50 protein-coding genes and 1 tRNA gene (2 of these 51 running past the window's edge) are annotated in these 56805 nt (G+C 61.3%); 22 read left to right on the top strand and 29 right to left on the bottom strand.

Annotation, left to right across the window (positions count from 1 at the left end; translation table 11 throughout):
- The 3 genes in view from creB to creD are tightly spaced (at most 52 nt apart) and all read left to right on the top strand, a layout consistent with a single transcriptional unit that may run on beyond the window.
- Positions 1-508, top strand: the 3' portion of a protein-coding gene (gene creB, locus LIY45_RS03425; protein WP_017476410.1) for a two-component system response regulator CreB. The gene continues 161 nt to the left of window position 1, outside the view; the window shows 508 of its 669 coding nt (coding positions 162-669); the start codon falls outside the window, past its left edge; it ends in the stop codon at positions 506-508.
- Positions 508-1947 carry a two-component system sensor histidine kinase CreC gene (gene creC, locus LIY45_RS03420; RefSeq protein ID WP_226475340.1) on the top strand — a complete coding sequence of 480 codons (1440 nt, stop codon included), beginning with the start codon at positions 508-510 and terminating at the stop codon, positions 1945-1947. The genes creB and creC overlap by 1 nt, the downstream gene beginning before the upstream one ends.
- A gap of 52 nt (positions 1948-1999) precedes the next feature.
- Positions 2000-3349 (top strand): cell envelope integrity protein CreD, encoded by a 1350-nt coding sequence (gene creD / locus LIY45_RS03415; protein ID WP_226475338.1) that lies wholly within the window; start codon positions 2000-2002, stop codon positions 3347-3349.
- A gap of 201 nt (positions 3350-3550) precedes the next feature.
- On the opposite strand, the gene LIY45_RS03410 is transcribed toward creD, so the two are convergent.
- The 8 genes from LIY45_RS03410 to LIY45_RS03375 all read right to left on the bottom strand — a co-directional run bounded on the left by LIY45_RS03410 (position 3551) and on the right by LIY45_RS03375 (position 12500).
- Complete coding sequence (locus LIY45_RS03410; protein ID WP_226475337.1) at positions 3551-4180, bottom strand: glutathione S-transferase; 630 nt, start codon at positions 4178-4180, stop codon at positions 3551-3553.
- Positions 4181-4215: 35 nt separating this feature from the next.
- Positions 4216-4392 (bottom strand): hypothetical protein, encoded by a 177-nt coding sequence (locus tag LIY45_RS03405; RefSeq protein WP_017476405.1) that lies wholly within the window; start codon positions 4390-4392, stop codon positions 4216-4218.
- A complete protein-coding gene (locus LIY45_RS03400) occupies positions 4389-5492 on the bottom strand; it encodes a PepSY-associated TM helix domain-containing protein (RefSeq protein WP_226475335.1) in 1104 nt (367 codons plus the stop codon). Before LIY45_RS03400 ends, LIY45_RS03405 begins: the two co-directional genes overlap by 4 nt.
- Before the next feature lie 60 nt (positions 5493-5552).
- The gene (locus LIY45_RS03395) at positions 5553-7982 is read right to left on the bottom strand and encodes a TonB-dependent siderophore receptor (RefSeq protein ID WP_226475334.1); all 2430 of its coding nucleotides are present in this window, start codon (positions 7980-7982) and stop codon (positions 5553-5555) included.
- A gap of 146 nt (positions 7983-8128) precedes the next feature.
- The gene (locus tag LIY45_RS03390) at positions 8129-9097 is read right to left on the bottom strand and encodes a FecR family protein (protein WP_226475333.1); all 969 of its coding nucleotides are present in this window, start codon (positions 9095-9097) and stop codon (positions 8129-8131) included.
- Complete coding sequence (locus LIY45_RS03385) at positions 9094-9612, bottom strand: RNA polymerase sigma factor (protein WP_026077837.1); 519 nt, start codon at positions 9610-9612, stop codon at positions 9094-9096. Before LIY45_RS03385 ends, LIY45_RS03390 begins: the two co-directional genes overlap by 4 nt.
- Before the next feature lie 261 nt (positions 9613-9873).
- Positions 9874-10581, bottom strand: coding sequence for a 3'-5' exonuclease (locus LIY45_RS03380; protein ID WP_226475332.1), 708 nt, complete (start codon positions 10579-10581; stop codon positions 9874-9876).
- Positions 10578-12500 (bottom strand): putative nucleotidyltransferase substrate binding domain-containing protein, encoded by a 1923-nt coding sequence (locus LIY45_RS03375; RefSeq protein WP_032868389.1) that lies wholly within the window; start codon positions 12498-12500, stop codon positions 10578-10580. The genes LIY45_RS03380 and LIY45_RS03375 overlap by 4 nt, the downstream gene beginning before the upstream one ends.
- A 246-nt stretch (positions 12501-12746) precedes the next feature.
- Here LIY45_RS03375 and LIY45_RS03370 point away from each other — a divergent pair, with 246 nt between their 5' ends.
- On the top strand, positions 12747-13193 hold the full coding sequence (locus tag LIY45_RS03370; RefSeq protein WP_226475331.1) for a response regulator: 447 nt from the start codon (positions 12747-12749) through the stop codon (positions 13191-13193).
- A 63-nt stretch (positions 13194-13256) separates the two neighbouring features.
- Here LIY45_RS03370 and LIY45_RS03365 read toward each other — a convergent pair whose 3' ends face one another.
- Positions 13257-15434 carry a malate synthase G gene (locus LIY45_RS03365; RefSeq protein WP_226475329.1) on the bottom strand — a complete coding sequence of 726 codons (2178 nt, stop codon included), beginning with the start codon at positions 15432-15434 and terminating at the stop codon, positions 13257-13259.
- A gap of 420 nt (positions 15435-15854) precedes the next feature.
- On the opposite strand from LIY45_RS03365, the gene LIY45_RS03360 reads away from it, so the two are divergent.
- Positions 15855-16373 carry an ACT domain-containing protein gene (locus LIY45_RS03360; protein WP_010167442.1) on the top strand — a complete coding sequence of 173 codons (519 nt, stop codon included), beginning with the start codon at positions 15855-15857 and terminating at the stop codon, positions 16371-16373.
- A 222-nt stretch (positions 16374-16595) separates the two neighbouring features.
- Here LIY45_RS03360 and rarD read toward each other — a convergent pair whose 3' ends face one another.
- The 5 genes from rarD to LIY45_RS03335 all read right to left on the bottom strand — a co-directional run bounded on the left by rarD (position 16596) and on the right by LIY45_RS03335 (position 22270).
- Positions 16596-17480, bottom strand: coding sequence for an EamA family transporter RarD (rarD, locus tag LIY45_RS03355; protein ID WP_226475327.1), 885 nt, complete (start codon positions 17478-17480; stop codon positions 16596-16598).
- Positions 17481-17587: 107 nt separating this feature from the next.
- Positions 17588-18562, bottom strand: coding sequence for a serine/threonine protein kinase (locus LIY45_RS03350; protein ID WP_017476395.1), 975 nt, complete (start codon positions 18560-18562; stop codon positions 17588-17590).
- Between the two features lie 178 nt (positions 18563-18740).
- Positions 18741-20639 carry a PhoX family phosphatase gene (locus LIY45_RS03345; RefSeq protein WP_226475326.1) on the bottom strand — a complete coding sequence of 633 codons (1899 nt, stop codon included), beginning with the start codon at positions 20637-20639 and terminating at the stop codon, positions 18741-18743.
- Between the two features lie 71 nt (positions 20640-20710).
- Positions 20711-21475 (bottom strand): TOBE domain-containing protein, encoded by a 765-nt coding sequence (locus LIY45_RS03340; RefSeq protein ID WP_226475325.1) that lies wholly within the window; start codon positions 21473-21475, stop codon positions 20711-20713.
- A 57-nt stretch (positions 21476-21532) separates the two neighbouring features.
- On the bottom strand, positions 21533-22270 hold the full coding sequence (locus tag LIY45_RS03335) for a ComF family protein (protein ID WP_226475324.1): 738 nt from the start codon (positions 22268-22270) through the stop codon (positions 21533-21535).
- A 90-nt stretch (positions 22271-22360) separates the two neighbouring features.
- Between LIY45_RS03335 and bioB the strand changes: the two genes are divergently transcribed.
- The 10 genes from bioB to LIY45_RS03285 all read left to right on the top strand — a co-directional run bounded on the left by bioB (position 22361) and on the right by LIY45_RS03285 (position 34814).
- Positions 22361-23416 carry a biotin synthase BioB gene (bioB, locus tag LIY45_RS03330; RefSeq protein WP_063026704.1) on the top strand — a complete coding sequence of 352 codons (1056 nt, stop codon included), beginning with the start codon at positions 22361-22363 and terminating at the stop codon, positions 23414-23416.
- 153 nt (positions 23417-23569) lie between these two features.
- A complete protein-coding gene (gene bioF / locus LIY45_RS03325; RefSeq protein WP_226475323.1) occupies positions 23570-24748 on the top strand; it encodes an 8-amino-7-oxononanoate synthase in 1179 nt (392 codons plus the stop codon).
- A complete protein-coding gene (locus tag LIY45_RS03320; RefSeq protein WP_226475322.1) occupies positions 24741-25472 on the top strand; it encodes an alpha/beta fold hydrolase in 732 nt (243 codons plus the stop codon). Before bioF ends, LIY45_RS03320 begins: the two co-directional genes overlap by 8 nt.
- Positions 25465-26274, top strand: coding sequence for a malonyl-ACP O-methyltransferase BioC (gene bioC / locus LIY45_RS03315; protein ID WP_226475321.1), 810 nt, complete (start codon positions 25465-25467; stop codon positions 26272-26274). Before LIY45_RS03320 ends, bioC begins: the two co-directional genes overlap by 8 nt.
- The gene (gene bioD, locus LIY45_RS03310) at positions 26271-26951 is read left to right on the top strand and encodes a dethiobiotin synthase (protein WP_226475320.1); all 681 of its coding nucleotides are present in this window, start codon (positions 26271-26273) and stop codon (positions 26949-26951) included. The genes bioC and bioD overlap by 4 nt, the downstream gene beginning before the upstream one ends.
- A 107-nt stretch (positions 26952-27058) precedes the next feature.
- Positions 27059-27340 (top strand): hypothetical protein, encoded by a 282-nt coding sequence (locus LIY45_RS03305; RefSeq protein WP_017476386.1) that lies wholly within the window; start codon positions 27059-27061, stop codon positions 27338-27340.
- Positions 27341-27680: 340 nt separating this feature from the next.
- Positions 27681-29486: a phenylacyl-CoA dehydrogenase gene (locus tag LIY45_RS03300; RefSeq protein WP_008434376.1), complete on the top strand. Its 1806-nt coding sequence runs from the start codon at positions 27681-27683 to the stop codon at positions 29484-29486.
- A 262-nt stretch (positions 29487-29748) separates the two neighbouring features.
- Positions 29749-31038 carry a GGDEF domain-containing protein gene (locus tag LIY45_RS03295; RefSeq protein ID WP_026077836.1) on the top strand — a complete coding sequence of 430 codons (1290 nt, stop codon included), beginning with the start codon at positions 29749-29751 and terminating at the stop codon, positions 31036-31038.
- A 90-nt stretch (positions 31039-31128) separates the two neighbouring features.
- Positions 31129-32913 carry an acyl-CoA dehydrogenase C-terminal domain-containing protein gene (locus LIY45_RS03290; RefSeq protein WP_226475319.1) on the top strand — a complete coding sequence of 595 codons (1785 nt, stop codon included), beginning with the start codon at positions 31129-31131 and terminating at the stop codon, positions 32911-32913.
- A 122-nt stretch (positions 32914-33035) separates the two neighbouring features.
- Positions 33036-34814 (top strand): acyl-CoA dehydrogenase C-terminal domain-containing protein, encoded by a 1779-nt coding sequence (locus tag LIY45_RS03285; RefSeq protein ID WP_226475318.1) that lies wholly within the window; start codon positions 33036-33038, stop codon positions 34812-34814.
- Between the two features lie 226 nt (positions 34815-35040).
- Here LIY45_RS03285 and LIY45_RS03280 read toward each other — a convergent pair whose 3' ends face one another.
- A complete protein-coding gene (locus tag LIY45_RS03280) occupies positions 35041-35931 on the bottom strand; it encodes a LysR family transcriptional regulator (RefSeq protein ID WP_063026719.1) in 891 nt (296 codons plus the stop codon).
- Positions 35932-36140: 209 nt separating this feature from the next.
- Here LIY45_RS03280 and LIY45_RS03275 point away from each other — a divergent pair, with 209 nt between their 5' ends.
- Together LIY45_RS03275 and LIY45_RS03270 are read left to right on the top strand one after the other, a co-directional pair.
- Positions 36141-37421: an aminotransferase class III-fold pyridoxal phosphate-dependent enzyme gene (locus LIY45_RS03275; protein WP_226475317.1), complete on the top strand. Its 1281-nt coding sequence runs from the start codon at positions 36141-36143 to the stop codon at positions 37419-37421.
- 185 nt (positions 37422-37606) lie between these two features.
- Positions 37607-37765 carry a YqaE/Pmp3 family membrane protein gene (locus LIY45_RS03270; RefSeq protein WP_003211049.1) on the top strand — a complete coding sequence of 53 codons (159 nt, stop codon included), beginning with the start codon at positions 37607-37609 and terminating at the stop codon, positions 37763-37765.
- 7 nt (positions 37766-37772) lie between these two features.
- On the opposite strand, the gene pqqE is transcribed toward LIY45_RS03270, so the two are convergent.
- From pqqE to LIY45_RS03220, 10 genes are all read right to left on the bottom strand, one after another.
- Positions 37773-38912, bottom strand: a complete 1140-nt coding sequence (gene pqqE, locus LIY45_RS03265; RefSeq protein ID WP_017476380.1) for a pyrroloquinoline quinone biosynthesis protein PqqE — start codon at positions 38910-38912, stop codon at positions 37773-37775.
- Positions 38905-39180, bottom strand: a complete 276-nt coding sequence (gene pqqD / locus LIY45_RS03260) for a pyrroloquinoline quinone biosynthesis peptide chaperone PqqD (RefSeq protein ID WP_003211043.1) — start codon at positions 39178-39180, stop codon at positions 38905-38907. Before pqqD ends, pqqE begins: the two co-directional genes overlap by 8 nt.
- Positions 39177-39929 carry a pyrroloquinoline-quinone synthase PqqC gene (pqqC, locus tag LIY45_RS03255; protein WP_226475315.1) on the bottom strand — a complete coding sequence of 251 codons (753 nt, stop codon included), beginning with the start codon at positions 39927-39929 and terminating at the stop codon, positions 39177-39179. The genes pqqD and pqqC overlap by 4 nt, the downstream gene beginning before the upstream one ends.
- A gap of 11 nt (positions 39930-39940) precedes the next feature.
- Entirely contained in the window at positions 39941-40852 is a 912-nt protein-coding gene (gene pqqB / locus LIY45_RS03250) for a pyrroloquinoline quinone biosynthesis protein PqqB (RefSeq protein WP_010167410.1), read from the bottom strand.
- Between the two features lie 77 nt (positions 40853-40929).
- Positions 40930-41004, bottom strand: coding sequence for a pyrroloquinoline quinone precursor peptide PqqA (gene pqqA / locus LIY45_RS03245; RefSeq protein WP_003194766.1), 75 nt, complete (start codon positions 41002-41004; stop codon positions 40930-40932).
- Positions 41005-41159: 155 nt separating this feature from the next.
- Positions 41160-43532: a pyrroloquinoline quinone biosynthesis protein PqqF gene (pqqF, locus tag LIY45_RS03240; RefSeq protein ID WP_226475314.1), complete on the bottom strand. Its 2373-nt coding sequence runs from the start codon at positions 43530-43532 to the stop codon at positions 41160-41162.
- Between the two features lie 50 nt (positions 43533-43582).
- Entirely contained in the window at positions 43583-44377 is a 795-nt protein-coding gene (locus tag LIY45_RS03235) for a carbon-nitrogen hydrolase family protein (RefSeq protein ID WP_017476376.1), read from the bottom strand.
- Positions 44378-44387: 10 nt separating this feature from the next.
- Positions 44388-46070: an NAD(P)/FAD-dependent oxidoreductase gene (locus LIY45_RS03230; RefSeq protein WP_226475547.1), complete on the bottom strand. Its 1683-nt coding sequence runs from the start codon at positions 46068-46070 to the stop codon at positions 44388-44390.
- A gap of 167 nt (positions 46071-46237) precedes the next feature.
- Positions 46238-46720, bottom strand: coding sequence for an Lrp/AsnC family transcriptional regulator (locus LIY45_RS03225; RefSeq protein WP_226475312.1), 483 nt, complete (start codon positions 46718-46720; stop codon positions 46238-46240).
- A gap of 56 nt (positions 46721-46776) precedes the next feature.
- Entirely contained in the window at positions 46777-47688 is a 912-nt protein-coding gene (locus LIY45_RS03220; protein ID WP_226475311.1) for a sugar ABC transporter substrate-binding protein, read from the bottom strand.
- Positions 47689-47881: 193 nt separating this feature from the next.
- Here LIY45_RS03220 and LIY45_RS03215 point away from each other — a divergent pair, with 193 nt between their 5' ends.
- Positions 47882-50242 (top strand): glucose/quinate/shikimate family membrane-bound PQQ-dependent dehydrogenase, encoded by a 2361-nt coding sequence (locus tag LIY45_RS03215; protein WP_226475310.1) that lies wholly within the window; start codon positions 47882-47884, stop codon positions 50240-50242.
- 41 nt (positions 50243-50283) lie between these two features.
- On the opposite strand, the gene LIY45_RS03210 is transcribed toward LIY45_RS03215, so the two are convergent.
- The gene (locus LIY45_RS03210; protein WP_226475309.1) at positions 50284-51150 is read right to left on the bottom strand and encodes a LysR substrate-binding domain-containing protein; all 867 of its coding nucleotides are present in this window, start codon (positions 51148-51150) and stop codon (positions 50284-50286) included.
- Between the two features lie 113 nt (positions 51151-51263).
- On the opposite strand from LIY45_RS03210, the gene LIY45_RS03205 reads away from it, so the two are divergent.
- From LIY45_RS03205 to LIY45_RS03190, 4 genes are all read left to right on the top strand, one after another.
- Positions 51264-51689, top strand: coding sequence for a VOC family protein (locus tag LIY45_RS03205; RefSeq protein ID WP_010167388.1), 426 nt, complete (start codon positions 51264-51266; stop codon positions 51687-51689).
- A gap of 10 nt (positions 51690-51699) precedes the next feature.
- Positions 51700-52953, top strand: a complete 1254-nt coding sequence (locus LIY45_RS03200) for an amidase (protein ID WP_226475308.1) — start codon at positions 51700-51702, stop codon at positions 52951-52953.
- A gap of 185 nt (positions 52954-53138) precedes the next feature.
- Entirely contained in the window at positions 53139-53321 is a 183-nt protein-coding gene (locus tag LIY45_RS03195; RefSeq protein WP_226475306.1) for a type II toxin-antitoxin system HicA family toxin, read from the top strand.
- Positions 53322-53376: 55 nt separating this feature from the next.
- A complete protein-coding gene (locus LIY45_RS03190) occupies positions 53377-53778 on the top strand; it encodes a type II toxin-antitoxin system HicB family antitoxin (protein WP_226475305.1) in 402 nt (133 codons plus the stop codon).
- An 89-nt stretch (positions 53779-53867) separates the two neighbouring features.
- Here the strand turns inward: LIY45_RS03190 and LIY45_RS03185 are convergent, their stop codons facing one another.
- From LIY45_RS03185 to LIY45_RS03175, 3 genes are all read right to left on the bottom strand, one after another.
- Positions 53868-54380 (bottom strand): cupin domain-containing protein, encoded by a 513-nt coding sequence (locus tag LIY45_RS03185; protein WP_226475304.1) that lies wholly within the window; start codon positions 54378-54380, stop codon positions 53868-53870.
- Positions 54381-54516: 136 nt separating this feature from the next.
- Positions 54517-54593, bottom strand: a tRNA-Ile gene (locus LIY45_RS03180).
- A gap of 15 nt (positions 54594-54608) precedes the next feature.
- Positions 54609-56805, bottom strand: the 3' portion of a protein-coding gene (locus LIY45_RS03175) for a bifunctional diguanylate cyclase/phosphodiesterase (RefSeq protein WP_226475303.1). Its footprint extends 1547 nt past the window's final position; 2197 of the gene's 3744 nt are visible here — the last part of the coding sequence; its start codon lies beyond the right edge, outside the window; its stop codon occupies positions 54609-54611.

The following is a 56805-nucleotide window of genomic DNA, read 5'->3' as shown; positions in this document are numbered from 1 at the left end:
CCTGCCGGATATCACCGGCTTTGAAACCTGCAAGCAACTGCGGCGCTTCAGCGAAGTGCCGGTGATGTTTCTCAGCGCCCGGGACGGCGAGATTGACCGCGTGGTGGGCCTGGAGATCGGTGCTGACGACTATGTGGTCAAGCCGTTCAGCCCGCGTGAAGTGGCAGCCCGGGTACGGGCGATCCTCAAACGGGTTGGCCCTGGTGTTGCTCCGGCGGTGTTCCAGGTGGACCTGGAGCGCATGCAGATCAGTTATCGCGGGCAGCCTCTTAACCTTACACGCCATGAATTTCGCCTGTTGCAAAGCCTGTTGGAGCAACCCGAGCGGGTGTTCAGCCGCGAGCAACTGCTGGATGCGGTGGGCGTGGCGGCCGATGCAGGGTACGAGCGCAATATCGACAGCCATATCAAAAGCGTTCGCAGCAAATTGCGGACGGTGGCCCCCGAGTCTGAGCCGATCCAGACCCATCGCGGCCTTGGCTACAGCTACAGCCCGGGCAACAGCTGATGCGCCTGGGGATCCGGTTCTTCCTGGTGTATGCGCTGTTTATTGGCCTGACCGGCTACTTCGTACTCAGCACCGTGATGAAGGAAATCCGCCCCGGTGTGCGCCAGTCCACCGAGGAAACCCTGGTGGACACCGCCAACCTGCTGGCAGAAATCCTGCGCAGCGATGTGAAGAACGGTACCCTCGGCCAGAGCCACTGGCCCGAACTGCTCAAGGCCTACGGCGAGCGTCAGCCCGGCGCGAATATCTGGGGCCTGCCGAAAAACCAGGTCAACCACCGCATCTACGTCACCGACGCCAAGGGCATCGTATTGCTGGATTCCACCGGCGAGGCGGTGGGCGAGGATTACTCGAAGTGGAATGACGTGTACCTGACCCTGCGCGGCGAATATGGTGCGCGCTCGACCCGCAGCGAACTGGACGACCCCGCTTCGTCGGTGATGCACGTCGGCGCGCCGATCCGCGATAACGGGCAGATCATTGGCGTGGTCACCGTCGCCAAGCCCAACAGCTCATTGCAGCCCTACGTGGACCGCACCGAAAACCGATTGCTGTGGTACGGCGCTGGGCTGGTGGGCCTGGGCCTGTTGTTTGGCGCCTTGTTGTCGTGGTGGTTGAGTGTCGCGCTGCGCCGGCTCACGGCGTATGCCCAGGCGGTGAGCGAGGGCCGGCGTGCCGAGTTGCCGCACTATCGCGGCGGTGAGCTGGAGCAGTTGTCCACCGCCGTGGAGCACATGCGCACCCAGCTGGAAGGCAAAGCGTACGTCGAGCGTTATGTGCACACCCTGACCCACGAGCTGAAAAGCCCATTGGCGGCGATTCGCGGGGCGGCGGAGCTGTTGCAGGGCGACATGTCCCGGGATCAGCAGCAGCGTTTCGTGGGCAATATCGACAGCGAAAGTGCGCGCTTGCAGCAATTGATCGAACGCCTGCTGAACCTGGCGCAGGTGGAGCAGCGCCAGGGCCTTGAAGACCAGAGCAGCCTGTCGCTGGCAGCGTTGGTAGACGAAGTACTCAAGGCTCAATGCGCGCGCATCGAAGGCGCCGGGTTGCAGGTCCAGCAGGCGATTGCCGCGGATGTACAGGTGTACGGCGAGCCGTTCCTGCTGCGCCAGGCCCTGGGGAACCTGTTGGAAAACGCCCTGGATTTCACCCCGCCCGGTGGCACCTTGCGGTTCAGCGCCAAGGCCTTGAGTGACGGCATCGAATTCACCCTGTTCAACCAGGCCGAGCCGATCCCCGAATACGCGTTGCCGCGCCTCAGTGAGCGCTTCTATTCCCTGCCGCGCCCGGCCAGCGGGCGCAAGAGCACCGGCCTTGGGCTGAATTTTGTCGAAGAGGTGATGAAGCTGCACGGCGGCTCACTGCAAATCGGCAACGTGCCCGGCGGCGTGCAGGTAAAACTGCATCTCCACACAGTCTCCACATTCCCTTCATAAATCCCCCTTAAGCGCCCGCCAGACTCTCCCCCATCAAAACAGGGAGAGCTTCATGAACCGCAATCTGCTTTTCAAACTGGGCGCCATCGCGCTGCTGATCGTGTTGTTGTTGATTCCGTTGCTGATGATCCACGGGGTGATTACCGACCGTCAGCAATTGCGCGACGACGTCTTGCAGGATATCGCCCGCAGCTCCAGCTACAGCCAGCGCCTCAATGGCCCGGTGCTGGTGGTGCCTTATCGCAAGACCGTCCGGGAGTGGAAGCTCAATGAAAAGCTCAACGAACGCTACGAAGAAACCCGTGAGGTGCGCGGTCATCTGTATTTCCTGCCGGAGCAATTTGCCCTCGACGGGCAGGTGCAAACCGAAGTGCGTGCCCGGGGCATTTACCAAGCCCGGTTGTTCCACGCCGACAGCCGGATCAGCGGGCGGTTTGTGTTGCCGGACCAGTTGGGCATCAAGGAACACTTTGCCGATTACCGCTTTGACCCGGCGTATCTGGCGGTGGGTATCAGCGACATTCGCGGCATCGAAAACGCGCTGAAGCTGGAGCTGGGCAGCCAGCAACTGGCGTTTTCGCCGGGCACCCAAGTGGCGTGGCTGGGGGAGGGTGTGCATGTGATGCTGCCCGAGCAGGACAGCCAGAAGCCGGCACCCTTTGACTTCGCTTTTGACCTGCGCCTGCAAGGCACCGAGCAACTGCAAGTGGTGCCGGTGGGCAAGACCAGCCAGGTCAAGCTGGCGTCCAACTGGCCGCACCCGAGCTTTATCGGCAACTTCCTGCCGACCCAGCGCGAGGTCACCGCGCAAGGCTTCAGCGCCCATTGGCAGACCACATTTTTCTCCACCAATTTGGAAGAAGCACTCAGCAGTTGCCTGGCCGAACGCGGCTGTGACGACTTCAACAGCCGCAGCTTTGGCGTGAGCTTTATCGACCCGGTGGACCAGTACCTCAAGAGCGATCGTGCGATCAAATATGCGCTGTTGTTTATCGCCCTGACGTTTGCCGGTTTCTTCCTGTTCGAGGTGCTCAAGAACCTGGCGGTGCACCCGATCCAGTACGCGCTGGTGGGGTTTGCCCTGGCGTTTTTCTACCTGCTGTTGTTGTCGTTGTCCGAGCACATCGGGTTTGGCCCGGCGTACCTGATATCGGCGGCGGCCTGTGTGTTGTTGATCGGGTTTTACGTCTGCCATGTGCTGCGCAGCGTCGCCCATGGCCTGGGGTTTTCGGCGGCGTTGGCGGCGTTGTATGGCTTGCTGTACGGGTTGTTGAGTGCCGAGGATTACGCGTTGCTGATGGGCTCGTTGCTGCTGTTCGGGTTGCTGGGCACGGTGATGGTGCTGACCCGCAAACTGGATTGGTATGGGGTGGGCAAGCGCAAGGAGGTGGGTGATGAGTAGGTCATTGGGGTTGCGGGAAGATCAGCAGGCGCGGACAAAGTTGGTGATGCAGATCAACGCACTGTTTCCCGAAGCCCGGGAGCTTTTTGTGGCGAGGGAGCTTGCTCCCGCTGGGCTGCGCAGCGGCCCCAAAAATCCTGGGAGCGCTTCGCACCCCAGCGGGAGCAAGCTCCCTCACCACAAGAAAACCCTTGCAGCAGGTTAAGCCGGTGGCTGGGTCTGGAGCATCGACGGCCGCTGACTCACCTCGGCATACCACGCCGCCAGCTTCGGATGGCTCGACCGCCACTGCATGCCCGGGTGGCGGAAGTCCAGGTAAGCCAACGCACACGCCACGCTGATCGCGGCCACGTCAAACGGCCCGGCCAGTTCGGCGATGGCGTCCTGTTCCAACATGTCGAGGGCGCGACGGATCTTGTCGCGTTGGCCTTCCAGCCACAGGTCCCAGTGTTTCTCCTCGGGGCGCATGGCGGTTTCATAGCGCACCAGCACGGCGGCATCCATGATGCCGTCGGCGGTGGAGGCCAGGGTCAGGCGCCGCCAGCGGGCCGGGCCGTTCCGGGGGATCAGCGGGGTCCCGGTATGTTGATAGTCGAAGTAATCGAGGATCACCCGGCTGTCATGCAATACGTTGCCATCGGCCAGGCGCAGGGCCGGGATCTTGCCCAGCGGGTTGTCCTGGATCACCTCCGCGTCAGGCTTGACCGGCGTCGGCACGCAGGCGTGCAAGGTCACGCGATCCAGTTGGCCGGTCTCGTGCAACAGCACCCGTACTTTGCGAACAAACGGCGAGGCAGGGTTGTGGAACAACGTCATGCTGGAGGTGGACATGGGCATTCCTCGGAAAAGGGCAGCGCTAATCTATCTCAACGCTTGAACAACGCCCAGCTACCAATTACAGCCGGAATGCCCAGCCCCACCCAGCTCAACGAATCCCACAACCCGTCCCCCAGCAACGCCGCAAACAACCCGGCCGCACTCAGCAGCCCAATGGCCAGCGGGATGCCGAACACCTTCCAGAAATTCGACTGCCGCGGCTTCATGACTGGGCCGCCTTGCGCCGCACCAGCCACAGGTACACGCCACTGCCCAGGACGATGATGGTCAGCACATCCAGCACCGCCCAGAGGATCTTCATCGGCATGCCGCCGTAGTCACCAAAGTGCAGCGGTTGGGACATGCCCATGGCGTCCATGTACCACGGCCGTTCGGCGATGGCGGTGACCTGCAGGTTGCTGGCGTCGATCAACACCGGTGTCAGCAGGTGCGAGGTCAGGTGCGTGCTGCCTTTCATGAACACCGCGTAATGATGCTCGCTGGAAAAGCGCGTGCCGGGGAATGCGATAAAGTCCGGCTCCATGCCCGGCGCGGCCTTGGCGGCGATCGTCAGCAGGTCGGTGGCGGGGGCGCGCAAGGTCAGCGGCGGGGCGTCTTTGTAGGGTTCGATCATCGCGCTGAGGCTGTCGGTACGCCAGGCGGCGATGATCAGGTCGGCGCAGGCGCTGATCACGCCGGTCACGCCCACCACCAGCGCCCAGGTCAGGGTGACTACGCCGATCAGGTTGTGCAGGTCGAGCCAGCGCAGGCGGGTGGATTTGTCCTGGCGCACCGTGGCGAACTTCAGCCGACGCATGAACGGCAGGTACAACACCGTGCCGGAGATGATCGCCAACACGAACAGAATGCCCATGAACGCCAGCAGCAACTTGCCCGGCAGCCCGGCGAACATATCGACGTGCAGGCGCAGCAGGAACATCGTCAGCCCGCCGTTGGCCGACGGCGTTTCCACGGCTTCGCCGGTACGGGCGTCGAGCATGAAGGTGTGGGAGGAATTGGGTTCGGTGCCGGCGGTGGCGGCCATGATCGCGATCACGCCGTTCTTGTCGTCCTCGTCCCAGGCCAGGTATTGCATGGCTTCGCCGGGTCGATGGGCCTGGGCTTTGGCCACCAGCTGTTCGAGGTTCAGCTGTGGGGTGTCGGCGGGCATGTGTGCCAGCTCGGGTTCGTTGCCCAGCAGGTGGTCGATCTCGTGGTGGAAGATCAACGGCAGGCCGGTGAGGGCGAGCAGCAGCAGGAACAGGGTGCAGACGAGGCTGGTCCAGGTGTGGATGAAGGACCAGCGGCGGATGGTTTTGCTTTTCATTTTCTAGCCTTCAGACACACCGAAGCCGCCCACGGGGGCGGCCTGGTTTAGCTCAGTCGATCACCACTGGTAGGTGGCACTGGCGACGACGCTGCGTTGGTCGCCGTAGTAGCAGTAGAAACCATCACAGGTGGAAATGTAGTCCTTGTCGAACAGGTTGGTGGCGTTCAGTTTCACCGAGGCACCTTTGAGGCTGTTGTCCAGACGGCCGAGGTCGTAGTGCACCGAGGCGTCGAACACGGTGTAGGCATCCGCCTTGCCTAGCCAGGTGTTGCCCTGGTCGCCATAGGTGTTACCGGTGTAGCGGGCACCGAAGCCAATGCCGAAGCCATCGAGCGCGCCGCTGTGCCAGGTGTAGTCAGTCCATAGCGAGGCTTGCTGGTTGGGCATCAGTTGCAGGCGATTACCTTTGTAATCCCCTTTTTGCACCTCGGATTTAGCCAAGGTATAGGCCGCGATAACCTTGAGGTTCTCGGTCACATCCGACACGGCTTCCAATTCCAGGCCTTTGACTTTCACTTCACCGGTCTGGTTAGTGACCGGAATGCTGCCCGCCGTGGTGGTGGTCACCAGTACGTTTTTCTGCGTCAGGTCGTAGACCGCGGCAGTCAGCAGGGTGTTCGAGCCGGGTGGTTGGTATTTGATCCCCATTTCCCATTGTTTGCCTTCCGTAGGCTTATACGACTCGGTTGCCGAGACACTGGCGTTGCTCGCGGGCTGGAAGGATTCGGCGTAGGAGATGTAGGGTACAAACCCCGAGTCGAACACGTAGCTCAGTGCAGCATTGCCACTGAAGTGCTTGATGCGGTCGGTGTTCGTTGCATCTTTCTGGTTGAAGTAGGTGGTGCCCTGATGCACCCAGTCTTCACGCCCTCCGAGGGTCAGGCGCCATTTATCCAGGGCCATCTGGTCTTGCGCATAGAGGCCGGTCTGGACGGTTTTCTGGTTGTAGTCGTAGTACGCCGCCGAGCGCGGTGGGCGAACGATAGGCTGTCCGTAGATCGGGTTGATGACGTTGGTGGTCCCGCCGTCACCGTAGATCGACAGGTACGAGGTGTCGGTACGCTGATGGTCCAGGCCTAGAAGCAGCGTGTGGGTGATGTCGCCGGTGGCAAAATCGGCCTGGAAGTTATTATCAACCGCGAACTGGCCTATGTTTTCGTCAACGTTGGTCGACGTGCGGCCGACGTTCCCGTTCGCATCCACCTGGGTGTACGGATAGGCGCCGACGGTCAGGGTCTGGAAAGACAATTCCGACTTGGTGTAGCGCAGGTTCTGCTTGAACTGCCAGGTATCGTTGAAACGATGTTCGAACGCATAGCCCAGCGCGTAGTAGGTACGGTCGTAGTACTCGTAGTCAGGATCGCCCAGGTTCTTGTGATGCGATATATCCCCCAGTGGCGACTTGATCTTGGTGCCCTGAATCGGCAGGAACTGGCTGGTGGCGCCGGTATCGTCGCGAGTGAACTGCGACAGCAGGGTCAGCTTGGTATCCGGATCAATGTTCCACGTCAGGCTGGGGGCGATGTTGTAGCGCTTGTTGTCGATGTGATCAATCTGCGTGCCGGCGTCGCGCACAACGCCCGTCAGCCCATAGAGAAACTGGCCTTCATCGTCGATCTTGCCGGTGCTGGCGAAGTTGATCTGGCGGTAGTTGTCGCTGCCGTATTGCACTTGGATGGCATTGCTCGATTCAGCGCTGGGACGTCGGCTGACCATATCCAGCAGGCCGCCTGGCGGCGTCTGGCCATAGACCGACGACGCCGGGCCACGCAGCAGCGCGAGGCGGTCGAGGTTCCAGGTTTCTGCTTTCGGGTTGGCGTACACGCCGCGTGGCAGCGGCAGGCCATCGAGGAATTGGGTGGGCTCGAAACCACGAACACGCATCCAGTCGTAGCGGGTGTCACTGCCGTAGCTGGCAGACACGATGCCGGGCATGTACTTGACGGCGTCATCCAGGTTCTGGACGTTGCGGTCCTGCATTTGCTTGCGAGTGGCGATGGAAATCGAACGCGGGGCTTCGACCAGTGCGGTATCGGTCTTGGTGCCGGCAGCGGTACGAGACGCCAGATAACCCTCCACCGGCCCCCACGCACTTTCCGCATCCGCCTGCCCGGTAATACTGGTCTCCGGCAACGCCACAACCCCCTCGGGAATCGCGACCAGGCTGAAGGTGCCTGCACTGCTTTGCTCCAGTTGCAGCCCGGTCCCACGCAACGCTTCACGCAACGCGCCCTGCGCATCGAATTGCCCTTTCACCGGCGCGGAAGTCTTGCCCGCCGCCAACCCTGGGTTCAGCGTCAACGCCAAACCGGCGTGGCTGGCGATCTGGTTCAGGGTCGTGGCCAGCGGCGCTGCCGGCAGGTTGTAGGCGCGCACGCTGGAGGCCTGTTCGGCGGCGATCAACTGGGTGCTGGCCAGCGGGGCGCTGAGGGCGATGGCCATGGCTAACAGGCTGGGGCGCAATAGGGTGTCTAGCGTGCGGGACATACGACGGCTCCTGAATGGAAATATTTCTCAATTGCCTATGTGCCGAGCGAGATGCAAAAAGTGATAGGGCCGAATGAAAATAATTTCTATTAGTGGGTGAGTGCTGTTTTTGAGGGCCTCATCGCAGGCCTATGCACCACAGGAGCCTACGGCTTGGGCGCCACCGTCACCCACCACGGCGTGTGTTGTTGAATCTGCACCGGCAAGGTCGGCAGCAGTGCATTCAGCGCCAGGTTGGTGTCGTGCAGCGGGAAGCTGCCGGTGATGCGCAGGTCGGCCACCTGTTTATCCACACCCAGGTAGCCGGTGCGGTAGCGGCTCAGTTCCTCAACCACGTCGCCGAGGCGCGCGTTGTCGACCACCAGCATGCCGCGTGTCCAGGCGTCGGTGCCGGGGCTGACAGCCAGCATCGGGCCGAGGCCGTCGCGGCGCATCAGGACTTGCTGGCCTTCCTTGAAGATCTGTTCCTGACGCAGTGTTTCAGGCTGCGCGCCGACGGCCGACTGCAACACGCTGAGGCGCGTGCCGTCGTCTTCGCGCTTGACGATAAACCGCGTGCCCAAGGCGCGCAGGCTGCCTTCGCGGGTTTCGACAAAAAACGGGCGGGCGTCGTTGTGGCCGGTCTCGACGAGGATCTCGCCTTCCTGCAACACGATCAGCCGGCGTTTCTCGTCGAAGCGCACGTCGATGGCGCTGTGGGTATTGAGGTTGATCACCGTACCGTCCGCCAGCTTCAGGGTGCGCTGTTCGCCGGTGGCGGTGCGCTGGTCGGCCAGCCAATAGTTGAGCGGCACGTAGCGCTGGCCGGCGAAGAGCACCAGGCCGCACACCAGCACCACACTGGCCAGGCCGCTGCCGAGCTTGCGCACGCGCTTGCGAATGCCTTCGCGCGATTGCAACAACGCCGCACGGGCCGGGCCCGAGGCCACGCTGAAACGCTGATCGAGCGTGCCCAGTTGGCGCCAGGCCCGGGCGTGTTCTTCATTGCTGGCCAGCCATTTGGCGAACTCTTCCTGTTCCACGGCGCTGCCGTCGCCCGAATCGAGGGACAGTTGCCAGGCAATGGCGGCGTCAAGCACCCGTGCCGAGACCGGCTTGGAACTGACCGGGCTCACAGGGGCTCGCCATACAGGGCGATGTAGCACTGGCGAATGCCTTGGGCCAGGTATTGCCGTACCCTAGGCACGGAAACCCCAAGACGCTGGGCGATTTCGGCGTGGCCCATGCCATCGAGGCGGCTATGGAGGAAGGCCGCGCGGGCTTTGCTCGAGAGTTTGCCCAGCAGGCGGTCGATGGCCTTGAGGTCTTCGAGGATCAATTGCTGCTCTTCAGGAGACGGGTGTTCGCTTTCCGGGATCAGCATCAGCTCGGTGAGGTAAGCCTGTTCCAGGGCGGCGCGGCGGAAGTAGTCGAACAGCAGGCCCTTGGCGATGGCCACGAGAAATGCCCGCGGCTCGCGGGGCTCACGCAGTTCTTCACGGCCCAGCAGGCGCATGAAGGTGTCCTGGCTCAGGTCTTCGGCACGGCTGGGGCAGGCCACATTGCGTCGCAGCCACGCCAACAGCCAGCTGCGATGGTCGCGGTATAACGCGCCAACAAGCTCACTGTGGGGACTTTGCATGGACGACAAGGCGACACCGATCGGGAAGTTTAAACTAACGAGAATTATTCGCGATTGTGGCAGAGGCGTCGTACGGGTGCAATTGGCGTTGGTCGGGCGGCGGCGTAATGATATCTATCATGATGATGCCGCTTACTGTGGCGAGGGAGCTTGCTCCCGCTCGGCTGCGCAGCCGTCGTAATCCAGGCAGTGCCTTTATTCAGTTGGAAATGGGTTGGCTGGTTTTGGGGGCGCTTCGCACCCCAGCGGGAGCAAGCGCCCTCGCCACCATTAGAATGAGGGCGCTTGCTTGCGGCGTTTCCATTGGCTCAGCCGGTCTTGCAGGGCCTTGGGGGTGTCGATCTGCTGCTGCCGTGCGCGGCTGAACAAGATCAGCATCAGTTCCGCCGTCGCCAACGCATCTGCACTGGCGTGGTGACGCTCGCCCACCTGCAGCTTGAAATGCGTGATCCAGTCATCCAGCCCCGCCTCGCGGATGTTGGCGTCGGGGCACAGCAGTGGGGCGATGTCGGCCACGTCCAGGAACGGGTGGTTCAAGCGGTAGCCCAGGCTGTCCTTGAGCGCCCGGCACAGCATGTGTTGATCGAAGGGCGCATGAAACGCCAGCAACGGGCTGTCACCGACAAACGCCATGAAGTCCATCAGCGCTTCCGCCGGATCACTGCCCGCCGCGATGGCACTGGGGCCCAGGCCGTGGATCAGCACGCTGGGGCTGAGCTTGGTCTCGGCCCGTTGCAGGGTGCGTTCGAACAGCTGGGAAAAGTCCACCGCGCCGTCTTCGATCACCACCGCGCCGATGGAAAGCACTTGGTCTCGATTGAGGTTCAGGCCGCTGGTTTCCAGGTCCACTACTACCCAGCGCTGGTCCCGCAGCGAACCGTCACTCAGCTCCCGAGGTTTGGGCAATTGCTCAACCCGCCGCTGTTGCGCTGCGTCCAGGCCAGGTTTGGGTTTGCGCAGCCAGCCAAACAAGCTCACAGCTGATACCGCAGGGTCAGGCTGCTTTGCAGGCGTTGGGCCTGACGCAGGGATTCGCGCAGGATGCGCCGGTCCAGGTGGTTGAGGCTGTCGGGGTCGACCCGGTTGGAGTAGGGCAGGTTCTCGCGGGTTTGCAGTTGGTGCTGTTGCATGCGGGTTTGCTGGATGAAATGGTAGGCCTCTTCATAGGCTGCACCGTCGAGGCGCTCGATGACTTCCTTGGCCACCAGTTGGCGCAAACGCTCCAGGGTGTTGATGGCGCTGATACCGTTGGCCAATGCCAGTAGCCGGGCACCGTCGACAAAGGGTGTGAGGCCTTGCACCTTGAGGTCGAGTGTCGCCTTGTCGGCGCCTTTGCGCGTCAACACAAAATCCCGGAAACGCCCCACCGGCGGGCGCTGGCGCAACGCGTTTTCGGCCAGCATGCGCTGGAACAAACGGTTGTCCGCCACTTGGTCGAGAATGCCCTGGCGCAATTGCTCGCACCCTTGCTCATCGCCCCAGACCACCCGCAGATCAAAATAGATGCTCGAACCCAGCAGGTTCTCCGGCGTCGCCTCACGGATAAACCCGGCAAAACGCCGCGCCCATTCGGCCCGGGACAGGCACAGCTCAGGGTTGCCGGCCATGATGTTGCCCTTGCACAGGGTGAAGCCGCACAGCGCCAGGCTCTGGTTGATCTGCTGTGCCAGGGGCAGCAGGCGGCCACGAATCTCGGCGGCTTCGGCGGCGTCCTTGGCTTCGAACAGAATGCCGTTGTCCTGGTCGGTATACAGCGTCTGCTCGCGGCGGCCCTCGCTGCCGAAACACAGCCAACTGAACGGCACGCCGGGGTCGCCCTTGTCAGCCAGGGTCAACTCGATGACGCGGCACACCGTGTGGTCATTGAGCAAGGTGATGATGTGGGTGATCTGCGTGGACGACGCACCGTGGGCCAGCATGCGCTCCACCAACTGGCCGATTTCGCCGCGGATCGCCACCAGGTTCTCGACCCTGGGCGCATTGCGAATGGTGCGCGCCAGGTGCACCAGGTCTACCCGTTGCAGGGAAAACAGATCGCGCTCGGACACCACGCCACACAGACGCTGATCCTTGACCAGGCACACGTGGGCGATATGCCGTTCGGTCATCGCGATCGCGGCGTCGAAGGCGCTGTGGTCCGGGGTGAGGAAGAACGGCGCCTGGGTCATGTGGCGCTCGATGCCCTGGTTGAAATCGCTGGTGCCGTCGGCCACCACCTGGCGCAGGTCCCGCAGGGTGAAAATCCCCAGGGGCGCCTTGTGTTCATCCACGATCACAATGCTGCCCACTTGCTGCTCGTGCATTTGCGTGACCGCTTCTCGCAGCGGCGTCAGCGGGCTGCAGGTCACCGGGTGGCGCATGGCCAATTCCCCCAGGCGGGTGTTCAGCGAGTACTGCGTGCCGAGGGTTTCCACGGCCTTTTGCTGGACTTGCTGGTTGACCTGGTCCAGCAGGCTGCTCACCCCGCGCAACGCGAAATCGCGAAATACACTGGAAAGGGCGAACAGCTTGATAAAGGCCGGCTTGTTCAGTTGCAGGCAGAAGGTGTCTTCGGCGGCTTTATGTTCGGTGCGGGTCGCCCGTTCACCCAGCAGTGCTGCCAACGGAAAACATTCACCAGTGGTGATTTCAAAGGTGGTTTCGGCTGAATCCGGCCGCTCGCCGACCACACGGCCCTGCTTGACGATGTAGAAGTGTTCCACCGGCCCGCCCGAGGGCTTGAGGATGCTCTCGCCGGGGGCATAGAAGCGCAATTGGCACTGCTCTACCAGAAACCCCAGGTGGGTGTTTTCCATCTGGTTGAACGGCGGGAAGCGTTGCAGGAATTGCAGGGTGCCGTGGATGTTCTGCAACACAGCGGTTTTCCCCGCTTGTGTGAAAGCATCAGCTTTACTCATACCTATGACCGCAGTTTTTTTGTCGTTATCGTGCCCCATGGTCGACTCCTGCGCTGCGGGTGCCCATTGGACGTAAGTCTAGGTAGCGATTCGCCCTCACTGACTAGGGAAAAACCTTACATGAATATCGTCCAAACCCCGTAGAACGCCCACTAGGCAAACTTTCCGACGAAGTGCACATTGTTCGCCCCTCCGGCGATGTCTGACTTCTGTGCTGGGAGATTGTTTAGAACTGCCGAGAAACGTATGTCCGACCACGATATTTTGAGTGACGCCGAGCGCGAGGCCCTGAGCGCGGTTATGCAGGAGCCTGATTTACCGCCACAACGGGTTTTGATCGTGGATGACGACAAGGACGCGCGTGAACTGTTGGCGGAAATTCTTGGCTTGGACGGTATTCGCTGCATGACCGCCGACAGCGGCGAGGCGGCATGGGACTTGTTGAGCTCCAGCAGCTCCATTGGCTTACTGATCACCGACCTGCGCATGGCACCGAGCAACGGGCTGCAACTGATTCGCCAGGTACGCGAATCCCACCGGGCGGCGCTGCCGATCATCATCATGTCGGGGGACGCTGAAGCGCCGGATGTGATTGATGCGATGCATTTGAGCGTGGTGGATTTTTTGCTCAAGCCCATTGATAGCGCGAAGCTGGCGAAGATGGTGAAGCGGGAGTTGGGGATGGCGCAGTAAAACCCCGTTCCCAAAAAAAAGCCCTGATCGAAAGATCAGGGCTTTTTCGTTTCTAGCGCTTACTCACAGACCATTCTTGGCCTTGAACTCCCGACGCCGACGGTGCAACACCGGCTCGGTGTACCCGTTCGGTTGCTTGGTCCCTTCAATCACCAACTCCACCGCTGCCTGGAATGCGATGTTGCTGTCGAAATCCGGAGCCAGCGGGCGATACAGCGCGTCACCGGCGTTCTGACGGTCCACCACCGGCGCCATGCGCTTGAGGCTTTCCATCACCTGGGCTTCATTGACGATGCCATGGCGCAGCCAGTTGGCGATGTGCTGGCTGGAGATACGCAGGGTGGCGCGGTCTTCCATCAGGCCAACGTCATTGATGTCCGGCACTTTCGAACAACCCACGCCCTGGTCGATCCAGCGCACCACGTAACCGAGGATGCCCTGGGCGTTGTTGTCCAGTTCGTTGCGGATTTCTTCGTCAGACCAATCGGTATTCTGGGCCAGAGGAATGGTCAGGATATCGTCCACCGACGCGCGTTCGCGCTTGGCCAACTCGGCCTGGCGGGCGAATACGTCAACCTTGTGATAGTGCAGCGCGTGCAGCGCAGCCGCCGTTGGCGAAGGAACCCACGCCGTGTTGGCACCGGCCAGCGGGTGGGCAATTTTCTGCTCGAGCATGGCGGCCATCAGGTCGGGCATCGCCCACATGCCTTTACCGATTTGTGCGCGGCCTTGCAGGCCGGTGCTCAAGCCGATATCGACGTTCCAGTTTTCGTAGGCGCCGATCCATTTCTCAGCCTTCATGGCGGCCTTGCGCACCATCGCGCCCGCTTCCATGGAGGTGTGGATTTCGTCGCCGGTACGGTCGAGGAAGCCGGTGTTGATAAACACCACGCGCTCACTGGCCGCCTTGATGCAGGCCTTGAGGTTGACCGTGGTGCGGCGCTCCTCGTCCATGATCCCGACTTTGAGGGTGTTGCGTGGCAGCTTCAGCACGTCTTCGATGCGACCGAACAGCTCGTTGGTGAACGCGGCTTCTTCCGGGCCGTGCATCTTCGGTTTAACGATGTACACCGAACCTGTACGGCTGTTCTTGCGGCTGGTGTTGCCGTTGAGGCTGTGGATCGCCGACAGGCTGGTGAGCAGGCCGTCGAGAATGCCTTCCGGCACTTCGTTGCCGTCTTTGTCGAGGATCGCGTCGATGGTCATCAAGTGGCCAACGTTGCGCACGAACAGCAGCGAACGACCGTGCAGGGTCACTTCCTTACCGTCGGCGCCGGTGTAGACGCGGTCGGCGTTCATGGTGCGGGTAAAGGTCTTGCCACCCTTGGCGACTTCTTCCGACAGGTCGCCCTTCATCAGGCCGAGCCAGTTGCGGTAGATCACCACCTTGTCATCAGCATCGACGGCGGCGACGGAGTCTTCGCAGTCCATGATGGTGGTCAGGGCGGCCTCCATCAGCACGTCCTTCACGCCGGCGGCATCGGTCTGGCCGACCGGGGTGCTGGCGTCGATCTGGATTTCGAAGTGCAGGCCGTTGTGCTTGAGCAGGATGGCAGTCGGCTTGGCAGCGTCGCCCTGGTAGCCGATCAACTGCGCATCGCTACGCAGGCCGCTGTTGCTGCCGCCCTTGAGGCTGACCACCAGCTTGCCGTCGACGATCTTGTAGCCAGTGGAGTCCACGTGGCTACCGGCTGCCAGTGGCGCGGCTTCGTCGAGGAAGGCGCGGGCGAAGGCGATGACCTTGTCGCCACGCACCTTGTTGTAGCCTTTGCCTTTCTCGGCGCCGTCGGCTTCGCTGATGGCATCGGTGCCATACAGCGCGTCATACAGCGAACCCCAGCGCGCATTCGAGGCGTTGAGGGCGAAACGGGCGTTCATCACCGGCACCACCAACTGCGGGCCGGCCATGTGGGCAATTTCTTCATCGACGTTTTGGGTCGAGGCCTGGAAATCCGCGGCTTCTGGCAGCAGGTATCCGATATCTTGAAGGAAGGCTTTGTAGGCCACCGCGTCGTGGGCCTGGCCGGCGTGTGCCTGGTGCCAGGTGTCGATCCGCGCTTGAAAATCGTCGCGTTTGGCGAGTAGGGCTTTGTTCTTCGGCGCCAGGTCGTGGATGACCTTGTCGGCACCGGCCCAGAACTGGTCGGCGGTAATGCCGGAACCAGGAATGGCTTCGTTGTTCACGAAGTCGAACAGGACTTTGGCGACCTGCAGGCCACCGACTTGAACGTGTTCAGTCATTGCTTGCCTCACTCTGCGGAGCTTATGCGCTTTTCAGCTTTTCAATTTACCAATGAAGCCTCTGGCCATGTAAACCGTGAACACGCTGCACCAGTACATGCCGTTGAAGGCGGCTGGGCGGGCTGCGTCGCGGTGCGTGGTTGCCTTGGCAGACATCGACCTAACGTTATGTAGTGCGCGATTGGGCATACTACATGATGAGTTGCGGTTGTGAAAATTAGACTAAATACGTCGTTTAGCGACCCACTTTGGTCGTACGGTCACAGTGGGGTACGGGATGTTCTCAAAAAACTATTGGATTGTTCCAGATAAATATAAAAATGGTACACGATTTGTTTTCGTGGCTACCTGAGTCCACCTTGGTAGGTACGAGGGGAACGCCTGGTTCCTACCTGATTTTCATAAGAAGAGGACGACACCATGGACCATCTGGTACTGACTGTCATCGCCCCGGACAAACCTGGCGTGGTCGAACGCATCGCCCAATGCATCGCGTCCCACGGCGGCAACTGGCTGGAAAGCCGCATGGCGCACATGGCTGGACAGTTTGCCGGGATCTTACGGGTGAGTGTGCCGGCGGAAAATCGTCTGGATTTGATAGGTGCGCTGGAAGACTTGTCCACCCACGGCATTCGCGTGCTGCTGGGCGAAAGCAGCTCGGTCGCTGCCAGTGAGTCGCAACCGATCGCGATGGCGCTGGTGGGCAATGACCGGCCGGGGATTGTTCGCGACATCACCGCGCTGCTCAGCAAGCAGGGCGTCAACCTGGAGCGTTTGATCACCGACGTGCGACCGGCCCCCATGAGCAGCGACCTGCTGTTCCATGCCGAAGCCTTGCTGGCGGTGCCTTTGACACTGCCGTTGGAAACTTTGCAGGCGGCATTGGAAACCCTGGCAGACGACCTGATGGTGGAACTGGAGCTGCGCAGCGAGGAATAGTTGCCCACAAGGTTATGCATGGAAATCTTGCATGGGCCTGTGGATAACCTGTAGAGACCCGCGCCCAGCCCAGGCGGGCCGCGGCTCTTCGCTGGCTGAGCAAAAAACGAACAGTTTCAAGGGCTTGTGCACAAACGCCGGGGATCAGGCTGTGGATAACCTTGGGGTGAACGCCTGCAAGCCACGCCGGCTGTGGCTTGCAGGGGGTTGTTCGTTATTTGATCAGTTTTTCCGTACGGTCAGCCAGGCGTCGAGGCTGTAAACCACCAGGCCGGCCCAGATAAAGCAGAAAGCGATCAACGTGGCCGGCGCCAGGTGTTCGTTGAACAACAGCACCGCTTCCAGCAGCACCAGGGTCGGCGCCACGTATTGCAGGAAGCCGAGGGCGGTGTAAGGCAAATGCCGCGCGGCTGCGTTGAAACACACCAGCGGGATCAGTGTCACCGGGCCAGCGGCCACCAGCCACCACGCTTCGGACGTGCTCCAGAACGCCATCTGCGCACTGTGGGCGGACGGGTTGAACAGCAGCCACGCGATGGCAATCGGCACCAGCATCCAGGTTTCCACCACCAGCCCGGGCAGCGCCTTGACCGGCGCCTGCTTGCGGATCAAGCCATAGAAACCGAAGGTGGCTGCCAGGACCAGGGACACCCACGGCAAGCTGCCGACCTGCCACACCTGTTGTGCCACGCCCACTGCCGCCAGGCCCACGGCCACCCATTGCAGGCGGCGCAGGCGCTCGCCCAGGATCACCATGCCCAGCAGCACGTTCACCAGCGGGTTGATGTAGTAACCGAGACTGGCCTCGAGCATGCGGCCACTGTTCACCGACCACACGTAGGTCAGCCAGTTGGCCGCGATCAAGGTGCCGCTCAGGGCGAGGATCGCCAGGCGCTTGGGGTTGTCCCGCAGTTCTCGGAGCCAGCCCGGGTGTTTCCAGACCACCAGCAGCAAACTGCCGAACAGTGCCGACCACAGCACACGGTTGACGATGATTTCTGCGGCGGGAACGCTGGCGATGGCCTTGAAGTAGATCGGGAACAGGCCCCAGATGACGTAGGCACTCAGGCCCAAAATGTACCCGCGACGGGGGTTGGCGGCTTGCATGCAGAATCCTTGCTTAGGCAGCTAACAAAGCCGCGATTGTAAGGATATTTGTCAGCGGATGTGTGTTGAAAGTGTAGGGCCCAAGGTCAGGGCCCAGACGGCAGGGATCAGAACAGCTTCAACGGTTCTTCGTTGAGCGCCGACAACTGTTCACGCAATGCCAGCACCTGGTCGCCCCAGTAACGTTCGCTGCCAAACCACGGGAAGCTGTGGGGGAATGCCGGGTCGTCCCAGCGCCGCGCGAGCCAGGCGCTGTAGTGCATCAGGCGCAGGGCGCGCAGCGGTTCGATCAGGGCCAGTTCGCGCGGGTCGAAGTCGTGGAATTCCTGGTAGCCGTCCATCAGTTCCGACAGCTGCCCCAGGCATTCCTGACGGTCACCGGCGAGCATCATCCACAGGTCTTGAACGGCAGGGCCCATGCGGCAGTCGTCGAGGTCGACGATGTGGAACATCTCGTCGCGGCACATCATGTTGCCGGGGTGGCAATCACCGTGCATGCGGATGTTCTTGTGGGGCGTGGCCTTGTAGACCTCTTCCACACGCTTGAGCAGGTCGCGGGCGACGGACTCGTAGGCCGGCAGCAGGCTGCGAGGAATGAAATTGCCTTCCAGCAGGGTGTTCAGGGAGTCGTGACCGAAATTCTTCACGCCCAGGGCTTCGCGGTGTTCGAAGGGGCGGGTGGAACCGACCGCGTGCAGGCGGCCGAGCAATTGGCCCAGGCGATACAACTGATCGAGGTTGCCCGGCTCTGGCGCGCGGCCACCCCGGCGCGGGAACAGGGTGAAGCGGAAGCCGGCGTGTTCGAACAGGCTTTCGCCGTTGTGAATCATCGGCGCCACCACCGGCACGTCGCACTCGGCCAGTTCGAAGGTGAAGCTGTGTTCTTCGAGGATCGCTTCGTTGGTCCAGCGCTGAGGCCGGTAGAACTTGGCGATCAACGGCTCGGAGTCTTCGATGCCGACCTGGTACACACGGTTTTCGTAGCTGTTGAGCGCGAGGATGCGGGCGTCGCTGAGGAAACCGATGCTTTCGACAGCGTCGAGCACCAGGTCAGGGGTCAGTGTTTCAAACGGGTGTGCCATGCGAACTCCTGCGCGCAGCAGGGCGCCGCGTCCGGCCGGGTATGGTAACGCACCCAGGGTTGGATAGGTGGTGACTGTTCTGATGCCTTCGCGAGCAAGCCCGCTCCCACATTTGACCGCATTCCAAAGCCAGGACTCGGTTTAATGTGGGAGCGGGCTTGCTCGCGAAGAGGCCTTATCAGGCGCCGACGATCCCGCCATCATCCCGACGAATCGCCATCACCGAGGACCGTGGCTTGCCATTCGGCAGGTGCTCCGGCCAGGTCGAACCACCGGTTTCCCCAGGATGCTGAATCCCCACGAACAGGGTTTTCTGGTCTGGCGAGAAGCTGATCCCGGTCACTTCACAGGCCACCGGCCCTACCATGAACCGGCGAATTTCACCGGTCGACGGGTCGGCACACAGCATCTGGTTGTTACCCATGCCGGCAAAGTCGCCACCGTTGCTGTAGTCGCCATCGGTCAGGATCCACAACCGCCCGGCCTTGTCGAAGCCCAGCCCATCCGGGCTGTTGAACATGTTCTGCGGGTTGATGTTGGACGAGCCGCCCTTTGGCGTCCCGGCATGCACCGCCGGGTTGCCGGCCACCACAAACAGGTCCCAGCTGAAGTCCGGCGCGCCATGGTCGTTGGCGTTGGCCTTCCAGCGCAGGATCTGCCCGTAGACGTTTTTCTCCCGCGGGTTCGGGCCGCCGACGGGCTGACCGTCTTCGCCGCGCTTGGCGTTGTTGGTCAGGGTGCAATACACCTGGCCGTCGGTGGGGCTGACCACGATCCATTCCGGGCGGTCCATGCGGGTGGCTTTCACCACGCTGGCGGCCAGGCGTGCGTGGATCAGCACTTCGGCCTGGCTGGCGAAACCGCTGTTGGCGTCGATGCCGTTCTTGCCGTAGGCCAGTTCGACCCATTGGCCCTGGCCCTTGGGATGGTCGGCATTGCCGTCGCCCGCGTCGAAAATCGCCACGTACAAGGTGCCGTGGTCCAGCAGGTCTTTGTTGGCCTTGGGGTTCTTGTGATTGATCTTGTCGCGGCTGATGAACTTGTAGATGAACTCGCCGCGTTCGTCGTCGCCCATGTACACCACGGCGCGGCCGTCGCGGGTTTCCGCCAGGGCGGCGTTTTCGTGCTTGAAGCGGCCCAGGGCGGTGCGTTTGACCGGCGTGGATTGGGGGTCGAACGGGTCGATTTCCACCACCCAGCCATGGCGGTTGAGTTCGTTGGGGTTCTTGGCCAGGTCGAAGCGCGGGTCGTGGGGGTGCCAGTTGATGTCTTTGCTGGCGGCCACTACGCCGTAGCGTTTCTGCCCGGCGTCGAAGGTCTGTTGCGGGTTGCTGCTGCCGAAGCAGTCGGTGAAGTTCTCTTCGCAGGTCAGGTAGGTGCCCCACGGGGTCTTGCCGTTGGCGCAGTTCTGGAAGGTGCCGAGGACTTTCTTGCCGGTTTTGTCGGCGCTGGTTTTCAGCCAGGCATGGCCCGCTGCGGGGCCGCCAAAGCGGATCGGCGAGTTGCCGTGGATACGCCGGTTGTAGCGCGAGTCCTGGACGAACTGCCAGGTGTCACCTTTACGCCGTACTTCAATCACTGACACACCTTCGCTGGCCAGCGCCTTGCGCACGTCTTCTGCCGATTGCGGGGCGCCGCCGTGGGCGTAGAGGTAGCGATAGTTGGTGTATTCGTTGTTGATCGCCATCAGCGCGCGGTTGTCGTCACCGGGGAAGGCAAACAGGCTCATGCCGTCGTTGTTGTCGCCGAACTGTTGTTCCTGGGCCTTGGCGGTGCCGTTGCCGCTGGGGTCGAAGGCCGGCGCGTTCTTGTGCAGCGGCTGGCCCCAGCTGATCAGTACCGAGGCGCTGTAGCCGGGCGGCAGGGTGATGGTGTCGCTGGTGGCTGCGGCGATGCTGGTGAAACCCAGCAATGGGCTGTTCGACGCGGCGTTGACGGCCAGGGCGCTGCGGGTCAGCAGGTTGCCGCCGAGGAACATCGCCGCACCGCACAGTGCGCCGGCGCCGATAAAACGCCGGCGGGTGAGGCCGACCATCTGTTCCAGGTCGGTGGCTTGGTTTTCTTCTAATAGGCTCATTTCAGGCTCCCTGCGGGTTTTTGCAGACACCTTAGGGAGCGGTCGTGACGAAATTGTTGCAGTTTGAAGCGTTACACCGGGGTGCCCAGCAGCACGTTGCTGGGGGAGAACTGCACCTTCACCTGCCTGCCTTCGGTGGCATTGATCTGCACAAGTGCGTCGGGCCGGGCCAGGGCACACAAAACCTGGCCATTGGGCAAAGTGATACGGACTTCGCTGGGGCCATCATCGGCGTCGAGAATCGCCTCGATTTTTCCTCCCAGGCAATTGTGTCCAGGTGTTGCTGACTGCGAGGCGGCCAGCACTTCAAGCCAGCCAGCCTTGATCAGGGCCACCACCTCGGTGCCGGTCTCCAGCTCCAGATGCAAAGTACTGTCGTGGGTGATCTGTGCATCCAGGCTCAGCCCGCCGGCCAGTTCCAGGCGAATCAGGTCGTTGCGGCCATGGCTGTCGATGGCCATGACCTTGCCGTGCAACTGATTGCGCGCGCTGGTGCGCAGCATCAGGCGGCCCAGCAGGTTGAAGTCGCTGGCGTCTTCGGCGGAATCCAGCACCTGGGCTTGCAGCACTTGCAGACGCTGGTAGAGGCGCAATACCCGTTCGCCTTCTGCCGTCAGCTTGGCGCCGCCACCGCCCTTGCCGCCGACACTGCGTTCCACCAGGGGCTTTTGCGCCAGGTTGTTCAGCTCGTCGATGGCGTCCCACGCGGCCTTGTAGCTCAAGCCCGCGCTCTTTGCCGCGCGGGTGATGGAGCCCTGTTCGGCAATGTGTTGCAGCAACGCAATGCGTTGGGGGCGGCGGACGATGTGTTGGCTCAAGAGGGTTGGCAGGGACATGGGGACACGCTTCGATGGAATGGGCAGACGTTGCGGGCAGGGCGCCTTGGAGTCAAGTCATGTGCCGGGCTTGGGCGTGCGGGCCAGGCAATACACATCCACCTGTCGGGCGCCGGCGTCCGTCAATAGGCGGGCCAGGCTGTTGGCGGTGGCGCCGGTGGTGAGTACGTCATCGATCAGCGCCAGGTGTCGGCCTTTGATTTGCGCACCGTCCGCCAAGGCAAAGGCTTGGAGCAGGTTGCGCTGGCGGGTCTTGGCGTCCAGGTCCTGTTGCGCCACCGTTTCATGAGGCCGTAACAGCAGATGCTCATCGTAGGCAATGTTCAGGTCCTTGCTCAGCCAGCGCGCAAGCATTTCCGCTTGGTTGTAGCCTCGTTCCCGCAGACGTTTGCGAGCCAGGGGCACGGGCAGCAGGCAGTCGGGGCGCGTCAGCTGCGCATCGTCATAACGGTGTTGCAGAAACTGCCCCAGCAGGTGCGCCAGCAAATGGCCCAGCGGCCATCGGGCCTGATGCTTGAAGCGGCTGATCAGGCTGTCGATGGGAAAGCTGTAGGTCCAGGGTGCAACCACCTGTTTAAACGCTGGTGGTCGCTTCAGGCATTGGCCGCACACCAGGCCCGACATGGGCAACGGCAGCGCGCACACTTCGCAATGATCCATCAACCAGGGCAGTTCGGTTTCGCAGGTGTTGCAGATGGAATGGGCGGTTTCGCTGCTTTCATCACAGACTAAACAGGTTTGGTTGCTTTTTAACCAGATGTAAACCTCGTGTTTCTTATCGAGTTGACAGTGCATGAATCTTCCTTAAATATGCCGAGCATCCGTGTCGTGCCTGTGGGTATTACTTTCCGCAGGGCTTGCCAAAGCATAATCAAGGAATCGCCCATGAGCGCCAGCATCACTGCCAACCTGCGTCACGATTGGTCTTTAGCCGAAGTCAAAGCGTTGTTCGTGCAGCCCTTCAACGACCTGTTGTTCCAGGCGCAGACCGTGCACCGCGCGCATTTCGACGCCAACCGCGTCCAGGTTTCCACGCTGCTGTCGATCAAGACCGGCGCCTGCCCGGAAGATTGCAAATATTGTCCGCAGTCGGGCCACTACAACACGGGCCTGGAAAAAGAGAAGCTGATGGAAGTGCAGAAGGTCCTCGAAGAGGCCGCCCGCGCCAAGGCCATCGGTTCGACCCGCTTCTGCATGGGCGCCGCCTGGAAACACCCGTCGGCCAAAGACATGCCCTACGTGCTGGAGATGGTCAAAGGTGTGAAAGCCATGGGCCTGGAAACCTGCATGACCCTCGGCCGCCTCGACCAGGACCAGACCGAAGCCCTGGCCCAGGCTGGTCTCGATTACTACAACCACAACCTCGACACGTCGCCGGAGTTCTACGGTTCGATCATCACTACCCGCACCTACGCCGAGCGTTTGCAAACCCTGGCCTACGTGCGTGATTCGGGGATGAAGATCTGCTCCGGCGGCATCCTCGGCATGGGCGAGTCCCTGGACGACCGCGCCAACCTGCTGATCCAGTTGGCCAACCTGCCGGAGCATCCGGAATCGGTGCCGATCAACATGCTGGTGAAGGTTGCCGGCACGCCGTTGGAAAACGCCGACGACATCGACCCGTTCGACTTCATCCGCATGCTGGCAGTGGCGCGCATTCTGATGCCGCAGTCCCATGTGCGGCTGTCGGCCGGGCGTGAGGCGATGAACGAGCAGATGCAGGCCCTGGCGTTTTTTGCCGGTGCCAACTCGATTTTCTACGGCGACAAACTGCTGACCACCGCCAACCCGCAGGCGGACAAGGACATGCAACTGTTCTCGCGGCTGGGCATCCTGCCGGAAGCCCGCGAAGAGCACGCCGACGAAGTGCACCAGGCGGCGATCGAGCAGGCGCTGGTGGAGCAGAAGAGCAGCGAGCAGTTCTATAACGCGGCTGTTTGATAAGTCCACTTTGGAATGCCATCCAAATGTGGGAGCGGGCTTGCTCGCGAAGGCGGTGTGTCAGCCAATACATAAGCTGACTGATCCACTGCTTTCGCGAGCAAGCCCGCTCCCACATTTTTGACTGCGTTCATCCTGATCTACCGAGGTCTCATGTCTTTCGATCTCGCCGCGCGTCTTGCGGCTCGTCGTGCCGAACACCTGTATCGCCAACGTCCATTGCTGCAGAGCCCTCAAGGCCCTGACGTGGTGGTCGATGGCCAGCCGTTGCTGGCGTTCTGCAATAACGATTACCTGGGCCTGGCCAATCACCCGCAAGTGATTGAAGCCTGGCGCGCGGGCGCTGCTCGCTGGGGTGTCGGTGGCGGCGCTTCGCATCTGGTGATTGGCCACAGCACGCCGCACCATGAACTGGAAGAAGCCTTGGCCGACCTGACTGGCCGCCCGCGGGCGCTGTTGTTCACCACCGGTTATATGGCCAACCTCGGCGCGGTCACGGCGCTGGTGGGGCAGGGCGATACGGTGCTGGAAGACCGTCTCAACCATGCCTCGCTGCTGGATGCCGGTTTGCTCTCCGGTGCACGCTTCAATCGTTACCTGCACAACGACGCGGCCAGTCTGGCCAAGCGCCTGGAGAAGGCCACGGGCAATACGCTGGTGGTCACCGACGGCGTGTTCAGCATGGACGGCGACCTGGCTGACCTGCCGGCGCTGGCCCGTGAAACCCGGGCCAAGGGCGCATGGCTGATGGTGGATGACGCCCATGGCTTCGGGCCTTTGGGCGCCAACGGTGGTGGCATCGTCGAGCATTTCGGTTTGAGCCAGGAAGACGTGCCGGTGCTGGTAGGCACCCTGGGCAAGGCCTTCGGTACCGCCGGCGCATTTGTGGCGGGCAGCGAAGAGCTGATCGAAAGCCTGATCCAGTTCGCCCGCCCGTATATCTACACCACCAGCCAACCGCCGGCACTGGCCTGCGCCACGCTGAAAAGCCTGGAATTGCTGCGCACCGAGCATTGGCGGCGGGAGCATTTGAATGGGCTGATCCGCCAATTCCGCCAGGGTGCCGAGCAGATTGGCCTGGAGCTGATGGACAGTTTCACGCCGATCCAGCCGATCATGATTGGCGACAGTGCCCGTGCCGTGCGTTTGTCGCAGATGTTGCGTGAGCGTGGGCTGATGGTGACGGCGATCCGGCCACCGACCGTGCCAGCCGGCAGCGCTCGCCTGCGGGTAACCCTGACGGCGGCCCACAGCGAAGCCCAGGTGCAGCTATTGTTAAACGCATTGGAAGCGTGTTTCCGCTTGTTAGGCCAGGAGCCCGACCATGCGTGATCGACTGGTATTGCTGCCGGGTTGGGGCCTTGGCGTGTCACCGCTGGAACCGCTGGCGGCGGCGTTGCAAGGGCTGGATGAACACTTGCGGGTGCACATCGAACCCTTGCCGGTGTTGGCCACCAGCGACCTCGACGAATGGCTCGACGAACTGGACGCCAGCCTGCCGGACAACGCCTGGCTGGGCGGCTGGTCCCTCGGCGGGATGTTGGCTTCGGCGCTTGCAGCGCGCCGGGGTGATCGTTGCTGTGGTCTGGTGACCTTGGCCAGTAACCCGTGTTTTGTCGCCCATGATGGCTGGCCGAGCGCAATGCCCGGCGAAACCTTCGATGCGTTTCTCGCCGGGTGCAATGCCGATTCCCAGGTCACGCTCAAGCGCTTCGGCCTGCTGTGCGCCAAGGGCGCGGAAGACCCTCGTGGGCTGGCGCGGTTGTTGGTCAGCGGGGCGCCGAATACGCCTTCGCCGGTCTTGATGACGGGCCTTGAGTTACTCGCTCAACTGGATACCCGTGAGGCGTTGCTGGCTTTTCGCGGCCCGCAATTGCATCTGTTTGCCGGCATGGACGGCCTGGTGCCCGCCGAGGCAGCCAGTGATCTGCTGACGTTGTTGCCCGATGTTGAAATCGGCCTGATTGAACAGGCCGGTCACGCTTTTCTACTGGAGGACCCCCACGGTGTGGCGGGGGCCATCCAGGCTTTTTTGCATGAGTGCGGTGATGACTGATTTGTCCCATGTGCTGCCCGGCGGCTTGCCAGACAAGCGTCAGGTAGCGGCCTCCTTTTCCCGCGCCGCCGCCAGTTACGACAGCGTTGCCGAGTTGCAGCGTGCGGTGGGCAGCGAGCTGTTGCGGCGTTTGCCCGAAGGTCTTTCTCCACAGCGCTGGCTGGACCTGGGCAGTGGCACGGGCTATTTCAGTCGTGTACTGGGCCAGTCATTTCCGGATAGCCAGGGTTTGGCCCTGGATATCGCCGAGGGCATGCTCAACCACGCCCGGCCCTTGGGCGGCGCGCAGCACTTTGTCGCTGGCGATGCCGAGCGCTTGCCGTTGCAGGACGCCAGTTGCGGGCTGATTTACTCCAGCTTGGCGGTGCAGTGGTGCTCGGATTTTGCAGCTGTGCTCAGTGAAGCGCGTCGTGTGTTGCAGCCCGGCGGTGTGCTGGCGTTTGCCAGCCTGTGCGTGGGTACGCTGGATGAGTTGCGCGAAAGCTGGCGCGCGGCGGATGGCATGGTTCATGTGAACCGCTTCCGGCCGTTCAGTGCTTATGAGCAGTTGTGCGCGGCCAGCGGCTTGCAGGTGCGTAGCCTGGAGCAGCGTCCCCACGTGTTGCACTACCCCGACGTGCGCAGCCTGACCCACGAACTGAAAGCATTGGGTGCGCACAATCTGAACCCGGGGCGCCCCGGAGGCTTGACGGGCCGGGCGCGGATTGTTGCACTGGTGCAAGCCTACGAGCAGTTCCGCCAGGCCCAGGGCCTGCCGGCGACTTATCAAGTGGTGTACGCCGTCCTGGAGAAACCTCTATGAATGCCGCTTACTTCATCACGGGGACCGACACTGATGTCGGCAAGACCACCATCGCCGCCGGCCTGCTGCATGCCGCGCGGCAAGCCGGCAAAAGTACCGCCGCGGGCAAACCGGTGGCCTCGGGTTGCCAACTGACGCCCAAGGGCCTGCGCAATTCGGATGCCCTGGCGTTGCTGGCCGAGTGTTCGCTGCCCTTGACCTATGCCGAGGTCAATCCGGTGGCGTTCGAGCCGGCCATCGCGCCGCATCTGGCAGCCCGCGAAGCCGGTGTGGCACTGACGGTGCAGTCGTTGTTGAAGCCGATGCAGCATGTGCTGGCCAAGCAGGCAGACTTCACCTTGATTGAAGGCGCGGGCGGTTGGCGTGTGCCCTTGGCGGATCAGGACAATCTGTCGGACCTGGCCCAGGCGCTGAAGTTGCCGGTGATTCTGGTGGTGGGTGTGCGACTGGGTTGTATCAGTCACGCGTTGCTGACCGCCGAAGCCATCGCCCGGGACGGTTTGCCGCTGGCAGGCTGGGTGGCGAATATCATCGATCCGAAGACCTCTCGTCTGGAAGAAAACCTCGCGACCCTGGCGGAGCGACTCCCCGCGCCATGCCTGGGAAGGGTGCCCAAGCTCAAGCATCCCAGCGCCGAAGCGGTCGCCGAGTACTTGCAACTGGACCTGCTTGACTAGTTTTGCCTATCAATAAGGCATTATGCCATTAGTGTTTTTAACGGGCCTTTTGCCGGTATGTCTGCTTCAATGAGGTTTCACGATTCTCTTTCAGGCAGGTTCACGCCATGGAAATCTCTGGTAGCAGTGCGTTTTACTCGGGACTGAGCGCCATTCAGACCGGGCAGAACCGTGTCGACCAGGCCGCCGGCAAGATCGCCAGCGCCGCCACTACCCAGCCTTCGGACGCGCAAAATGATCGTTTGCGTTCGGTAGAGGCCAATCAGGCCAGCAACTCGGCGAGCAATATGGTCGAGATGGCCCAAGGCAAGTTCCAGGTCGAGCTGGGCGCCAAAGTCGCCAAGGCTTCCGACGAAATGCTCGGTACGTTGATCGACACCTACGCATAACCCCCCCCCTCTTATGGCGCGAGCTGGCTTCTCTGTGGGAGCTGGCTTGCCTGCGATAGGGTCACCTCGATCCTCCTGATACACCGCGGCGCCCGCATCGCAGGCAAGCCAGCTCCCACATTGATCTTCACCGCTCAATAATCTTTTTTCACCCTGAATCGTCATGCGGCATTTCGCTGCAGGCCTTGCCGTGCCTGACGTTGACCTGCGTCATGACAAACGGCATTTGCACGACGCTTGACAAGGATTGGTCGTAAACGTATGTTTCAAACAACTGTTTGACCGCTACAGCAATCCACGCGGTTGTTCATCCCAGATACATCAGCAGAGGTTTATCGCTATGCCTGACTACAAGGCCCCCTTGCGTGATATTCGCTTCGTTCGTGACGAACTGCTCGGCTATGAAGCGCACTATCAGAGCCTGCCGGCTTGCCAGGACGCTACCCCGGACATGGTTGACGCCATTCTCGAAGAAGGTGCCAAGTTCTGTGAGCAGGTACTGGCACCGCTGAACCGCGTGGGTGACATCGAAGGTTGCACCTGGAGCGAGTCAGGCGTTAAGACCCCTACCGGTTTCAAAGAAGCCTACAAACAGTTCGTTGAAGGCGGCTGGCCAAGCCTAGCCCACGACGTGGCGCACGGTGGCCAAGGCCTGCCGGAGTCCCTGGGCCTGGCAGTCAGCGAAATGGTCGGCGAAGCCAACTGGTCGTGGGGCATGTACCCCGGTCTGTCCCATGGCGCGATGAACACCATTTCCGAGCACGGCACCCCGGAACAGCAAGAGGCTTACCTGACCAAACTGGTGTCGGGCGAGTGGACCGGCACCATGTGCCTGACCGAACCGCACTGCGGCACCGACCTGGGCATGCTGCGCACCAAGGCCGAGCCTCAGGCGGATGGCTCCTACAAGGTTTCCGGCACCAAGATCTTCATCTCGGCCGGCGAACACGATATGGCCGACAACATCGTCCACATCGTGCTGGCTCGCCTGCCGGACGCGCCGGCTGGCACCAAAGGCATTTCGCTGTTCATCGTTCCCAAGTTCGTACCGAACGCTGACGGCTCGATTGGCGAGCGCAACGCGGTGTCCTGTGGTTCCCTGGAACACAAGATGGGCATCCACGGCAACGCCACCTGCGTGATGAACTTCGACGCGGCCACCGGTTTCCTGATCGGCCCGGCGAACAAAGGCCTGAACTGCATGTTCACCTTTATGAACACCGCTCGCCTGGGTACCGCGCTGCAAGGTTTGTCCCACGCTGAAATCGGCTTCCAGGGCGGCCTGAAATATGCTCGCGACCGCCTGCAAATGCGCTCCCTGACTGGCCCGAAAGCGCCGGACAAGGCGGCCGACCCGATCATCGTGCACCCTGACGTGCGCCGCATGCTGCTGACCATGAAAGCCTTCGCCGAAGGCAACCGCGCGATGGTGTACTTCACCGCCAAGCAGGTTGACGTGGTCAAGTACGGCACCGACGACGAAGCCAAGAAACAGGCTGATGCACTGCTGGCGTTCATGACCCCGATCGCCAAGGCGTTCATGACCGAAGTCGGTTTTGAGGCCGCCAACCACGGCGTGCAAATCTACGGCGGCCACGGTTTCATCGCCGAGTGGGGCATGGAGCAGAACGTTCGCGACAGCCGTATTTCGATGCTGTACGAAGGCACCACCGGCATCCAGGCCCTCGACCTGCTGGGCCGTAAAGTGCTGATGACCCAAGGCGAAGCGCTGAAGGGCTTCACCAAGATCGTCCACAAGTTCTGCCAGGCCAACGAAGGCAACGAAGCGGTACAAGAATTCGTTGCACCGCTGGCGGCACTGAACAAAGAGTGGGGCGAGTTGACCATGAAGGTCGGCATGGCAGCCATGAAGGACCGTGAAGAAGTCGGCGCCGCCTCGGTGGATTACCTGATGTACTCCGGCTACGCCTGCCTGGCCTACTTCTGGGCTGACATGGCTCGCCTGGCCGCCGAGAAACTGGCTGCCGGCACTACCGAAGAAGGCTTCTACACCGCCAAGCTGCAGACTGCGCGCTTCTACTTCCAGCGCATCCTGCCGCGGACCCGCACCCACGTTGCAACCATGCTGTCGGGCGCCAACAACCTGATGGACATGAAAGAAGAGAACTTCGACCTGGGCTACTAAGCCTCGGCGAGTTCATTTCAAACGCCGCCGCTCCTTCGGGAGCGGCGGCTTTTTTTTGTTCCCATGCTCCGCGTGGGAATGCAGCCTGGGATGCTCTGCGTCCCGCTCCACGCCACTCAATAAAAAACCACAGCGCAGCACTCAGGGATTGCGCCGCTCGGCCGTTAAAGTGATGGCAATGTGATACGCATCACATCGAATGTGCTTAACTGTGATCAGTGAAGGCACTGTGCCATCTTTTTAGTGGGTCGGAGCTTTACCCTTGCCACGCGTGTCTGCTTTACGGTTCAGTCATTTTTTACCTTCACTGCTGTTGCTGATGGCGGGGCTCTCGGCTGCGTACGTGAAGGACCTCAATGTGTTCTTCACCTCACTGTTCAATGTGCTGCCGACCCTCGTGTTGCTGCTGGGCGGTTCGTACTGCGCGGTCTATCGCCGCCAGCGCGAGCTGTTCCTGATGATCACGGTGTACGTGGTCTACTTCCTGCTGGACACCCAGACCGATTATTACCGCGACCACGGCCATGTTCGGGAAGACGCGGCAGTGGTCTTCCATCTGTGCTGCCTGTTGTTGCCGCTGCTGTTCAGCATCTATGCGCTCTGGCAGGAAAAAACCCACCTGTTTCGCGACTTCATCGCACGATGCGCGGTGTTGTTTGCGGTCGGCAGCGTGGCGTTGGCCCTTGAGCAAAGTTTCCCCCAGGCCGTGTTGAGCTGGTTGGCCGAGATTCGCTGGCCCGCCTTGCATGGCCGCTGGATGAGCCTGATCCAGTTGTCATACCCGATGTTCCTGATTGGCTTTGTGACGTTGGCCGCGCAGTACTGGTACCAGCCAAGGCCACTGCACGCCGCGCAACTGGTGGGCTTGCTGGGGTTGTTCTGGATGTTGCCGCAGACCTTCATCCTGCCGTTCACCCTGAACATCATGTGCAGCCAGGTGATGCTGATGATTGCCGCCGGTGTGGCCCACGAGGCTTATCAAATGGCCTTCCGTGACGAGCTGACCGGGCTGCCGGGCCGGCGCGCGCTCAACGAACGCATGCAGCGGCTGGGGCGCAACTACGTGCTGGCCATGGGCGACGTTGATCACTTCAAGCGCTTCAACGACACCCATGGGCACGACGTGGGCGACCAGGTACTGCGCCTGGTGGCCAGCAAGCTGTCCAAGGTCAACGGCGGAGGCCGGGCTTATCGGTATGGCGGCGAAGAGTTTGCCGTGGTGTTCGCCGGCAAGACCCTGGATGAATGCCTGCCGCACCTGGAAGAGATCCGCGAAATCATCGCCAACTACGACATCAAGTTGCGTAACCCCGATCGTCCCAACGACGACCAGCAAGGCCGGCAACGACGTGCAGGCAGTGGCGCGTCCAGCGTGTCGGTGACGGTCAGCATCGGCGTCGCCGAGCGCCAGGCCGAGCAGCGCAGCCCTGAAGAAGTGCTCAAATCTGCCGACCAGGCGCTGTACAACGCCAAGGGCGCAGGGCGTAACTGCGTGGTCGCTTCGGGGCAGACCCGCCGCGGCGCGGTACGTATGGACAGCGCTGCCGGTTGAGTGATGGCGGTGTATTCAGCGGCCCTACAGTGATTGTCCGGTGGGCTGTGGGGCAGTAGGTTGAAGGTATCTGCTGCCGGAGACATTGCCATGCCTGACTATAAAGCTCCCCTGCGCGACATGCGCTTTCTGATCGATCACGTCTTTGATTTCCACAGCCACTACGCGGCGCTGGGTGCGACTGACGCCAGCCCGGACATGGTGGGCGCGATCCTCGAAGAGGGCGCCAAGTTCTGTGAAAACGTCCTCTCGCCGCTGAACCGCTCCGGCGATGAAGAGGGCTGCCATTTCGACAACGGTGTGGTGACCACGCCGAAGGGCTTCAAGGAAGCCTTCGCGCAGTACGTGGAAGGCGGCTGGCACGGTTTGGCGGCAGACCCGGCCTACGGCGGGCAGGGCTTGCCAATGTCCCTCGGCCTGGTACTCGCGGAGATGATCTCCTCCAGCAATACGTCCTGGGGCATGTACCCCGGCTTGACCCACGGTGCGATGTCGGCGATCCGTGCCCATGGCACTGAAGAACAGAAAAACACCTACCTGAGCAAACTTACCGCCGGCCAGTGGACCGGCACCATGTGCCTGACCGAAGCCCATTGCGGCACCGACCTGGGGCTGATCAAGACCCGCGCCGTGCCTCAGGCAGATGGTAGCTACGCGATCACCGGCAGCAAGATTTTCATCTCGGCCGGCGAGCACGACATGAGCGAAAACATCATCCACCTGGTGCTGGCCAAGCTGCCGGACGCGCCGGCCGGGACCAAGGGCATTTCGCTGTTTATCGTGCCTAAGTTCCACGCCGACTCGGGTGAACGCAATGCGATGGCTTGCGGCTCGATCGAACACAAGATGGGCATCAAGGCTTCGGCCACCTGTGTGCTGAACTTCGATGGCGCCCGGGGCTTCCTGATCGGTGAGGCGAACAAAGGCCTGAACTGCATGTTCACCATGATGAACCATGCACGCCTGGGCACCGGCATGCAGGGCCTTTGCCTGGGTGAAGCGAGCTTCCAGGGCGCGATCAAGTACGCCAACGACCGCTTGCAGATGCGCTCGCTTACCGGCGCCAAGGCCCCGGAAAAAGCCGCCGACCCAATCATCGTCCACCCGGATGTGCGGCGCATGTTGCTGACCATGAAAGCCTTCAACGAGGGTAACCGGGCGTTGACCTACTTCTCCGCGCAGTTGCTCGACACCGCGCACTTGAGCGACGACGAAGGTCAGCGGCAGGAAGCTGAAGACCTGTTGGCCTTCCTTACGCCGATCTGTAAAGCCTTCATGACCGAAACCGGGCTGGAGGTGACTAACCACGGCATGCAGGTGTTCGGTGGCCATGGCTTTATTCGTGAGTGGGGCATGGAGCAGTTGGTGCGGGACTGCCGGATTGCGCCGATCTATGAAGGGACCAATGGCATCCAGGCGCTGGATTTGCTCGGGCGCAAGGTGCTCGGTAGCCAGGGCAAGCTGCTGCGTGGTTTTACCAAGATCGTCCACAAGTTCTGCGCGGCCAATGCCGAGCATCCGCAACTCAAGGCCCACGTGGCGCAACTCAACGAGTTGAACCAGCAATGGGGCGAACTGACGGTCAAGGTCGGCATGGCAGCCATGAAAAACCCCGATGAAGTCGGCGCTGCAGCCTTGGATTACTTGATGTACAGCGGCTATATCATCCTCGCCTACTTGTGGCTGCGGATGGCGCTGGTGGCACAAGAGCAGTTGGAAAGCGGCAAGGGTGATGCCGATTACGCCCGGGGCAAGCTGGCCACCTGCGAGTTCTACTTCAAGCGTCTGCTGCCACGTACGCGCGCGCATCGGGCGGCGGTGGAGGCGGGGAGTGAGTGCCTGATGAGTCTGCCGGCGGAGCTGTTTGCGCTTTAGTGACCGTAAAATACTTGTTGGTCACAAGCAGACCCTATGTGTCACAAAAGTTGTTCGGTTACACTCGGGGTCTGTAAAACTGACCCCACCCGAATAACGCTAAAGTTCTCACGAGGTTTGCCATGGCTGACTACAAAGCGCCGCTGCGCGATATGCGCTTCGTCCTCAACGAAGTTTTCGAGGTCGCCAAACTCTGGGCCCAACTGCCAGCGTTGGCGGAGACCGTCGACGCCGAGACCGTAGAGGCAATCCTCGAAGAAGCCGGCAAAGTCACCTCCAAGACCGTCGCCCCGCTTAGCCGTGGCGGCGACGAAGAAGGTTGCCGCTGGGAGAATGGCGCGGTCTTCACCCCGGCCGGCTTCAAGGACGCCTACAAAACCTACGCCGAAGGCGGTTGGGTGGGTGTGGGCGGCGACCCGACCTACGGCGGCATGGGCATGCCCAAGGCGGTGTCGGCCCAGGTTGAAGAGATGATCAACTCCTCGGGCCTGGCCTTTGGCCTGTACCCGATGCTGACGTCCGGCGCCTGCGTGTCGATCAACACCCACGCCAGCGAAGAACTTAAAGCCACCTACCTGCCGAATATGTACTCGGGCGTGTGGGCCGGCTCCATGTGCCTGACCGAGCCTCATGCGGGCACCGACCTGGGGATTATTCGGACCAAGGCCGAGCCTCAGGCAGACGGTTCCTACAAGGTCAGCGGTACCAAGATCTTCATCACTGGTGGCGAGCACGACCTCACCGAGAACATCATCCACCTGGTGCTGGCCAAGCTGCCGGACGCACCGGCGGGGCCCAAGGGCATCTCGCTGTTCCTGGTGCCCAAGTTCATGGTCAATGCCGACGGCAGCCTGGGGGGGCGCAACCCGGTGACCTGTGGCTCCATCGAACACAAGATGGGCATCCAGGCTTCCGCGACCTGCGTGATGAACTTTGACGAAGCCGTGGGTTACCTGGTGGGCGAGCCGAACCGGGGTCTGGCGGCGATGTTCACCATGATGAACTACGAGCGGCTGGGCGTCGGTATTCAAGGCCTGGCCTCGGGCGAGCGCTCTTATCAGAACGCTATCGAATACGCCCGCGACCGCCTGCAAAGCCGTTCGCCAACCGGTCCGAAAGCCAAGGACAAGGTTGCCGACCCGATCATCGTCCACCCGGACGTGCGGCGCATGCTGCTGACCATGAAAGCTTCCAACGAAGGTGGTCGTGCTTTCTCCACCTACGTGGCAATGCAGCTGGACACCGCCAAGTTCAGCGAAGACGCCACCACCCGTAAACGTGCAGACGACCTGGTTGCCTTGCTGACCCCGGTTGCCAAGGCATTCCTGACTGACCTGGGCCTGGAAACCACGGTGCACGGCCAGCAGATTTTCGGCGGCCACGGCTACATTCGCGAGTGGGGCCAGGAGCAACTGGTGCGTGATGTGCGCATCACCCAGATCTACGAAGGCACCAACGGCATTCAGGCCCTGGACCTGGTGGGACGCAAGATCGTCGGCAGTGGCGGGGCGTTCTACAAGCTGTTTGCCGACGAGATCCGCCATTTCACCGCTACTGCGGGCGCCGAACTGGCCGAGTTCACCAAGCCCCTGAACGCGGCGGTGGATGATCTGGATGAGCTGACCGCCTGGCTGCTGGATCGCGCCAAGTCCAACCCGAATGAAATCGGTGCGGCGTCGGTGGAATACCTGCATGCGTTTGGCTACATGGCCTATGCCTACATGTGGGCCCTGATGGCCAAGGCAGCCTTGGGCAAAGAGGCTCAGGAAGATTTCTACGCCAGCAAACTGGGGACTGCGCGTTTCTACTTTGCCCGCTTGCTGCCAAGAATCGCGTCCCTCAGCGCCTCGGTAAAAGCCGGTAGCGAATCGCTGTTTTTGCTGGATGAAGCACTGTTCTAAGGGCTTGGAGGGCGTGTAAGCATTCTCTTACATGACGTGCTGCTATTCGTCCTCTATCGCCACATTGGATCCACGGATAATCTACTTCACATGGACGTCGCGCAGGAAGCGCAAAGCAACAACACGGACACGTAGGATTCTGCCAGGAAGGCGGAGTGAAATGGATGTCAGGGAAACAGTCTGCAAAGCCCCGCTTCGGCGGGGTTTTCTTTTGCCTGCGAAAAAGTCAGACAGGCGCGTTCATCACGTCTTCCAGCAGCGTGCGCAACAATTCCAGCGTCGCCTGCTGACGCTGCACATCCCGGCACACCAATCCCACTTTCAACGGCACCCGTGGTTCACTCAACGGTTTCCATAGCAGCGCCTTGCTGTTGTGTTCGTCCTGGGAGCGTCCGGGCAGCACCGTCGCCAGCTTGGTGTAGGGCAGGCTGTCGAGAATCCCCACCATCGTATTCAACTCTGCCTGCACTTGCGGACGGCGGCCCAGGTTGGCCAGTTGCCCTTGCCAGATCTGCCGTACCTGAAACTCTTCCCCCAGCAGCAACATCGGTAGCTCGGCGGCTTGCTTCAAGGAGACTTTCTTGAATTCCCGCAGCGGGTGGTCAGACGGGATGACCACCTTGAGTTCATCTTCATACAACAGCACACCGTGCAACCCCGGCTGGCGCGGCGGCAGGTAGCTGATGCCGATGTCGAGCGAGCCGTTGAGCAGCCGGCGTTCGATCTCCATGCCGGTCAACTCGTAGATTTGTACGACCAGGTGCGGTTGGGCCTTGCGCACCCGTTCCAGCATCTGTGGTACCAGGCTGGTGTGCACGGTTTGCAGCACGCCGATCGCCAAGGTACGCAACGCCTGGCCCTTGAAGTTGCGCAAGGCTTCCACGGCCTGCTGCATGCCATCGAGCAAAGGCAGGGCGTGGTTGTACAACGTGTGGGCGGCGAGGGTCGGCAGCAGGCGCTTGCTGCTGCGTTCGAACAGGCTCACGTCGAGGTTCTGTTCGAGCTGGCGGATCTGTTGCGACAAGGCCGGCTGGGAGATCGACAGGCGTTCTGCAGCCCGGCCCACGTGGCCTTCTTCATACACCGCGACGAAATAACGCAGTTGCTTGAAATCCATAAGTAATGCTTATCGAAAATGCTGGAAAATCGAAATGGCCGAGTGCCCCCGAGGCGCCTAGTCTAGCGCCTATTCACGGGGCTTACAGGGCCGGAAAGTGCGATGAGTAGTGTTTATGTTGACGGTGTTTGCATAGGCAGGGCAAAAAACCTCCGCCATGGGTTGATCGGTGATATCGACCAAGGTGCGATTGCCAGCGGGGTTTATCCATGAACCTGTTTAACCTGCGACGCCCGGTCCCCAGCCTTGATGATCTGATCCTCGATGCGAAAACGCCGACACTGCGAGATGACCTTTCCAGCGATTGTTTGATGCCCAGCGTGGTCCGACCGCCCCAGGTGTTTGTGCGTGGCCAGGGCTCCTGGCTGTGGGACGGCGATGACCGCGCCTATCTCGATTTCAATCAGGGCGGCGGCGCCAACAGCCTGGGTCACAGCCCGCAGGTAGTGACCACGGCGCTGGCCGATCAGGCCCAATCGCTGATCAATCCCGGTAGCAGTCTGCACAACCGCGTTCAACTGAACCTCGCCGACCGCCTGTGCCAACGCACCGGCAGCGACCAGGCCTACCTGCTCAACAGCGGCGCCGAAGCCTGTGAAGCGGCCATCAAGCTGGCGCGCAAATGGGGCCAGCTGCACCGTGGCGGCGCCTATCGCATCATCACCGCGAGCAACGGTTGCCATGGCCGCAGCTTTGCCGCGATGTCGGCATCGGCCGCTGCCAGTGAAAACCGTTTTGAGCCGCAACTGCCGGGGTTCAGTCACGTGCCGTTCAACGACCTGCCTGCATTACATGCAGCCGTCGACGCACAGACGGTGGCCATCATGCTGGAGCCGATCCAGAACGATGCCGGCGTCATCCCTGCGACCGAGCACTATCTCAAGGGTGTCGAACGCCTGTGCCGCGAGCTGGGCATCCTGTTGATCCTCGACGAAGTGCAAACCGGCACTGGCCGTTGCGGCACGTTGCTCGCCGAACAGCACTATGGCATACGCGCCGACATCATCTGCCTGGGCAAGGGCTTGGGGGGCGGTGTGCCGCTGGCGGCGTTGCTCGCCCGGGGCAAGGCGTGTTGTTTTGAAATCGGTGAACTGGAAGGCACCCACCATGGCAACGCGCTGATGGCCTGCGCTGGTTTGGCGGTGCTCGATACCGTACTGAGCCACGGGTTTCTGGAGCACGTTTGCGAAGTTGGCGCTTATCTGGGCGAAGGGCTCGCCCGCCTGGCCCATCGTTATGGCCAGGGCGAACTGCGTGGCCAAGGTCTGCTGTGGGGACTGACCCTGTCGGAAGACTCGGCAGATGCAGTGGTAAAGGCCGCGCTGAGTGAAGGACTGATCCTGAGCGCGCCGCAGCCTGACTGTCTGCGTTTCACCCCGGCGCTCACGTTAAGCAAAAGCAACGTCGACGAAATGCTCCTGCGCCTGGCCCGCGCTTTCTCCCGAGTGCGCACCGCACAGCTGCAATGCCGCAAGGGCATTGCCGTTTAACCCCTTATTTCCTGAACCGTCTCGCGGTATACGCAGCGCCTCCAGCCTGATTCTTTTGGCTGGGGGCGTTTTTTTGTCTGCGAATTCGACGATGGCTGAGTGCCAGATCCCACTGAACCCTTACCAACGGCCAAGGTCGATTAGCTTGTACGGCTCACACGAGCCGATTTTCTGGAGCTGAACCCATGGATATCATTCGCATCATCATCGCCATTCTGCTGCCGCCACTGGGTGTGTTCCTGCAAGTGGGTTTCGCTGGCGCGTTCTGGCTGAATATTTTGCTGACCTTGTGCGGTTACATCCCGGGTATCGTGCACGCGGTGTACATCATCGCCAAACGCTAAAAAGACCTCAGCCTTTCGCGATCAGCCGTGAGTTTCGCTCGTTGCGAAAGGCCAGTTGCTCGATGGTCTGAGTGGCGTGCTCCGCGTCTTCACGGGCCTGAAGGATCAGCCCGTGATGCTCTGACTTGCTGCATACCGGGTCAGCATTGCTGGCATCCCCGGTCAGCATGAACGCCTGGCAGCGGCACCCACCGAAGTCTTTTTCCTTCTCGTCACATGAACGGCACGGCTCGGGCATCCAGTCGTAGCCGCGAAAGCGGTTGAAGCCAAACGAGTCGTACCAGATGTGTTGCATGCTGTGGTCGCGCACGTTGGGAAATTGCACCGGCATCTGTCGGGCGCCGTGGCACGGCAGGGCAGTACCGTCCGGGGTCACTGTCAGAAAGATGCTGCCCCAGCCATTCATGCAGGCTTTCGGGCGTTCCTCGTAATAATCCGGCGTGACGAAGATCAGCTTGCACGGGTGGCCTTCGGCTTCGAGCTTGGCGCGGTATTCGTTGGTGATGCGTTCGGCGCGCACCAGCTGTTCCTGGGTTGGCAACAGGCCGACCCGATTGAGCTGGGCCCAGCCGTAGAACTGGCAGGTGGCAAGCTCGACAAAGTCCGCTTCCAGGGCAATGCACAGCTCGATGATGCGGTCGATCTTGTCGATATTGTGCCGATGGGTGACGAAGTTCAGCACCATCGGGTAGCCGTGGGCTTTTACTGCCCGGGCCATTTCGAGTTTTTGCGCGAAGGCTTTTTTTGAGCCGGCCAGCAGATTGTTCACTTGCTCGTCGCTGGCCTGGAAGCTGATCTGGATATGGTCCAGGCCCGCCTTCTTGAAGTCACTGATTTTCTGCTCGGTGAGGCCGATGCCTGAAGTGATCAGGTTGGTGTAGAAGCCCAACTTGCGCGCCTCGGCGATCAGTTCGGCGAGGTCCTGGCGCACCAGCGGCTCACCGCCGGAAAACCCCAGTTGCGCAGCACCCATTTCCCGGGCTTCGCGAAACACCTTGATCCACTGTTCGGTGCTCAGCTCCTTGCCCTGCTCGGCGAAATCCAGCGGATTGGAGCAGTACGGGCATTGCAGCGGGCAACGATAGGTCAGCTCCGCCAGCAACCAGAGTGGCAGGCCAATCTCCGGTTTCGGTGGCAGGTCAGGCAAGTTCGATCCAGTGCTGAGCACGGGCAACCTCCATGAATTGCTCGATGTCTTCACCGAGCTCGGGTACGCCAGGGAATTGCTTGTCCAGCTCGGCAATGATCGCGCTTACATCGCGCTCGCCATCGATCAAGCCACCGATCAGCGCGGCGCTGTCGTTGAGCTTGATCATGCCTTCCGGGTACAGCAGCACGTGGCCTTTCTGCGCCGGTTCGTACTGGAAGCGATAGCCCTGGCGCCAGGTTGGTTTTTTGCTGCGATCGAAGCTCATAGGGTGATCCCCTTATGCCACACACGCTGATCAGTCACGCTGTGATACGGCGGGCGTTTCAGTTCGTAAGCCATGCTCATGGCATCGAGCATGCTCCAAAGAATGTCCAGTTTGAACTGGAGAATTTCCAGCATGCGCTCCTGGCCTTCGCGGGTGGTGTAGTGCTGCAAGGTGATCGCCAAGCCGTGCTCCACATCCCGGCGAGCCTGGCCCAGCCGCGTACGGAAATACTCATAGCCGGCCGGGTCGATCCACGGGTAATGCTGGGGCCAGCTGTCGAGGCGCGACTGGTGGATCTGCGGGGCGAACAGCTCTGTCAGGGAACTGCTGGCGGCTTCCTGCCAGATGGCGCGACGGGCGAAGTTGACGTAGGCGTCTACCGCAAATCGTACGCCGGGCAGTACCAATTCCTGGGAGCGCAGTTGATCCGGGTCCAGGCCGACCGCCTGGCCCAGGCGCAGCCAGGCTTCAATGCCGCCGTCTTCGCCGGGGGCGCCGTCGTGATCCAACAGGCGCTGAATCCACTCACGACGAATCTCCCGGTCCGGGCAGTTGGCCAGGATCGCGGCGTCCTTGAGGGGAATGTTCACCTGATAATAAAAGCGGTTGGCGACCCAGCCCTGGATCTGCTCGCGGGTGGCGCGACCTTCATACATCGCCACGTGATACGGGTGATGGATATGGTAGAAGGCGCCCTTGGCCCGCAGGGCCTGTTCAAACTCGGCGGTGGTCAGCGGTGTGTCAGTCATTTGGCTCGCTCCTACAATTCAATGCTCATGCCGTCGTACGCCACTTCCACATTGCGTCGCAGCAGCTCGGCTCGCTCGGGCGAGTCCTCGTCCAGGATCGGGTTGGTGTTGTTGATGTGGATAAGCACTTTGCGCTGTTTGGGCAACTGCTCCAGCACCTCCAGCATGCCGCCGGGGCCGTTTTGTGCCAGGTGGCCCATCTCGCGACCTGTGCGGGTGCCAACGCCACGGCGCTGCATTTCGTCGTCATCCCACATCGTGCCGTCCACCAGCAGGCAATCGCTGCCGGCCATGATCTCTAGCAACGGTCCGTCGACCTTGCCCAGGCCAGGGGCGTAGAACAGTTTGCCGCCGGTGCGCAGGTCTTCGACGATCAGGCCGATGTTGTCGCCCGGGTGTGGGTCGAATCGGTGAGGCGAGTAGGGCGGTGCCGCGCTGCGCAGGGGCAATGGTGTAAAGCGCAGGTTGGGGCAGGCGGGAATGGTGAAGCTGGCATCCAGCTCGATGCGGTTCCAGGCCAGGCCGCCGTTCCAGTGGGTGAGCATGGTGAACAGCGGGAAGCCGGTGCTCAAGTCTTCATGGACCATGTCGGTGCACCACACCTGGTGCGGGCAGCCTTCGCGCAGGCTGAGCAGGCCGGTGGTGTGGTCGATCTGGCTGTCCATCAGGATGATCGCGCTGATGCCGGTATCCCGCAGGGCGCGGCCGGGTTGCATCGGGGCGAACCCTTGAAGCTGGGCGCGGATATCTGGCGACGCGTTGCACAGCACCCAGTTCACGCCGTCATCGGAAATCGCGATGGACGACTGGGTACGCGCTTCGGCGCGCAGGCTACCGTCGCGAAAACCTGCGCAGTTCACGCAGTTGCAGTTCCATTGCGGGAAACCACCGCCCGCGGCGGAACCTAGAATCTGGACAAACATGGCCGCTCCACTACACATAACTCAAAAATAAAAACGCCCCGGGCGGGCCGAGGCGTTGCATTGCGATACAAAGCCAATCAGCGGCTGGCAAAGTACATGGTGACTTCAAAGCCGATACGCAGATCAGTGTAAGCAGGTTTGGACCAGGTCATGTTCTTACTCCTACGGATGGATGGGACATTTACTACCAATACATATAGTCCACCTCCAAGCGGAGATGTTCAGAGGTGTGCATGTGAATGTTACGTACTTCTGGTGAAGATAGCGCTGTCCTGTGGGAAAAAGCCTTTTACCGAAGCGGCAATGATCAGCCAGATCGTTGCCAGGAGCCGGCGGCACAAGCGCCATTGGCCACACAACGCCATCCGCCTGCAGCAGCATTGAGTTGCTGTGCAGCTTCCATTAAATCCTCGCGGGAGCGGGTCTGGATGAAATCTTGCAACTGCTGGATGTAATCCGACGAGTGGCCTGCCAAGTGCGCGTGCCAGAGCAGTTCGGCGGCTTGGGCGGTGGGCAGGGCGTCGATGGAAAATTGCCGGGCCAGATCGTTCGGCAGTTCGCTGGCGTTGATCAGCGTGGGCAGTTGTTTCAGGAACGCCTGCAGGTGATCGAGGATTTGCGCAAGAGACGCGCTTGGGGATTGCACTCCAAACAGCAGGCCGGTTTGCCCGTTGAACTGTCGGATGCCGCTGAACACCGCGTAGCCCAATTGAAGTTCAACACGCAGTTGTTGGTAGAACGGCGCTTGCACCCGATGCGCGAGTAAACGCCAGCATGCCTCGTCGGCCAGGGATTGGCTGGGTGTGGGGCATAACAGCAGCAACGTGGCGTCGCTGGAATCGGTACTCACTTCATGCCACACATGCTGGCCGCTGATTGATGGAAGCTTGCCGATAGCCGCTTCCGGTTGCCCCGGCAGTTTCCCTGCTGCGCTTTTTATCGCCATCTCACAGGCGGTGGGCAGTCCGACGGCAAGCCCTTGCCAGCGAGCGGTCGACCATCGATCCGGCCCGGCCATCTGTTCTGCAGGTGGGATGCCAGCGCAATAGCCGGGCAATGCCTTGAGCAACTGCCGGATCGCCAGGGTCTGTGCTGCGGCGGGGTGCGTCACGGTCGTTTCATCCAGCTGGGTCAGACCGCGTGTCACTTCCTCCAATATCGCGGGCATGGGTTCATGCAGCCCGACCATCTTCAACTGCCAGAAACCGCCAATTGTCTCGAACGACAGCCGGACGCCAGCCTGGCTGGCGTTCTCACGCAACTGTGGGAAAAGCTCGTCATGCAGCGGCGAATCCAGACGCCAGCGCAGGTAGAGGGCGCCTTCATCCGTGTCGCCTGGCAGCGCCTGGCTGAAGGTCAGCGCCGAGAGGTCCTTTCGGCCACGGGAGCGATCCTGGGCGAACGTGCGCAGGCCGCGATGGGCGCTGGTCTGGCCTCGAATCAAACCCGGGCGCTCTTCCTTGACGGCCGGGCGCAGGAACGGGTTGGCGGGCGGTAGTTGCCAGGCGTGCCGGGACGGTGGCAATTGCAGCGCGTCCAACAGGACTTTGAGGGACGCGGCGCTTTGCTCGGACAGAACGGGCTCGTGATGCTGTCGGGCCAATGCCAGGGCACCGCTGACCTGTAGTTTGCGAGCGAGCAGCAGCGCGTACTCTTCCCGCAACAGGGTCCAGTCACTGTGGGCGAAAAAGCTCAGCCAGTCGCGCAACAGTTCTTCGATCAGGGTCGTCTTTGGGTGGCCGTGAGTGTCCAGAGTGAACTTGATATCCAATAGCGCCTGGCCGGCAAACTGATACAAAACCGTCGCGTTGATGGCGCTGACCCACTGCCGCGACTGCAACTCGGCGAGCAATCCGCCCGGCGCCGAAGCGTTCAGCCACAAGCAGAGGAAATCCAGCGCCTCAGGGGAGGCTTCACTCACCACCACCTGATGCCAGTGGTGTTCATCGGCGTATTGATACGTGCATTGGTTGCCGGCCAGCAACGCGGGCGCAGGCTTCTGTGGCCGCAACGGCGCAGTCTTCAGCGCCGCGCCAAACTGTTGCGCCAACGCCTCTAGCTCCGCCAGCGACTGAGGGCCCGCAAGGCTCAAAGTCATTTGCCCGGTCTGATAGAAACCTTTATAAAAATCCCGCAGCGCCTGCTGAAAATCCTCACGCTCTACCGCCAAGCTATCCCGATTGCCCGCATGAAACGCGCGCAATGGATGATCCGCCGCAACACCTTCCAGCAACGCCTGTTGCTGTTGCGCCGTGGCATCTTGCGACCAGGCGATAAACTCCGCCTGCAACACTTCGCGCTCGCGCAACTGGTCTTCCAGGGCCAAACGCGGATGGACGAGCATGTCCCCCAAACGCTCCAACGCCGCCTCAAATGCCGAAACAGGCACCTCAAAGAAAAAGTCGGTAGTGCGTTCGCGAGTGCTGGCATTGACCTGCCCACCCTGGCGCTGCACGTAGGCCATCAGCCCTTCGCTCGCCGGAAAACGCTCGGTGCCCAGGAACAGCAAATGCTCAAGAAAATGCGCCAGTCCCGGCCATGCCAAGGGCGCATCGTGACTGCCCGCCGCAACGCGCAAGGTTGCGGCGCAGCGCTTCAAACGCGGCGCATGACGCAAGCAAACCCGCAGGCCGTTGGCCAGGGTCAATTGAAGGTGATGAGGGTGGGCCGGCGCAGGCATGAGCACTTCCGAAACGTAGGAAGTGCCTATGCTAGCGCAAACCTGCCGGATCAGTGCTTGTGCAACGCACCATAAAGCTCGGGACGCCGGTCCAGCAGGTAGCGATTGGCCGCGCGTGAGTCGATCATCAACTGCCGATCCAGAGTGCCGACAATCAACGCCTCATCGAGACCCGCCTGGGCAATCCGCTGGCCATCCGGCGCGGCGATGCTGCTTTGCCCGCAATACTGGATCTCGCCTTCCTGCCCGCAGTAATTGGCGTAGGCCACATAACACTGGTTTTCAAACGCCCGTGCCCGCACGGTCACATCGGCGACGAAATCGAAGGGCACCATATTGGCCGTCGGTACCAGGATCAACTCCGCCCCGGCCAGCGCCAGGCGACGGGTGTTCTCCGGGAACTCCAGGTCATAGCAAATCAGGAAACCCAGCGTCCAGCCGTTCAATTCCACCAGCGGGAAATCATCGTCGCCGGCGCTGAACATCGAGTTGTCGAGATCGCCAAACAGGTGCGTCTTGCGGTAGTTGCACAGGCGCTGGCCGTTGGCGTCGATCAGCTGTACGGCGTTGTAGATCTGCCCGTCTGCACCGCGTTCCGGGTAGCCATACAGAATCGCCACGCCCGAGTTTTTCGCCAGCGCGGCGATGGATTGGGCAGCGGGACCGTCCTGGGTTTCAGCCAAGGCGCCGACCGCTTCCACGCCGATGTTGTAGCCGGTGAGAAACATCTCCGGCAGTACCAGCAGGTCGGCGTCGGTGGCCTCCTGCGCCAACTGATGCAGGCGCTTGAGATTGCCGGCCACGTCCAGCGGCAGAGGCGGGCATTGATACAGGGCGACACGCATGGGCAACTCCTTACTCGGGCAGCGCGATTGGCCCGATCTCATCGAATACATCCCCCGGCCCCGGGTTCTGCGGGTGAGTGCTGCCACCGAAGTGGGTCATGATGCCCCACACCGCGTTCAGCGAGGTTTGCACGGCACCTTCGACCCACGCAGGCGTCCAGGACACATCGTCACCGGCGATGAAAATGCCGCGTTGCTCAGCCGGCATGTCCTTTTGCATGAAGTGCGCATACATCCGTTGGTTGTAGCGATAGTGGCCCGGCAGTGCGCCTTTGAAGGCACCGAGGAAATGCGGGTCGGCTTCCCACGATACGGTGATCGGATCGCCGATGATCCGTGTGGCGATGTCGACTTTCGGGTAGATCTTTTTCAACGCGTCGAGGGCCAGTTTCACCCGCTTCTCGATGGGCTGCGGGAGCATTTTCAGGGCGTCGCTCATCCAGGAATAGGACAGGCAAATCACCCCCGGCTTATCGTCGCCGTTGTCGAACAGATAGGTGCCGCGGGTCAGGCGATCCGTCAGCGTCATGCTCATCAGGTCGCGGCCGGTTTCCGGATCCTTGTCCTTCCAGAATGGCCGGTCGACCATCACGAAGGTTTTCGACGACTGCATATAGCGGGTGCGGTCCAGAGCCATCCACATCTTTTGCGAAAACAGGGTTTCGTCGCACTCGATCTGGGTGGTCAGCAGCCAGCTCTGGCAGGTGGTCAGCACGGCGGCGTATTCACGGGTGTCGCCGTAGTTGTCGGTGACCGCGAAACGGCCGTCCGGCGCGTGGGCAATGCGCTTGACCCCGGCCCGTGGCGCGCCGTTGTGCAGGGAGCTGAGGCTGGTGCCTTCCGGCCAGTGGGCGCAACGCTCCGGCACATGGCGCCAGATGCCCATGGGCACTTGGGCGACGCCGCCCACCACCAGGTGCTGGTGATCGTCGCAGTTGGTCATCACCACGCGGAAGATTTCCAGCATCGAGTTGGGGAAGTCCGAGTCCCAGCCGCCCGTGCCGAAGCCGACCTGGCCGAACACTTCGCGGTGATGGAACGACAACTTGGCAAACGCTTTGGAGGTGGCGACGAAGTCGTAGAAGGTGCGGTCGTCCCACAACGGAACCAGCGTATTCCACAGCTCTTTCAGACGCGGTACGTCACGGTCACGGATCGCTTGCTGGATATCGCTGAACTGCGAGCCGGCTTCCAGGGCGTCGGCCCAGGCGTCAGCCACTTCCTGGAACAGTGCAGGAAGGTCGGCGAGTTTCTGTGCGTAGTGCGTCTGGCCTTCGAGGTCGATGACCGTGCTGCCGGAAGCGGGCGTCAGCGGGTTGGGAAAGGGTTTCGTCTCAAGCCCGAGCTTGTCCACATAGTGGTAGAACGCAGTGGAGGACACCGGGAAGCGCATGCCGCCCAGTTCCGCGATGATGCCTTCGGCGCCTTCGAACGCCTGGGAGCGCAGGCGGCCACCCATTTTCGAGGCTTCATACACCACGGGTTTCAGGCCGAGCTTCATCAGCTCATAGGCGGCCACCAGCCCGGCAATCCCGGCGCCGACGATCGCCACTTCGGCGCCGTGGTTGGCCGCCGGAACGCTGCCCAGGCCCGCCGGGTGTTCGATCCAGTCATCAAAGGCGAACGGAAAGTCCGGGCCAAATATGGTGATTGGCTTTTTACCGTTGGCGGGGTGGCGGTTGGGCTTGCTGATGGTGCTGGAAGGAATGCTCATGGCTGACCTTGCTGGCGGCTCGGCGGGGCGCGACCCGCTGAGTATAGGAAAAGATGGCAGCCATTCTAGGGAGCGTAGCATTCGTTAATAAGACGCAATGTGTCGTCGGAATGAATTGTTTTTAGTCAGAGTGACGAGGTCATTGATCAGATTGGTTGGCCGCGATCCAATTTGTTACTGAGGATGATCGAGGTGGTGGTCTTCTCCACGCCGTCGACGCTGCCGATCTGGTCCAGCAGTTGATCAAGCTGTTCCGGCGAATCGGTACGCAGCCAGGCCACGTAATCGAACTCGCCACTGACCGCACACAGCTGCTGAACCTGCGCCATGGCGCTGATCCGACGCAGCACTTCTTTGCCGGAGCGCGGTTGCACGGTAATTCCCACGTAGGCCTGCAAGCCGCCATTTACCACGCGCTGGCTCAGGCGCACGCCGTAGCCGGTAATCACTTGGGTTTTTTCCAGGCGCGCGAGGCGCGAGGTGACGGTGGTGCGGGCGATGCCCAGCTGCCGGGCGAGCATGGCCACACTTTCGCGGGCGTTGATCTGCAAGGCGGCAATCAGCTGACGATCGATTTCATCGAGGACGGGAGGGTGAGAGGTGGGCAAGGTGTTCTCCGGCGCGGGCATCAATGGGCAAGCATGTTACAGACTCGTTCCCCTTGATGCTCGCGGCGGCGTTTGGCTCAGTTGCGCAAGAACTGCTGGTAGTTTTCCGGGGTGACCAGTTGCGTAGGAATCCATACGTCGCCTTGCAGGGCGGCATGCTTGATCAGCATCAGCGCCGCGTCCACTGAGCCGGCGCCGATGGCCACCGGGTCGCGGAAAACGGTCACTGCCAGTTGGCCCTTTTTCAGCGCCTGCAAACCATCCGGCGTACCGTCGATGCCGCCCACCAGAATGTCCTGGCGCCCGGTCTGGCGCAGGGCCATGGCGGCGCCGATGCCCATCTCGTCATTGTTGGAGGCCACGGCGTTGATGGTCTGGCCCTTGGTCAGCCAATCATTCATCAGGTCCATGCCTTTTTCCCGCTGCCAGTCGCCGGACTGTTCTTCGACGACTTTGATCCCGGGGTACTTGGCCAGTACGTCCTTGACCCCATTGGTGCGCTTGCCGGTATCACTGTGGGCGAGGCGGCCGAGGATGATCGCCAGGTTACCTTTGCCGCCCATTTTCTCGGCCAGGTACTCCATCTGCATCCGGCCGATGGCGCGCTCGTCGGTGCCGACGAAGACGACGCCAGGCGGGAAGGTTTCGACCTCGGGGCGGCTGTTCATGTACACCAGTGGGATACCGGCGGTGTTGGCTTTCTCGGTGATCTTGCGGGTGGCCGCAGTGTCCGCCGGGTTGACGATGATCGCGTCGACTTTCTGGCTGATAAAGCTTTCCACCTGGTTCAACTGGCGCACCACGTCACTGGCGGAATCTTCCACCTGCAGCTTGACTCCATCAGGCGAGGCCTTGGCCTGATCCTGCATGGCCTGCACCAGGTAGGACACGTAGTTATCGAACTGCCCAACCGATACCCCGATGCGCAATTCGGCGTGGGCGGCGGTGGACAGCAACAGGGCACAGGCACAGCCAAGCAGGCGCTTCATGGGAGGTTCCTTCTTATTGTTCTGGTGCGACAAAGATTCTGAAGTAGACACTATTGGAAATAAAATTCCACTTCAAGTAAGCCTCGGAATTTCTTTTCGCCGATGATCGAACACATTAATTTGTGCCAGATTGTTAAAAGTAACTGTTTGGTACATTATTTCCCGTTGGGTATACAGGAAGGACGTGTGCGAGATGAATAACTTTGGGGCTGCCACCGGCAGCAGATGGTTGCTGGTTGGGCTGGGCCTGCTGATCGCCTTGATCGGCCTGGGTTTGGCAGGTGGCGGCGGTTACCTCGTAGCGCTGGGCGGCAGTTGGTATTTCCTGCTGATGGGCCTGGCGATGCTGGTCTCTGGTGTGCTGATCGCCAAGCGTCGGCCTCAAGGCGCCTGGCTGTACGCCGTGGCGTTGGTACTGACCGCGATCTGGGCGGTGTGGGACACCGGGCTGGAATACTGGCCGCTTGTTTCACGAGTCCTGACCTTTGCCGTCATCGGCCTGGTGGTCGCGCTGATTTATCCACAGCTCGCCCGCGCCTCGGGATCGACACCCGGGTGCGGCGCCTATGGTGTCGCCGGGCTGCTGGGCCTTGGGGTGGTCGCCACCCTGGCGTACATGTTTGTGCCGACCCATGTGGTCAAGGCCAGCAGTGAGCCTGCGGTGACGCCGGTGACACCGGGCACCGAGCAAAAAGATTGGGCCCACTGGGGCAATACCACTGCTGGCAACCGATTTGCCGCGCTGGACCAGATCAACAAAGGCAACATCGACAAGTTGCAGGTGGCCTGGACCTTCCACACCGGCGACATCCCCGAAAGCAATGGCGCCGGTGCCGAAGACCAGAACACCCCGCTGCAGATCGGTGACAGCGTTTACGTGTGCACCGCCTACGGCAAAGTCTTCTCCCTGGACGCCGACACCGGCGCCCAACGCTGGAAATTCGACCCCCAGGGCAGTGGCCCCAACTGGCAGCGTTGCCGTGGCCTGGGTTATTTCGACAGCAGCGCCAGCGAGCAACCCGCCAGCGCTAAAGCCTGTGTGAAACGTCTGTTTCTGCCGACCGGCGATGCCCGACTGATTGCGCTCAATGCTGAAACCGGCGCGCCCTGCGAAGACTTCGGCGAACACGGCACCGTCGACCTGAAAACCGACATGGGCGAAGTAAAGCCCGGCTATTACCAGCAGACCTCGACGCCACTGGTGGCGGGCAATGTGGTGATCGTCGGCGGGCGTGTGGCAGACAACTTCTCCACCGGCGAACCGCCAGGTGTGGTGCGTGCCTTTGACGTGCACAGCGGCGAACTGGTGTGGGCCTGGGACCCGGGCAACCCGAACACCACCAAGCGCCCGCCTGCGGGCGAGACCTATACCCGAGGCACGCCGAACGTGTGGTCGGCCATGTCCTACGACGCCAAGCTCGGCCTGGTCTACCTGCCTACCGGCAACGCCACCCCGGATTTCTTCGCCGGTGAACGCACCGCCTATGACGACAAGTGGAGTTCCTCCATCGTCGCCCTCGACGTGAAGACCGGCCAGGTGCGCTGGCACTTCCAGACCACTCACCACGACCTGTGGGACTTTGACCTGCCGGCGCAACCGCTGCTCTACGACATCCCGGACGGCAACGGCGGCGTACAGCCAGCACTGGCTCAAGTCACCAAGCAAGGCGAAATTTTCCTGCTCAACCGCGAAACCGGCGTACCCATCGCCCGGGTCGAAGAGCGTCCGGTGCCCCAGGGCAATGTGCCCGGCGAGCGTTATTCGCCGACCCAGCCGTTCTCGGTGGACATGCCTTCCATCGGCAATCAGCAACTGACCGAATCCGACATGTGGGGCGCCACGCCGTTTGACCAACTGATGTGCCGCATCCAGTTCAAGGGCATGCGTCACCAGGGCGTCTATACGCCGCCAGGCCTGGACCGCGCGCTGCAATTCCCGGGCTCACTGGGGGGGATGAACTGGGGCAGCGTGTCGGTGGACCCGAACACCCACTACATGTTCGTTAACGACATGCGCCTGGGTTTGGCCAACTACATGATCCCGCGCGACAAGATCGCCGCCGGTGCCAGTGGCATCGAAATGGGCGTGGTGCCGCAAGAAGGCACGCCGTTCGGCGCCATGCGCGAGCGCTTCCTCTCGGCGGCGGGCATTCCGTGTCAGAAACCGCCGTTTGGCACTATGTCGGCCATCGACCTGAAAACCCACAAGCTGATGTGGCAAGTGCCGGTGGGCACGGTTGAAGACACCGGCCCGCTGGGGATCCGCATGCACATGCCGATTCCGATAGGCATGCCGACTCTTGGCGCCTCCCTGGCGACCCAGTCGGGCTTGCTGTTTTTCGCTGGCACCCAGGACTTCTACCTGCGCGCCTTCGATACCGGCAACGGTAACGAGATCTGGAAGTCCCGGCTGCCCGTCGGTAGCCAGTCTGGGCCGATGACTTACGTCTCGCCCAAGACGGGAACGCAGTACATCGTGCTCACCGCCGGTGGCGCGCGACAGTCGCCGGACCGTGGGGACTATGTGATTGCCTACGCGTTGCCCAAGAAATAGGGCCTGAAAAAGCCGCACGGATGTGCGGCTTTTTTTGCGTCTTAGATCACGTCAGCCAGTAGGCATCGGGCAAAGAGTTGCGGCACTGGAAGGTTGCGCTGGCTGTAGCGGCTGAGCAGGATGATTTCACGGTGAAAGGTCAGCTCGCCCAGCGGGATGACACGGACCTGTGGGGATCGGTCCAGCCACAGACCTGCGTGAGGAACCAGTGACACCCCCAGGCCGCATTCGACCATTTTGACCAGCGCCTCGATCTCGTCCAACTCCAGCGCCACTTGCACATCCAGGCGCTGCTCCCGCAGAAAACGGCTGACCAGCCGCCCGCCAAACGAAGCGCGGTCGTAGCGCACGTGGGGATGAGCTTCGAGCAGTTGCAACGGGTCATCACCCCCGACCGCCTGGGGCACGATCAACACAAACGGCTCCTTGCGCAGCACCTGTACGTGCAACTCCTTGGGCAAATCAAAGGGCGGGCGAATGATGATCGCCGAGTCCAGCTCGCCTGCGTCCACCTGGCTGAGCAACTCCAGGGAAACCCCCGGCACCAACTTGCACTCCACCGTCGGCGCTGCCTGGCGCAAACGCACCAGGGCCTGAGGCAGCAGGCCGGTCTGGGCGGTGGTGATGGCGCCGACTTTCAATTCGCCACGGTATTCGTTGGCATCCACCGGCACGGCCATGCGGTTGAACGTCTCCAGAATCTCCCTGGCCAGCGGCAGCGCGCGGATGCCTGCCGCATTCAGCGTGGCCTGGCGCCCGGTTCGGTCGAACAGCTGCACGCCGAGCACCAGCTCCAACTGGCGGATCTGCGCGCTGACCGCCGACTGAGTCAGCCCGACATGCATGCCCGCCGCGGCGAACGTGCCATGTCGGGTGACGGCGATAAAGGTTTTCAGTTCCCGCAGCATGGGCGTCTCGATTGATCGAAATAATTTGAGCTCGATGCGAAAACTATCGTCTTTCCATCGATGACGGCAAGGCTAGACTCGGAAGGACTTAATACCCATAGAGGTTAGACCTGATGGCATTGGCTCCTTTTCACCTGGCAATTCCGGTATTCGACTTGGCGGCTGCGCGGCAGTTTTATGGCGAGGTGTTTGGGTTGGAGGAGGGGCGTGCCAGTGATCACTGGGTCGACTTCGACTTCTTCGGGCATCAATTGGTGATTCATGAGCATCCGAAAACCGCTTCTCAGGAAGCGGCGCACACCAATGCAGTGGACGGCCATGATGTGCCGGTGCCGCATTTTGGTGTGGTGCTGAGTTGGGATGATTGGCATGCGCTGGCGGAGCGTTTGCAGGCGCGCAATACCCGGTTCGTGCTGGAGCCCCATATTCGTTTCAAAGGCCAGGTGGGGGAGCAGGCGACGTTGTTTCTGTTTGACCCGTGCGGCAACGCGTTGGAGTTCAAGGCGTTCAAGGATATTGGGCAGTTGTTTGCCAAGTGAGGGCGCGTCGATGAATCACCTTGATGCGACGGACATGGCCGACGCGGTGGGTTCTGGTGCTAGTAAGCCGGCTCTGGTTGCTGAACACTTTCTTGAGCGGATCGGTATCGACGAGCCGCAGATCCAGGCTTTTGTATCCTTCGATCCTGAAGAGGTACGCGAGCAGGCAAGGCAGCTTGACGGCTGTGCCGGTCCGCTGGCGGGAGTGCCTGTGGGGATCAAGGACATCTTCGATACCGCCGACCATCCAACGGAGTTCTATTCGCCGATTTACCAAGGCAATCGTCCATCGCGGGATGCTCATGTGGTGACACTGTTGCGCCAGGCGGGCGCGATCATCATGGGCAAGACCCACACCACTGAATTTGCCTACATGCACACGGGGCCGACGCGTAATCCGCTCGATCTGTCCCGCACGCCGGGTAGCTCCAGTGCGGGTTCTGCGGCGGGGATGGCGGCCGGGTTTTTCCCGTTGGCGTTGGGTACCCAGACGGCGGGGTCGTTGCTCAAGCCTGCGGCTTATTGCGGGTTGTTTGCCTTCAAACCGTCGTTTGGACTGGTCTCGCTGGAAGGCGTGAAACCCCTGGCGCCGAGCTTCGATACGGTGGGTTGGTATGGGCGCTCGGTGCGTGATCTTGAGCGAGTGGCGCGGGTGTTGATCCCGGGGTTTCCGGCTGTTGAGGCGGGGCGTCGGCCCTTGCGGCTTGGTTTCTGCCGTACCTCTCGCTGGTCTGACGTGCAGCCGTTAGTAGCCCAGGCGATTGAGCAAGCGGTAGCCAAGTTGGGGCCTCTTGTCAGTGAAGTCGTGTTGCCCGAGGCGTTCGACGGAGTATTCGACGATCACCAGCTGATCAACGATTGCGAAGGTGCCCGCTCATTGGCCAAGGAGTTTCAGTCTCATCCCGAATTACTCAGTAATTCGACGATGGCCATGATCGAGCGTGCCAAGGCTACCAGCTGGGAACAGGAGTCGGCTGCCAAGGCGCGCCTGGCACAACTGGCCCCGCAGTTGGCGCAAATCTGCCAGCCGTTTGATGCGATGCTGAGTGTTTCCTGCGGGATGTTGGCGCCGGTGGGGTTGGAGACCACGGGGCCGTCGGACTTCATCAAGTTCTGGGGCGCGTTTGGGTTGCCGCAGGTGAATGTGCCGGTGGCGCGTGGTGACGGGGAGTTGCCGGTGGGGTTGCAGGTGATTGGGGCGTTTAGAGGGGATGCGCCGTTGCTAGGTGCGGCGCAAGTCATTGTTGATGCGTTGGTAAGCTGAGAATCAACCAGGGCACAAAAACTGACATTAGTTCGCTGGCGAAGCGGCGATAGACGTAGTCATCATATTTTTTCGCATGAGCCCGCTCAGAAATGAGCGGGCTTTTTCATTGGTGTGTCTTGTGTGTATAAAAAGTGCATCAGGATACTTTCGGTGTGTAAGATACACACTGTGGAGCAGGCGCGATGAGAAGCAGAGAGGTAATTGACTTGCTGATGGCGGATGGATGGTTTGAGGTGGCGGTGAAAGGCAGTCACCATCAATTCAAGCACTCAACCAAGCCAGGCAGGGTGACGGTTCCTCATCCTAAATCAGAGATAGCCAAGGGTACCTTGCACAGCATTTTGAAATCAGCAGGCCTGAAGTGATGACCGTAGGTTATGTGGTGAATGATCCCGCTGCGGCTCATTCAAAGGAGGAAAAATGAAATTTCCAGTGGTGATACACAAAGACGCTGACTCAGATTACAGCGTGACAGTCCCGGACGTGCCAGGTTGCTTTTCGGCCGGCACTACGTTTTCGGAAGCTCTGGATAACGTGCGCGAAGCCTTGGCACTGCATCTGGAGGGATTGGTTGCCGATGACGAGCGGCTCCCACAGGCAAGAGAGGTCGACTTCCATTTAGAGAATCGCGACTTTGCTGGTGGAGTGTGGGCGGTCATCGATTTTGATCTCACTCCTTACCTGGGCAAGTCAGTGAGGTTCAACGCCTCATTGCCGGAGCAACTTTTGAATCGTATCGATGAGCGAGTGCAAAAAGACCATCGCTATGCCTCGCGCTCTGGGTTCCTGGCGACGGCGGCTTTGCGCGAACTTTCCGTTTGATAACGGGCTGAGAGAGTACACAGTACAAAAAAGGCTTACGCCACAAAGCGTAAGCCTTTATTTTATCCGAGACGGTGTGATCAGCGAGACTATGCCCCCTTGCACACCTTCGAAGCGGCCGGATCATTCGGGATAAACGAATCCGGCGCGCCCGGCTTCAGCACCACATACCCACGCCGCCAAGGTTGATCGTCCACCAGATTCCAGCGGTGCCCGGTGCCGGTATTGTCTTCGGCGACCAGTACTTCACCCGGATGCAACGTGAACTTCTCACCGCCGCGCGTCACGAATGCAAGGGTGCCGGACAGCGTCATCACGTACTGAGGCTCTGGGTCGTTATGCCAGCCATACGAGGCGTGCGCCGGGGTTTGCTTGAAGTGAATGGCAGTCACGTCGTTGCGCATGCTCTGGTCGATGGTGCCTTCCAGTACGTGGGAGTTGTTGTCGGCGCCGGTGCACAGCTTGAAAGCCTTGATGGTGTCAGTGGCAGCGGGGGCGGCTTGTGCGCCGCTCATGGTGGCGAGGGTGATTGCGACGGCGGCTGCGGCACACATGCCCAGGCGGTGGATAGCGTTTTGCGGCGAACGTTTCTTCGCAGGCATGGAACAAGTTTCCCTCGTGCTGGAGTGGCGTTGATTGGGAATCATGGTCTTCGCCGTCGCCGTTCGGGACAACTAACTAATGTTTCATTGCTGCACGCCAGAAACGACAAAGCCGCGCAATGCGCGGCTTTCAAGATGGTGGGCCCAGTAGGACTCGAACCTACGACCAAGGGATTATGAGTCCCCTGCTCTAACCAACTGAGCTATAGGCCCTCAGTAGGCCGCGGATTATAGCGATGGTTTCTTCGCTGTGCCATCCGAAAAGTCCGAAACACTCATACGAAGGAACGTAGCGGCGAAAAGGTCCGGCGGCAGCGGGAGGCTGACGATGTAGCCCTGCATCTGTTCACAACCTTCCGCCGCCAGGAACGCTTGCTGGGCCGGTGTTTCTACGCCCTCGGCAATGATGGTGAATTGCATGCTGTGCCCAAGGGCGATGATGGCGCGCACGATCGCGGCGTCGTGTGGGTCATCGGGCAGGCCGCGCACGAAGGATTGGTCGATCTTCAGGAAGTCCAGCGGCAGGCGTTTCAGGTAGCTGAGGGATGAGTAGCCGGTGCCGAAGTCATCAATGGCCAGTTGCACGCCCAGTCGCTTGAGCTGATGCAGCACCTCCAGCGCTTCTTCGGCCTGGCTCATGATGAAGTTTTCGGTGATCTCCAGTTGCAGGCAGCCGGGCTCCAGGCGGTTGTCCCGCAGCAGTTGCTCGATGCGCGCCAGCAGGTTGGGATGGCGCAGTTGTGCACCGGCGAGGTTGACGGACAGCGGGCCGAAGTCATCAAAGGCTTTTCTCCAGTGGTGCATCTGCCGGCAGGCCTGTTCCAGTACCCAGTCGCCAATCTGCAGGATCATGCCGTTCTCTTCGGCCAGGGCAATGAAGTGCTCGGGCGGCACTTCGCCGAAGGTGGGGTGCCGCCAGCGAATCAGGGCTTCGGCGCCGATCAGTTGTTGGGTGTCGAGGCTCAGCTTCGGCTGGTAATAGAGCGAAAATTCGTCGCGTTCGATCGCCCGGCGCAGTTCGTGTTCCAGCGCCACGCGTTCGTTGGCCTGGGCGGTGAGGTCCTGGGTGTAGCTTTCGACGCGGTTGCGGCCTTTGGCCTTGGAGCGGTACATGGCGGCGTCGGCGTTTTTCACCAGGGTGGCGACGTCGATGCCGTCCCGTGGATACAGGCTGGTGCCGATGCTGGCGCTGATAAAGAACTCATGCTCGCCCGCCTGGAACGGTGGGGTGAAGCAGGCCAGCAGTTTATTGGCCAGGTGTTCGGCGTCGCTGGCTTGTTGCAGGCCGGGCAGCAGGATGATGAATTCGTCGCCACCCAGGCGGGCGACGGTGTCGACGTCCCGCAGTTGGTCCTTGAGGCGCACGGCGATGTCCTTGAGCAGCAGGTCGCCAATCGGGTGGCCGAGGCTGTCGTTGATGTGTTTGAAGCGGTCGAGGTCGAGGAACAGCACGGCGCCCTGGTTGCCGGTTTCCTGTTGGTTGTTGAGCGCGGCTTGCAGGCGGCTTTCGAACAGGGTGCGGTTGGGCAGGCCGGTCAATGGGTCGTGGTGGGCCTGGTAATCGAGGCGCGCCTGGGCGTGCTTGAGGCTGGAGATGTCGGCAAACACGGCGACGAAGTGAGTGATCGACTCCTCGCGGTTGCGCACCGCGCTGATGGTCAGCCAGCTGGGGTACAGCTCGCCGTTCTTGCGCCGGTTGGAGATCTCGCCTTGCCAGTGGCCGTTGGCCGTCAGTTGGTGCCACATGGCCGCGTAGAAGGCGCTGTCGTGCAGGCCGGAAGCGAGCAGGCGCGGGGTTTGGCCAAGGGCTTCGGCCTCGCTGTAGCCGGTGATCTCGCTGAAGGCGCGGTTCACAGCGCTGATGTTTTGCCGGGTGTCGGTGATCAGTACGCCTTCGGCCGTGCTCTCGAACACGGTGGCCGCCTGTTGCAGTTTTTCCTGCATCAGTTGGCGCTCGGTGATGTCCCGGGCGATGGTCAGCATGCAGTCTTCGTCGCCGATGGGCAGCGGTCGGCTGGAGACCTCGCAGAGGCGAATCTCGCCGTCGTTGCGGCGGATATGGCAGACAAAGTCGCGCACAAATCCATCCCGGTGCAGCATCTCCAGCATGCGCTTGCGTTCGTTCAGGTCGACCCAGATGCCGAGGTCCAGGGTTGACTGGTCCAGTGACATTACGCTGTTGAAGCCGGTGATGCGGCTGAATCCTTCGTTGACTTCAATCAGCAAACCGTCGCTCTGACGGCTCAGTAGCAGGCCGTCAGGGGAGGCGTGGAAAGCCTTGGCGAATTTCTCTTCGGAGGTTTGCAGGCGTTGCTGGGTTTCTTTCAGTTGGGTGATGTCGCGCACCACCACCACCAGGGCTTCGGTGGTATCGAGCTGAAAGGGTTCCGCGGAGATCAGCCCGGTGAAGGCCTGGCCGTTGCTG

The organism is Pseudomonas sp. MWU16-30323 (assembly GCF_020515595.1).
Taxonomy (GTDB): domain Bacteria; phylum Pseudomonadota; class Gammaproteobacteria; order Pseudomonadales; family Pseudomonadaceae; genus Aquipseudomonas; species Aquipseudomonas yamanorum.
This window is presented reverse-complemented; position numbering and strand designations above follow the sequence as displayed.

Bases quoted from the DNA above. Each gene is read 5' to 3' on its own strand.
- LIY45_RS03360 (WP_010167442.1), top strand. From the start codon at position 15,855: ATGGACCATCTGGTACTGACTGTCATCGCCCCGGACAAACCTGGCGTG.
- pqqB (WP_010167410.1), bottom strand. From the start codon at position 40,852: ATGTTTGTCCAGATTCTAGGTTCCGCCGCGGGCGGTGGTTTCCCGCAA.
- pqqD (WP_003211043.1), bottom strand. From the start codon at position 39,180: ATGAGCTTCGATCGCAGCAAAAAACCAACCTGGCGCCAGGGCTATCGC.
- pqqC (WP_226475315.1), bottom strand. From the start codon at position 39,929: ATGACTGACACACCGCTGACCACCGCCGAGTTTGAACAGGCCCTGCGG.
- LIY45_RS03365 (WP_226475329.1), bottom strand. From the start codon at position 15,434: ATGACTGAACACGTTCAAGTCGGTGGCCTGCAGGTCGCCAAAGTCCTG.
- LIY45_RS03220 (WP_226475311.1), bottom strand. From the start codon at position 47,688: ATGAAGCGCCTGCTTGGCTGTGCCTGTGCCCTGTTGCTGTCCACCGCC.
- bioD (WP_226475320.1), top strand. From the start codon at position 26,271: ATGAATGCCGCTTACTTCATCACGGGGACCGACACTGATGTCGGCAAG.
- LIY45_RS03345 (WP_226475326.1), bottom strand. From the start codon at position 20,639: ATGAGCCTATTAGAAGAAAACCAAGCCACCGACCTGGAACAGATGGTC.
- LIY45_RS03275 (WP_226475317.1), top strand. From the start codon at position 36,141: ATGAACCTGTTTAACCTGCGACGCCCGGTCCCCAGCCTTGATGATCTG.
- pqqF (WP_226475314.1), bottom strand. From the start codon at position 43,532: ATGCCTGCGCCGGCCCACCCTCATCACCTTCAATTGACCCTGGCCAAC.
- LIY45_RS03185 (WP_226475304.1), bottom strand. From the start codon at position 54,380: ATGCCTGCGAAGAAACGTTCGCCGCAAAACGCTATCCACCGCCTGGGC.
- LIY45_RS03340 (WP_226475325.1), bottom strand. From the start codon at position 21,475: ATGTCCCTGCCAACCCTCTTGAGCCAACACATCGTCCGCCGCCCCCAA.
- rarD (WP_226475327.1), bottom strand. From the start codon at position 17,480: ATGCAAGCCGCCAACCCCCGTCGCGGGTACATTTTGGGCCTGAGTGCC.
- LIY45_RS03285 (WP_226475318.1), top strand. From the start codon at position 33,036: ATGGCTGACTACAAAGCGCCGCTGCGCGATATGCGCTTCGTCCTCAAC.
- LIY45_RS03300 (WP_008434376.1), top strand. From the start codon at position 27,681: ATGCCTGACTACAAGGCCCCCTTGCGTGATATTCGCTTCGTTCGTGAC.
- LIY45_RS03280 (WP_063026719.1), bottom strand. From the start codon at position 35,931: ATGGATTTCAAGCAACTGCGTTATTTCGTCGCGGTGTATGAAGAAGGC.
- creC (WP_226475340.1), top strand. From the start codon at position 508: ATGCGCCTGGGGATCCGGTTCTTCCTGGTGTATGCGCTGTTTATTGGC.
- LIY45_RS03305 (WP_017476386.1), top strand. From the start codon at position 27,059: ATGGAAATCTCTGGTAGCAGTGCGTTTTACTCGGGACTGAGCGCCATT.
- creD (WP_226475338.1), top strand. From the start codon at position 2,000: ATGAACCGCAATCTGCTTTTCAAACTGGGCGCCATCGCGCTGCTGATC.
- LIY45_RS03375 (WP_032868389.1), bottom strand. From the start codon at position 12,500: ATGAGTAAAGCTGATGCTTTCACACAAGCGGGGAAAACCGCTGTGTTG.
- LIY45_RS03370 (WP_226475331.1), top strand. From the start codon at position 12,747: ATGTCCGACCACGATATTTTGAGTGACGCCGAGCGCGAGGCCCTGAGC.
- LIY45_RS03405 (WP_017476405.1), bottom strand. From the start codon at position 4,392: ATGAAGCCGCGGCAGTCGAATTTCTGGAAGGTGTTCGGCATCCCGCTG.
- LIY45_RS03225 (WP_226475312.1), bottom strand. From the start codon at position 46,720: ATGCCCGCGCCGGAGAACACCTTGCCCACCTCTCACCCTCCCGTCCTC.
- LIY45_RS03205 (WP_010167388.1), top strand. From the start codon at position 51,264: ATGGCATTGGCTCCTTTTCACCTGGCAATTCCGGTATTCGACTTGGCG.
- LIY45_RS03410 (WP_226475337.1), bottom strand. From the start codon at position 4,180: ATGTCCACCTCCAGCATGACGTTGTTCCACAACCCTGCCTCGCCGTTT.
- bioF (WP_226475323.1), top strand. From the start codon at position 23,570: ATGTCTTTCGATCTCGCCGCGCGTCTTGCGGCTCGTCGTGCCGAACAC.
- LIY45_RS03395 (WP_226475334.1), bottom strand. From the start codon at position 7,982: ATGTCCCGCACGCTAGACACCCTATTGCGCCCCAGCCTGTTAGCCATG.
- LIY45_RS03400 (WP_226475335.1), bottom strand. From the start codon at position 5,492: ATGAAAAGCAAAACCATCCGCCGCTGGTCCTTCATCCACACCTGGACC.
- bioC (WP_226475321.1), top strand. From the start codon at position 25,465: ATGACTGATTTGTCCCATGTGCTGCCCGGCGGCTTGCCAGACAAGCGT.
- LIY45_RS03190 (WP_226475305.1), top strand. From the start codon at position 53,377: ATGAAATTTCCAGTGGTGATACACAAAGACGCTGACTCAGATTACAGC.
- LIY45_RS03210 (WP_226475309.1), bottom strand. From the start codon at position 51,150: ATGCTGCGGGAACTGAAAACCTTTATCGCCGTCACCCGACATGGCACG.
- LIY45_RS03215 (WP_226475310.1), top strand. From the start codon at position 47,882: ATGAATAACTTTGGGGCTGCCACCGGCAGCAGATGGTTGCTGGTTGGG.
- bioB (WP_063026704.1), top strand. From the start codon at position 22,361: ATGAGCGCCAGCATCACTGCCAACCTGCGTCACGATTGGTCTTTAGCC.
- LIY45_RS03320 (WP_226475322.1), top strand. From the start codon at position 24,741: ATGCGTGATCGACTGGTATTGCTGCCGGGTTGGGGCCTTGGCGTGTCA.
- LIY45_RS03235 (WP_017476376.1), bottom strand. From the start codon at position 44,377: ATGCGTGTCGCCCTGTATCAATGCCCGCCTCTGCCGCTGGACGTGGCC.
- LIY45_RS03290 (WP_226475319.1), top strand. From the start codon at position 31,129: ATGCCTGACTATAAAGCTCCCCTGCGCGACATGCGCTTTCTGATCGAT.
- LIY45_RS03350 (WP_017476395.1), bottom strand. From the start codon at position 18,562: ATGGCACACCCGTTTGAAACACTGACCCCTGACCTGGTGCTCGACGCT.
- LIY45_RS03195 (WP_226475306.1), top strand. From the start codon at position 53,139: ATGAGAAGCAGAGAGGTAATTGACTTGCTGATGGCGGATGGATGGTTT.
- LIY45_RS03200 (WP_226475308.1), top strand. From the start codon at position 51,700: ATGAATCACCTTGATGCGACGGACATGGCCGACGCGGTGGGTTCTGGT.
- LIY45_RS03270 (WP_003211049.1), top strand. From the start codon at position 37,607: ATGGATATCATTCGCATCATCATCGCCATTCTGCTGCCGCCACTGGGT.
- LIY45_RS03335 (WP_226475324.1), bottom strand. From the start codon at position 22,270: ATGCACTGTCAACTCGATAAGAAACACGAGGTTTACATCTGGTTAAAA.